This is a genomic window from Clostridium sp. TJA038 (genome assembly GCF_058310255.1).
Window position 1 is genome coordinate 692056 of record NZ_JBZEFA010000001.1, and the last position, 57671, is coordinate 749726.

Annotated in this window: 58 protein-coding genes and 1 pseudogene (2 of these 59 only partly in view); 50 read left to right on the top strand and 9 right to left on the bottom strand. The window is 25.7% G+C overall.

Annotation, left to right across the window (positions count from 1 at the left end; genetic code table 11):
• Positions 1 to 548, bottom strand: the 5' portion of a protein-coding gene (locus AC4FQV_RS03300) for a polysaccharide deacetylase family protein (RefSeq protein WP_491138878.1). It extends 784 nt beyond the left edge of the window; the window shows 548 of its 1332 coding nt (coding positions 1-548); its start codon is at positions 546 to 548; its stop codon lies beyond the left edge, outside the window.
• 206 nt (positions 549 to 754) lie between these two features.
• Here AC4FQV_RS03300 and AC4FQV_RS03305 point away from each other — a divergent pair, with 206 nt between their 5' ends.
• The 3 genes from AC4FQV_RS03305 to AC4FQV_RS03315 all read left to right on the top strand — a co-directional run bounded on the left by AC4FQV_RS03305 (position 755) and on the right by AC4FQV_RS03315 (position 2383).
• On the top strand, positions 755 to 1096 hold the full coding sequence (locus AC4FQV_RS03305; protein WP_491164413.1) for a hypothetical protein: 342 nt from the start codon (positions 755 to 757) through the stop codon (positions 1094 to 1096).
• A gap of 97 nt (positions 1097 to 1193) precedes the next feature.
• Positions 1194 to 1754: a hypothetical protein gene (locus AC4FQV_RS03310; protein ID WP_491164415.1), complete on the top strand. Its 561-nt coding sequence runs from the start codon at positions 1194 to 1196 to the stop codon at positions 1752 to 1754.
• A 101-nt stretch (positions 1755 to 1855) separates the two neighbouring features.
• Positions 1856 to 2383, top strand: a complete 528-nt coding sequence (locus AC4FQV_RS03315) for a hypothetical protein (protein ID WP_491164417.1) — start codon at positions 1856 to 1858, stop codon at positions 2381 to 2383.
• A 48-nt stretch (positions 2384 to 2431) separates the two neighbouring features.
• Here AC4FQV_RS03315 and AC4FQV_RS03320 read toward each other — a convergent pair whose 3' ends face one another.
• Complete coding sequence (locus AC4FQV_RS03320) at positions 2432 to 3457, bottom strand: branched-chain amino acid aminotransferase (RefSeq protein WP_491164419.1); 1026 nt, start codon at positions 3455 to 3457, stop codon at positions 2432 to 2434.
• Positions 3458 to 3679: 222 nt separating this feature from the next.
• On the opposite strand from AC4FQV_RS03320, the gene AC4FQV_RS03325 reads away from it, so the two are divergent.
• The 14 genes from AC4FQV_RS03325 (at position 3680) to AC4FQV_RS03390 (ending at position 22107) form a co-directional block, all read left to right on the top strand.
• Entirely contained in the window at positions 3680 to 4174 is a 495-nt protein-coding gene (locus AC4FQV_RS03325; RefSeq protein ID WP_491138869.1) for a DUF6106 family protein, read from the top strand.
• Between the two features lie 261 nt (positions 4175 to 4435).
• Positions 4436 to 5782, top strand: a complete 1347-nt coding sequence (gdhA, locus tag AC4FQV_RS03330) for an NADP-specific glutamate dehydrogenase (RefSeq protein WP_491164421.1) — start codon at positions 4436 to 4438, stop codon at positions 5780 to 5782.
• 247 nt (positions 5783 to 6029) lie between these two features.
• Positions 6030 to 6341 (top strand): hypothetical protein, encoded by a 312-nt coding sequence (locus AC4FQV_RS03335; RefSeq protein ID WP_491164426.1) that lies wholly within the window; start codon positions 6030 to 6032, stop codon positions 6339 to 6341.
• A gap of 20 nt (positions 6342 to 6361) precedes the next feature.
• The gene (locus AC4FQV_RS03340) at positions 6362 to 7570 is read left to right on the top strand and encodes a DEAD/DEAH box helicase (protein WP_491164428.1); all 1209 of its coding nucleotides are present in this window, start codon (positions 6362 to 6364) and stop codon (positions 7568 to 7570) included.
• Positions 7571 to 7743: 173 nt separating this feature from the next.
• Positions 7744 to 8247, top strand: a complete 504-nt coding sequence (locus AC4FQV_RS03345) for a DUF4358 domain-containing protein (protein ID WP_491164432.1) — start codon at positions 7744 to 7746, stop codon at positions 8245 to 8247.
• Between the two features lie 106 nt (positions 8248 to 8353).
• Positions 8354 to 9721, top strand: a complete 1368-nt coding sequence (locus AC4FQV_RS03350; protein ID WP_491164434.1) for an MBOAT family O-acyltransferase — start codon at positions 8354 to 8356, stop codon at positions 9719 to 9721.
• A 15-nt stretch (positions 9722 to 9736) separates the two neighbouring features.
• The gene (locus AC4FQV_RS03355) at positions 9737 to 10837 is read left to right on the top strand and encodes a DHHW family protein (protein WP_491138860.1); all 1101 of its coding nucleotides are present in this window, start codon (positions 9737 to 9739) and stop codon (positions 10835 to 10837) included.
• Positions 10838 to 10919: 82 nt separating this feature from the next.
• Positions 10920 to 14201, top strand: coding sequence for a ligand-binding sensor domain-containing protein (locus tag AC4FQV_RS03360; RefSeq protein WP_491138858.1), 3282 nt, complete (start codon positions 10920 to 10922; stop codon positions 14199 to 14201).
• A 116-nt stretch (positions 14202 to 14317) separates the two neighbouring features.
• Entirely contained in the window at positions 14318 to 14719 is a 402-nt protein-coding gene (locus AC4FQV_RS03365) for a hypothetical protein (RefSeq protein WP_491164436.1), read from the top strand.
• A 121-nt stretch (positions 14720 to 14840) separates the two neighbouring features.
• Entirely contained in the window at positions 14841 to 15308 is a 468-nt protein-coding gene (locus AC4FQV_RS03370; protein ID WP_491164438.1) for a PH domain-containing protein, read from the top strand.
• Between the two features lie 9 nt (positions 15309 to 15317).
• On the top strand, positions 15318 to 16748 hold the full coding sequence (locus AC4FQV_RS03375) for a PH domain-containing protein (RefSeq protein ID WP_491164440.1): 1431 nt from the start codon (positions 15318 to 15320) through the stop codon (positions 16746 to 16748).
• Positions 16749 to 16884: 136 nt separating this feature from the next.
• On the top strand, positions 16885 to 19071 hold the full coding sequence (locus AC4FQV_RS03380) for a DNA topoisomerase III (RefSeq protein ID WP_491164442.1): 2187 nt from the start codon (positions 16885 to 16887) through the stop codon (positions 19069 to 19071).
• A gap of 190 nt (positions 19072 to 19261) precedes the next feature.
• On the top strand, positions 19262 to 20959 hold the full coding sequence (locus AC4FQV_RS03385; protein WP_491164444.1) for an exo-alpha-sialidase: 1698 nt from the start codon (positions 19262 to 19264) through the stop codon (positions 20957 to 20959).
• A gap of 185 nt (positions 20960 to 21144) precedes the next feature.
• Complete coding sequence (locus tag AC4FQV_RS03390; protein WP_491164447.1) at positions 21145 to 22107, top strand: polysaccharide deacetylase family protein; 963 nt, start codon at positions 21145 to 21147, stop codon at positions 22105 to 22107.
• Between the two features lie 26 nt (positions 22108 to 22133).
• On the opposite strand, the gene AC4FQV_RS03395 is transcribed toward AC4FQV_RS03390, so the two are convergent.
• Entirely contained in the window at positions 22134 to 23717 is a 1584-nt protein-coding gene (locus AC4FQV_RS03395; RefSeq protein ID WP_491138847.1) for an ABC-F family ATP-binding cassette domain-containing protein, read from the bottom strand.
• 187 nt (positions 23718 to 23904) lie between these two features.
• Between AC4FQV_RS03395 and uraA the strand changes: the two genes are divergently transcribed.
• From uraA to AC4FQV_RS03450, 11 genes and pseudogenes are all read left to right on the top strand, one after another.
• Positions 23905 to 25194 carry a uracil permease gene (gene uraA, locus AC4FQV_RS03400; RefSeq protein WP_491164450.1) on the top strand — a complete coding sequence of 430 codons (1290 nt, stop codon included), beginning with the start codon at positions 23905 to 23907 and terminating at the stop codon, positions 25192 to 25194.
• A gap of 670 nt (positions 25195 to 25864) precedes the next feature.
• Positions 25865 to 26878: a resuscitation-promoting factor gene (locus AC4FQV_RS03405; RefSeq protein WP_491138844.1), complete on the top strand. Its 1014-nt coding sequence runs from the start codon at positions 25865 to 25867 to the stop codon at positions 26876 to 26878.
• Between the two features lie 155 nt (positions 26879 to 27033).
• Entirely contained in the window at positions 27034 to 27321 is a 288-nt protein-coding gene (locus tag AC4FQV_RS03410; RefSeq protein ID WP_491164452.1) for a thiamine-binding protein, read from the top strand.
• A gap of 68 nt (positions 27322 to 27389) precedes the next feature.
• Positions 27390 to 28388 carry an N-acetylmuramoyl-L-alanine amidase gene (locus tag AC4FQV_RS03415; protein ID WP_491164454.1) on the top strand — a complete coding sequence of 333 codons (999 nt, stop codon included), beginning with the start codon at positions 27390 to 27392 and terminating at the stop codon, positions 28386 to 28388.
• A 150-nt stretch (positions 28389 to 28538) separates the two neighbouring features.
• On the top strand, positions 28539 to 29249 hold the full coding sequence (locus AC4FQV_RS03420) for a LytR/AlgR family response regulator transcription factor (RefSeq protein WP_491138838.1): 711 nt from the start codon (positions 28539 to 28541) through the stop codon (positions 29247 to 29249).
• The gene (locus tag AC4FQV_RS03425) at positions 29243 to 30556 is read left to right on the top strand and encodes a GHKL domain-containing protein (RefSeq protein ID WP_491164456.1); all 1314 of its coding nucleotides are present in this window, start codon (positions 29243 to 29245) and stop codon (positions 30554 to 30556) included. The genes AC4FQV_RS03420 and AC4FQV_RS03425 overlap by 7 nt, the downstream gene beginning before the upstream one ends.
• 178 nt (positions 30557 to 30734) lie before the next feature.
• Positions 30735 to 31607, top strand: a complete 873-nt coding sequence (locus AC4FQV_RS03430; protein WP_491164459.1) for a ComEC/Rec2 family competence protein — start codon at positions 30735 to 30737, stop codon at positions 31605 to 31607.
• Between the two features lie 236 nt (positions 31608 to 31843).
• Positions 31844 to 32344: a QueT transporter family protein gene (locus AC4FQV_RS03435; protein ID WP_491138832.1), complete on the top strand. Its 501-nt coding sequence runs from the start codon at positions 31844 to 31846 to the stop codon at positions 32342 to 32344.
• A gap of 155 nt (positions 32345 to 32499) precedes the next feature.
• Positions 32500 to 33363: pseudogene (locus AC4FQV_RS03440) on the top strand (tRNA 2-thiocytidine biosynthesis TtcA family protein); the annotation flags it as partial.
• A 324-nt stretch (positions 33364 to 33687) separates the two neighbouring features.
• The gene (locus tag AC4FQV_RS03445) at positions 33688 to 34185 is read left to right on the top strand and encodes a DedA family protein (protein ID WP_491138831.1); all 498 of its coding nucleotides are present in this window, start codon (positions 33688 to 33690) and stop codon (positions 34183 to 34185) included.
• A gap of 30 nt (positions 34186 to 34215) precedes the next feature.
• Positions 34216 to 34740, top strand: a complete 525-nt coding sequence (locus AC4FQV_RS03450) for a DedA family protein (RefSeq protein WP_491164461.1) — start codon at positions 34216 to 34218, stop codon at positions 34738 to 34740.
• Positions 34741 to 34811: 71 nt separating this feature from the next.
• Here the strand turns inward: AC4FQV_RS03450 and AC4FQV_RS03455 are convergent, their stop codons facing one another.
• Complete coding sequence (locus AC4FQV_RS03455) at positions 34812 to 35234, bottom strand: hypothetical protein (protein ID WP_491138828.1); 423 nt, start codon at positions 35232 to 35234, stop codon at positions 34812 to 34814.
• Between the two features lie 144 nt (positions 35235 to 35378).
• Here AC4FQV_RS03455 and AC4FQV_RS03460 point away from each other — a divergent pair, with 144 nt between their 5' ends.
• The 10 genes from AC4FQV_RS03460 (at position 35379) to AC4FQV_RS03505 (ending at position 42943) form a co-directional block, all read left to right on the top strand.
• Positions 35379 to 36164, top strand: a complete 786-nt coding sequence (locus tag AC4FQV_RS03460) for a sulfite exporter TauE/SafE family protein (RefSeq protein WP_491138826.1) — start codon at positions 35379 to 35381, stop codon at positions 36162 to 36164.
• Between the two features lie 97 nt (positions 36165 to 36261).
• A complete protein-coding gene (locus AC4FQV_RS03465; RefSeq protein ID WP_491164463.1) occupies positions 36262 to 37119 on the top strand; it encodes a hypothetical protein in 858 nt (285 codons plus the stop codon).
• A gap of 122 nt (positions 37120 to 37241) precedes the next feature.
• Positions 37242 to 37427, top strand: coding sequence for a hypothetical protein (locus AC4FQV_RS03470; protein ID WP_491138823.1), 186 nt, complete (start codon positions 37242 to 37244; stop codon positions 37425 to 37427).
• A gap of 77 nt (positions 37428 to 37504) precedes the next feature.
• Complete coding sequence (locus AC4FQV_RS03475) at positions 37505 to 38509, top strand: ABC transporter substrate-binding protein (protein ID WP_491164466.1); 1005 nt, start codon at positions 37505 to 37507, stop codon at positions 38507 to 38509.
• Positions 38484 to 39245, top strand: coding sequence for an ABC transporter permease (locus tag AC4FQV_RS03480; RefSeq protein ID WP_491138819.1), 762 nt, complete (start codon positions 38484 to 38486; stop codon positions 39243 to 39245). Before AC4FQV_RS03475 ends, AC4FQV_RS03480 begins: the two co-directional genes overlap by 26 nt.
• A complete protein-coding gene (locus AC4FQV_RS03485) occupies positions 39238 to 39924 on the top strand; it encodes an ABC transporter ATP-binding protein (RefSeq protein WP_491138817.1) in 687 nt (228 codons plus the stop codon). Before AC4FQV_RS03480 ends, AC4FQV_RS03485 begins: the two co-directional genes overlap by 8 nt.
• 15 nt (positions 39925 to 39939) lie before the next feature.
• Positions 39940 to 41280, top strand: a complete 1341-nt coding sequence (locus AC4FQV_RS03490; protein WP_491138815.1) for an MATE family efflux transporter — start codon at positions 39940 to 39942, stop codon at positions 41278 to 41280.
• Positions 41281 to 41527: 247 nt separating this feature from the next.
• Positions 41528 to 41722, top strand: a complete 195-nt coding sequence (locus AC4FQV_RS03495; protein ID WP_491138814.1) for a DUF4250 domain-containing protein — start codon at positions 41528 to 41530, stop codon at positions 41720 to 41722.
• Positions 41723 to 41761: 39 nt separating this feature from the next.
• Positions 41762 to 42727, top strand: coding sequence for a carbohydrate kinase family protein (locus tag AC4FQV_RS03500; RefSeq protein WP_491138812.1), 966 nt, complete (start codon positions 41762 to 41764; stop codon positions 42725 to 42727).
• Between the two features lie 69 nt (positions 42728 to 42796).
• Positions 42797 to 42943: a hypothetical protein gene (locus tag AC4FQV_RS03505; protein ID WP_491138811.1), complete on the top strand. Its 147-nt coding sequence runs from the start codon at positions 42797 to 42799 to the stop codon at positions 42941 to 42943.
• Positions 42944 to 42979: 36 nt separating this feature from the next.
• On the opposite strand, the gene AC4FQV_RS03510 is transcribed toward AC4FQV_RS03505, so the two are convergent.
• Positions 42980 to 44635, bottom strand: a complete 1656-nt coding sequence (locus tag AC4FQV_RS03510; protein WP_491138810.1) for a SulP family inorganic anion transporter — start codon at positions 44633 to 44635, stop codon at positions 42980 to 42982.
• 219 nt (positions 44636 to 44854) lie between these two features.
• Here AC4FQV_RS03510 and AC4FQV_RS03515 point away from each other — a divergent pair, with 219 nt between their 5' ends.
• The gene (locus tag AC4FQV_RS03515) at positions 44855 to 45490 is read left to right on the top strand and encodes a hypothetical protein (RefSeq protein ID WP_491138809.1); all 636 of its coding nucleotides are present in this window, start codon (positions 44855 to 44857) and stop codon (positions 45488 to 45490) included.
• An 82-nt stretch (positions 45491 to 45572) separates the two neighbouring features.
• Positions 45573 to 46103 (top strand): hypothetical protein, encoded by a 531-nt coding sequence (locus tag AC4FQV_RS03520; RefSeq protein ID WP_491164470.1) that lies wholly within the window; start codon positions 45573 to 45575, stop codon positions 46101 to 46103.
• Positions 46104 to 46123: 20 nt separating this feature from the next.
• Here AC4FQV_RS03520 and AC4FQV_RS03525 read toward each other — a convergent pair whose 3' ends face one another.
• A complete protein-coding gene (locus AC4FQV_RS03525; protein WP_491138806.1) occupies positions 46124 to 46828 on the bottom strand; it encodes a polysaccharide deacetylase family protein in 705 nt (234 codons plus the stop codon).
• 191 nt (positions 46829 to 47019) lie between these two features.
• On the opposite strand from AC4FQV_RS03525, the gene AC4FQV_RS03530 reads away from it, so the two are divergent.
• Positions 47020 to 47304, top strand: a complete 285-nt coding sequence (locus AC4FQV_RS03530; RefSeq protein WP_491138804.1) for a hypothetical protein — start codon at positions 47020 to 47022, stop codon at positions 47302 to 47304.
• 11 nt (positions 47305 to 47315) lie between these two features.
• Positions 47316 to 48200 carry a LysR family transcriptional regulator gene (locus AC4FQV_RS03535; protein WP_491138803.1) on the top strand — a complete coding sequence of 295 codons (885 nt, stop codon included), beginning with the start codon at positions 47316 to 47318 and terminating at the stop codon, positions 48198 to 48200.
• Between the two features lie 39 nt (positions 48201 to 48239).
• On the opposite strand, the gene trhA is transcribed toward AC4FQV_RS03535, so the two are convergent.
• A complete protein-coding gene (trhA, locus tag AC4FQV_RS03540; protein WP_491138801.1) occupies positions 48240 to 48887 on the bottom strand; it encodes a PAQR family membrane homeostasis protein TrhA in 648 nt (215 codons plus the stop codon).
• A 233-nt stretch (positions 48888 to 49120) separates the two neighbouring features.
• Here trhA and AC4FQV_RS03545 point away from each other — a divergent pair, with 233 nt between their 5' ends.
• The 3 genes from AC4FQV_RS03545 to AC4FQV_RS03555 all read left to right on the top strand — a co-directional run bounded on the left by AC4FQV_RS03545 (position 49121) and on the right by AC4FQV_RS03555 (position 50900).
• Positions 49121 to 49675 (top strand): DUF1836 domain-containing protein, encoded by a 555-nt coding sequence (locus AC4FQV_RS03545; protein WP_491138800.1) that lies wholly within the window; start codon positions 49121 to 49123, stop codon positions 49673 to 49675.
• Positions 49676 to 49754: 79 nt separating this feature from the next.
• Positions 49755 to 50315: a hypothetical protein gene (locus tag AC4FQV_RS03550; protein WP_491138798.1), complete on the top strand. Its 561-nt coding sequence runs from the start codon at positions 49755 to 49757 to the stop codon at positions 50313 to 50315.
• 120 nt (positions 50316 to 50435) lie between these two features.
• Positions 50436 to 50900 (top strand): dUTP diphosphatase, encoded by a 465-nt coding sequence (locus tag AC4FQV_RS03555; protein ID WP_491138796.1) that lies wholly within the window; start codon positions 50436 to 50438, stop codon positions 50898 to 50900.
• Between the two features lie 53 nt (positions 50901 to 50953).
• Here AC4FQV_RS03555 and AC4FQV_RS03560 read toward each other — a convergent pair whose 3' ends face one another.
• A complete protein-coding gene (locus AC4FQV_RS03560) occupies positions 50954 to 52885 on the bottom strand; it encodes an ABC-F family ATP-binding cassette domain-containing protein (protein WP_491164472.1) in 1932 nt (643 codons plus the stop codon).
• 162 nt (positions 52886 to 53047) lie between these two features.
• Between AC4FQV_RS03560 and AC4FQV_RS03565 the strand changes: the two genes are divergently transcribed.
• Together AC4FQV_RS03565 and AC4FQV_RS03570 are read left to right on the top strand one after the other, a co-directional pair.
• Entirely contained in the window at positions 53048 to 54334 is a 1287-nt protein-coding gene (locus tag AC4FQV_RS03565) for an aminotransferase class V-fold PLP-dependent enzyme (protein WP_491164474.1), read from the top strand.
• A gap of 133 nt (positions 54335 to 54467) precedes the next feature.
• Complete coding sequence (locus tag AC4FQV_RS03570) at positions 54468 to 54833, top strand: C-GCAxxG-C-C family (seleno)protein (RefSeq protein WP_491138791.1); 366 nt, start codon at positions 54468 to 54470, stop codon at positions 54831 to 54833.
• Positions 54834 to 54895: 62 nt separating this feature from the next.
• On the opposite strand, the gene AC4FQV_RS03575 is transcribed toward AC4FQV_RS03570, so the two are convergent.
• Positions 54896 to 56098 (bottom strand): 6-phosphofructokinase, encoded by a 1203-nt coding sequence (locus tag AC4FQV_RS03575; protein WP_491138790.1) that lies wholly within the window; start codon positions 56096 to 56098, stop codon positions 54896 to 54898.
• 400 nt (positions 56099 to 56498) lie between these two features.
• On the opposite strand from AC4FQV_RS03575, the gene AC4FQV_RS03580 reads away from it, so the two are divergent.
• The 3 genes from AC4FQV_RS03580 to AC4FQV_RS03590 form a co-directional block, all read left to right on the top strand.
• Positions 56499 to 56918: a PTS sugar transporter subunit IIA gene (locus tag AC4FQV_RS03580; RefSeq protein ID WP_491164477.1), complete on the top strand. Its 420-nt coding sequence runs from the start codon at positions 56499 to 56501 to the stop codon at positions 56916 to 56918.
• A 109-nt stretch (positions 56919 to 57027) separates the two neighbouring features.
• Positions 57028 to 57525, top strand: coding sequence for a PTS sugar transporter subunit IIB (locus AC4FQV_RS03585; RefSeq protein ID WP_491138788.1), 498 nt, complete (start codon positions 57028 to 57030; stop codon positions 57523 to 57525).
• A 44-nt stretch (positions 57526 to 57569) separates the two neighbouring features.
• A protein-coding gene (locus AC4FQV_RS03590) for a PTS mannose/fructose/sorbose/N-acetylgalactosamine transporter subunit IIC (protein WP_491164480.1) crosses the window boundary here: on the top strand, positions 57570 to 57671 show its 5' end (the start). It continues 705 nt past the right edge of the window; the window shows 102 of its 807 coding nt (coding positions 1-102); it begins with the start codon at positions 57570 to 57572; the stop codon falls past the right edge of the window.

Sequence of the window (57671 nt, forward strand, 5' to 3'; positions counted from 1 at the left end):
TCAAATCTTATAATACCTTTTTGTGGACCTTTTCCTTTATAAGGTTTAACATCTAACATATCCTTATTTGTATATAATTTTATTGTTTTTTCATCACAATTCCATCTGCTTTTTAAATCAAACATATTAGCAAAATCAATTAATGAAATATATGTAGCACCTCCTTGTATTATAGGGGTAATTTTAAGTTTTTGATTTTCTTTTTCTGAGTCTGACCAAACATTATCCTTTAAATTAACCTTTATATTCTTATTTAAAAGGTTAACTGTTAAATTATCCTCTTCTATATTTAATTCTCCATTATTAAGATTAACAATTTCATTTAAAGGAATTAAATATCTATTTTTGTCTAAGTATATTGGAAATTTAAGATTTTGAACTTTACCATTTAAGTTTATTTTTATGTTATCTTCAGTTTTATCTAAGGCATAGAAATTTTTGAATTTAAAAGCGGAAAAAGAAAAGTTATTTAAGTTTTCTTTGTTGCTACACCCTATTAAAAAGGTTAAGGGTAAAATTAAACATAAGTATTTAAAAAATTTTTTCATATAGTGCCTCCTCTTATAAATTATTAAAAAATAATTTATAACAATAAAATATAAAAATCGTACAATTATAATAGTATTTTACATTTAAAGGCTTAAATTTACAAAAAGGTTAAAATTTTAATTTTGAAGAAATTAATTATTTTATTTAAAAAAAATTAATAAAATGTTATAATTAATTTAAAACGATTACAATGGAGGGGGAGCGCATGGTATTTGGTTTTTTTATTGTATTAATATTTTTAGCTATAGAAATATTAATAGGATTATATCTTATTTATGATTTGCTTTATAAAAAAGAAAAACTTATTAAGGATTTAAAAAAGGAAGAGATTAAATCTTTAGTAAATTTAAAAAGAATACTTATACTAGAGAATTCTTTATCTCTTTTATTGTATGTTATCTTAATAAGCAATAAAGAAATATTAAAATTAGGAGGAGGAATATTAACTATAGAGGTCTTAATCTCTATGGCTGTTCTGATTTTTTATCTTTATATATTTCAAAGATTTATATTTAAATTTAAGAGTTTTAAAGCTTTAAAAAATTAAAATAACTTCTCTTAAAATTTTAAATTTAAATATATAGAATTATTTTATATCAAAAATTTTTTATAAGAATATTTATATATTATAGTAATAAAAAAGGGTGAAAATTTTAAGATTTAATATCTTAAAAAATATGATTTATCAAAGAATTTTTTTAAATATTTTAGAAGAAGATGAAAGTCCTATTAAGGGAGTAAATATTGTTATTAAAAATTATAATTATAAATATGAAGAGAAGACTAATGATTCTGGATTAGTTGAATTTTTAATAACAAAAGGAGTTTACTTATTAGAGGTTAAAAAAGAAGGTTTTATTAAAAGAGTTTATAAAATTAATGCTAGAGAGGATTTTAGTTTTAATAAAATAATATTAAAAAGAGAAGATTATACTTTTTATGATGGAAATAAAGAAGATGATTTAATAAATTTTAATTTAAAAGAAGAGCTTAAAGATTGGGAAAGTAATCTTACCTTTCCTAGCATAATAAAAAATATTGAAAAAACTATAAGGGAAGTACTAGTTTTTATTAATTTAATTAATTCTTTAGATGAAAATAATTATAAATTCCCATTAAGTTTAGAAGAATGTGAAAAGCAAAATATTACTAAAGAAAAAGATAATAATACTTATGATGTTATAGGTTTTAAGGAAATAGAATGATTATATGAGAAAACTTATAAATTTTTATAATTTATAAGTTTTTTTATATAAAAATACTTTAGTATATAATATAATTTAAAGTAAAAAAAGGGAGTGATACCTTGTTTTTAGAAGCTATAAAAAAGGAAGATTTTCAAAGAGAAGTTAAAATAAGATTTAATAATATATTGGAAGGATTAGATAAATATCCTAATAAAATATTAGCATCTTCTATAGAGAAGGATGAATTATTTAAGGAAAAAGAAAAAAGTTTTTTAGACTTTTTTAAAGAAGCATTAAAAATTAATAATAATAATTTAATTATAGATTTTTACATTGAAAAATTAGATGATGAAAGTTTAAAAAAGCTTTTAGAGAAATTAAACAAAGAGGATACAGAAATATTAAAGGGAATAATTAGTGAAAATAATAGAAAAGATATTTATTTTAAAATAGAAGATATTAGAGTGATTGATTTTATAATTAGATTAAATACAAGAGAATTATTTTTTTCAACATTTTATTTTATTGAAAAACCTTTTACTATTTGGGGAAACTATAATTTGAAATTTCCAGTTTTTTATGAAGATAAAGATACTTTTAAAGAGTATGAAGTTTTAGCAAAAAAATTCAATTTATTTATGGAATAAATTTATAAAAAATAAAGGAAGAGAAAATTCTCCTCCTTTATTTTTATATCATTTAACTTCAAATATCCATTCTTTAGGTGCTTTAATATCTCCAAATTGCATTTTACATAAAATATCATAAAGTTTTTTCGTTACTGGTCCAACTTCAGTTTCGCTATAGAAAATATGAAGTTTATTTTTATATTCTATGCCACCTATAGGAGTTATTACAGCAGCTGTGCCACAGGCACCAGCTTCAGAAAATTCATCTAAATTATCTATTAAAACATCTCTTTCATAAACTGGCATTTTTAGATTGTTTTTAGCTATTTCCATTAAAGAGTATTTCGTTATACTTGGCAAAATTGAATCTGAATATGGAGTTACAAACTCTCCTTTTTTAGTTATACCAAAAAAGTTTGCAGCACCAACTTCTTCAATTTTTGTATGAGTTGCAGGGTCTAAGTATATGCAATCTGCAAAGCCTTTTTTTACAGCTATTTCATGAGCTTTTAAGCTTGCAGCATAATTTCCACCAACCTTTATAGAACCAGTTCCTTTAGGGGCTGCTCTATCATAATCTGTAACCATAAAGTTTACAGGTTTTAATCCTCCTTTAAAATATGCTCCAACAGGAATGCAAAATACTGAGAATATAAATTCAGGAGCTGACTTAACACCTATATTATCGCCAACACCTATCATAAAAGGTCTTAAATATAAAGTTGCAAAGGTTCCATAGGGTGGAACAAATCTTTCATTAGCTTTAACAACTTTCATACAAGCATCTATAAACTTTTCAACAGGTATTTCAGGCATTAAAAGTTTTTCGCATGATTTATTCATTCTTTTAGCATTTTCATCCACTCTAAATAATTGAATTTTTCCATCTTTTGTTCTGTAAGCTTTTAACCCTTCAAAGCACTGTTGTCCATAGTGAAGTGCTGTTGAAGCTTCACTTATAGTTAATTTGTTGTCTTTAACTAATTTTCCTTCATCCCATGCACCGTTTTTATAATGAGATATATAACGATAATCAGTTTTTATATAAGAAAAACCTAGATTATTCCAATCAATATCTGTATTTTTATCCATAGTTTAACACTCCAATCAAAAGTTTAATACTTTTTTATTTTATCATTATAATTTTTAAAATGAAATATTAAAAATTAAAAGTTGCAAAAATATTTATTTAGTAAAAATTAAGAAATATTAAAATAATACAAAAAATTAATATTTATTACCCTATTTATTATATAAAATTGAAAAGAAAATTATGTTATAATTAATTAAAAGTAATTAAAAAGGGAGATAGGTATGGAGAAATTTTATGAATTGAGTATAAGTGGCAAAGAATCAGGATTACATAAGATTATTGTTCCAGCTATGGTTATTTCTTTATTTTTAGCAGCAGGAATATTTATCTTTATGGGGCTTATACCTGCATTAATATTTTTATTAATAATATGTTTACCACTTTTTATAGCTAAAAGATTGTCAATGGTTGAATATGATTATGAGTTTACAGATGGTGAACTTGAGATTAGTGCTATTTATGAAAGAGTTAGAAGAAAAATAAAGGGTAACATAGATTTAAGAGATATTGAAATTGCTGCACCCTTAGGAGATAGTTCCTTAGATAGATATTCTAGTGCAAAGGTAAATAAGTGTTATACTAATGTTCAAGATGGAAAAAAGGTTTATGTAATTGTAGTAAGATGGGAAACTAAGTTTGTGGCTTATGAAGTTTTATTAGATCAAAAAATGTTAGATTTAATATTTTTTTCAAACCCACAAAAGGTTATTAGATAAAAGACGATTTAAATCGTCTTTTTTTATTATAAAATATTAAAAAAATAAATTTTAAAAAAAGAGATTTTATATTAAATTAACATATAAAACTTTTAAAAAATGATAATTTATTAAATATTAAACTTTATTATTTAATAAATGGTATTTTGTGCTATAATATTAAATAAGATTTAATTAAGTTATTTTTTTTATATTTAAAACTTAATTTAAGCTTATTTTATACTAAATAATTAACTATGCTTAAAAGAGGGGGCATTAATAATGGATGTAAAAAAATATGTAGATAATTTAATGGAAGATTTAAAGAAAAACAACCCTGGTGAAAGCGAATTTTTAGCAGCTTCAGAGGAAGTATTATATTCTTTAATACCAGTTTTAGAGAAAAATCCTAAATACATAGAAGAAGGAATACTAGAGAGAATAGTAGAACCTGAAAGAGTTATAATGTTTAGAGTTCCTTGGGTTGACGACTTAGGTAATGTAAGAGTTAATAGAGGATATAGAGTACAATTTAATAGTGCTATAGGACCATATAAGGGAGGGTTAAGATTCCATCCTTCTGTAAATTTAAGCATAATAAAGTTTTTAGGATTTGAGCAAATATTTAAAAACTCTTTAACAACTCTTCCTATTGGAGGAGGAAAAGGTGGGTCTAACTTTGACCCTAAGGGAAAATCAGATAGAGAAATAATGAGATTTTGCCAAAGTTTTATGAGTGAATTATATAGACATATAGGACCTAATGTAGATGTACCAGCTGGAGATATTGGAGTTGGAGGAAGAGAAATAGGATATATGTTTGGTCAGTATAAAAAGCTTAAAAATTCTGTAGATTCAGGTGTTTTAACTGGTAAGGGCTTAACATATGGTGGTAGCTTAGCTAGAAAAGAAGCAACTGGATATGGCTTAGTATATCTTGTAGATGAAATGTTAAGAGATAATGGAAAAAGCATAGAAGGTAAAACAGTTGTAATTTCAGGTTCAGGAAATGTGGCAATATATGCTACTGAAAAGATTACTGAACTTGGTGGTAAGGTTGTTGCACTTTCAGATTCATCAGGATATGTATATGATGAAAAGGGAATAAATTTAGAAGTTGTAAAGGAAATTAAGGAAGTAAAGAGAGGAAGAATTTCAGAGTATGTAAATTATGTTAAAACAGCTAAGTTTACAGAAGGATGTAGAGGAATTTGGAATATAAAATGTGATATAGCTCTTCCTTGTGCAACACAAAATGAAATAGATAAAGAAAGTGCTAAAATATTAATTGAAAATGGAGTAATTGCTATTGGAGAAGGAGCAAATATGCCTTCAACTTTAGAAGCTCAAAAACTATTTATAGATAATAAAATATTATTTGCTCCTGCAAAAGCAGCTAATGCTGGTGGAGTTGCAACTTCAGCTTTAGAAATGAGCCAAAATAGTTTAAGAATGTCTTGGACTTTTGAAGAAGTTGATAAGAAGCTTAAAGATATAATGAAAGATATATACTATAATTCTAGAAATGCAGCTTCTGAATATGGCTATGATGGAAATTTAATAATTGGAGCTAATATAGCTGGATTTAAAAAGGTTGCAGATGCTATGTTAGAACAAGGAGTTATATAAAATTAAAATATTAAATTTTAAAATATAAATAGAAAATCTTATCTTTAAAGAAGAAACTATACTTAATTTTTAAAATAGAGCTTTATGGATTTATTTATTAGATTAGTAAAACATATTAATAAGTTTTATTTTAAGTTTATTTTAGGATGGTTTCTTCTGTTTTTTTCTTTTTACTTATGATATATTAGAAAATGTTATTATTAATAACTTATGTTAAATCATAATTTATTTAGAAAGGAAAATAGATATGTCAAAGATAACTAGCAGAAACAATGATTTTTTAAAATTACATAGAGATTCAACTTCTCCTAAGGTTTATTCTTTGCTTATAGAACTTATAAATGAAGATAGAGAAGACTTAGCTAATGAAGTTATAAAAATAGATTATTTAGTGGATTATTTTAATAATTGTATTAAAAAAAGAGATAAGAGAGAAGGCAAAGAAACTTTAGAGAGAATAAATTTAAGACTTTCTAAGTTGAAAAAAGAGGGAGTAGACACCTCTCATTTTGAAACTCTTTGTGAAAATATATTAAAAAATAATAAGGTTAAACTTTAAGTAAAAAGGATGGGATGCTAATGGATAAATTTTTAAAGTTAGGATTAAGTAAAGAGGTTTCAAAATCTTTAATAGGCTTAGGAATAGAGGAACCAACAGATATTCAAGAAAAAGCTATACCTGAAGTATTAAAGGGGAATAATGTAATTGGTAAAGCAGAAACAGGAACAGGAAAGACTTTAGCTTATTTACTTCCTATAATAGAAAATATTGATGATTCAAAAAATGAAATGCAGGCAATTATTCTTTCGCCTACACATGAGTTAGGGGTTCAAATAAATAATGTTTTAAATGACCTTAAGAGAGGACTTGAAAAGAAAATAACCTCTACTACTTTAGTTGGAAGTGGAAATATAAAAAGGCAGATAGAGAAACTTAAAAATAAACCTCATATACTTGTTGGAACTACAGGAAGAATATTAGAGCTTATAAACAAGAAAAAAATAACTTGTAATACAATAAAAACAATTGTAATTGATGAAGGAGATAAGTTATTAGATTTTATAAATATAAAGGATGTAAGAAGTGTTGTTAAGTCTTGTAAAGGAGATACTCAAAAACTTATATTTTCAGCTACTATGAATGAAAAAGCTTTACAAAATGCAGAGGAATTAATAGGAGAAAGTGTTCTTATTCAAGCTAAAAGTGAAAATAAGGTTAATGAAAATATAAAGCATGGATATTTTCAAGTGGAATTAAGAGATAAGATAGACTTTTTGAGAAAAATTATACATGCCATAGGTAATGATAAAAAAATAATAGTTTTTATAAATAATAGTTATAATGTAAATAATGTAATACAAAAACTTAGATATAATAAAATAGAAGCAGTTTCTCTTCATGGTAGTGATAACAAAATGGAGAGAAAGAAATCACTTCAAGATTTTAGAAGTGGTAAAGCTAAGGTTTTAATAACTTCTGATGTATCAGCTAGAGGTTTAGACATTAAAGGAGCTACTCATATAATAAATTTAGATATTCCTATGAACTCTCAAAATTATTTACATAGAGTAGGGCGTGTAGGAAGAGCTGGTGAAAAAGGTTTTGCTTATTCCTTAGCAGATTATAAAGAAGAGAAAATTATTTTAAAATGCGAGAGACAATTAAAAATAAAAATTCCTAGACTTTATTTATACGAGGGAAAAATACATAAGGAAGATGTTAAAAAAAATTCTTCAAAGAAAAATGTAGTAAGAAAAAAGAAAAATATAAGTAAGATAAAAAAATAATATTATAAAAATAAAAAAACACTAAGGTTTTAAAACTTTAGTGTTTTTTATTTTATGTAAAGACTAAAAGTTACTAATTGATTAACAATATTATTACAATATTGGAAGTAATTATCAAGTATTATATAATAGCTTTAATATAAGAAATATCTTTTAGGGAGTGAGAGATTGGGATGAAGAAAATTTTAATTAGTGTTTTAGCAGCTATAATGATAGGAGCTACCTTTAGTGGGTGTATATCTAACAATAAAGGTGATACAGTTAATAGCGAAGAAAGTGGGAGTATTAAATTATCTTTAAGTGCTGAAGATATGATTAATAAATTAGTAGATGAGGGATTAGTTGTTATGCCTATGCCTGTAGATGATGAAATGGCTAAGGAAATATATCATTTAAATTTAGAGGATGTTTATGAATATGGAATAGCAGAAACAGGAAGGTCCCCTGGAAATGCTTTAATTATTATTGTTAAAGCTAAGGAGGGAAAGGTTAAAAATGTTGAAGAATCATTAAATAAAGTTTTAGAGGATAAAATAGGAAAGGCCTTTTATCCAGAGGAAAAAGAAATAGCAGAATCATCAAAGGTTTTTATAAAGGGTGATTATGTTTCATTATTTGTTTTGCCAGAGGAACAGTTAAAAGAAGCAAAAACTTTATATGAGGAGCAATTTGAGTAAGCTTTTAAATTTAATAAGGATTAAACTTTACTATAAATTTAAAAATATTATAAAGTTTAATCCTAGTTATAGATTATAAGTTTAATAGATTTTAAGGGTGTTTAAAATGGTATTTAGCAGTATTTTGTTTATATTTAGATTCTTGCCTTTAATATTTATAATATACTATCTAACTCCAAATAAATTTAAAAATTTATCTTTACTTATATTAAGTTTAATATTTTATTCCTTTGGAGAAGTAAAATATTTTTTTCTTATGATACTTTCTATAATAGTAGATTATTCTATAAGTTTATTAATAGATAAGCATAGAGAAAAAAGAGAAGTTTCATTATTTTTAGTTATCCTTTCAATTACCTTTAACTTAGGACTACTTATATTATTTAAATATCTTAATTTTTTTATTTACAATATAAATTTAGCCCTTGACACTTCTTTTTCTTTTATAAGTTTAACTCTTCCCTTAGGAATAAGTTTTTACACATTTCAAACCATGTCTTATACAATAGATGTTTATAGAGGAGAAGTGGAAGCTGAGAGGAATATATTAAATTTTGGAGCCTATGTATCACTTTTTCCACAACTTATAGCAGGGCCTATAGTAAAATATAGAGAAGTAAAAGAAGAACTTAAAAATAGGAATATTAAGATAAAAGAAGTAGAAGAGGGAATTATTGAATTTATAATAGGTCTTAGTAAAAAGGTGCTTCTTGCTAATAATATTGGTCTTTTATTTGAAGAAGTTAAAAATATTGGTTTTAGTAATGTTTCTACGCCTTTATTATGGCTATCTATTATTGCTTTTTCTTTTCAAATTTATTTTGATTTTAGTGGCTACTCTTCTATGGCTATAGGTCTTGGAAAAATTTTAGGATTTAAATTTCCTAAAAATTTTAATTTCCCGTATATATCAAGAAGCATAACAGAGTTTTGGAGAAGATGGCATATAACTTTAGGTTCATTTTTTAAGGAATATGTATATATTCCTTTAGGAGGCAATAGATTAGGAAAAATAAAAACTATTCGAAATCTTTTTATAGTTTGGTTTTTAACAGGATTTTGGCATGGAGCAAATTATAATTTTATAATATGGGGACTTTATTTTTTTATTGTTATTTGTATAGAAAAATTTTTAATAGGAGATTACTTAAAAAAACATAAGATTATATCTCATGTTTATACAATAATATTATTGTTTTTCGGATGGGCTATTTTTTCTTTTGAAAATTTAAGTGATTTGAAATATTTATTTTATGGTAATTTTTCCTTTGATTTTCTTTATTATCTTATGAATTATCTTTTTATCTTTGTAATATGTATATTATCTTCTACAAAGGTTATAAAAATTTTTTATGATAAGTATATAGAAAAAAATAATTTTTTGAAATCCATAATAATCTTTAGTTTATTTTTTATTTCAATTTCCTACTTAGTAGATTCTACTTATAATCCTTTTTTATATTTTAGATTTTAAAAGGAGTTTGCAAATATGAAAAAACATCCAATATTTTATATGTTTTTTATATTTTTATTTTGTATTACTTTTTTAGATATTTTTGAAAAGGAAAAAAGTTTTTCAGAAATAGAAAATAGAAAGTTGCAAAAAAGACCAGAATTTTCTCTAGAATCTTTTAAAGAGGGTTACTATGTTAAGGATTATGAAAATTATATAAATGATAACTTTTTCTTAAGAGATAAATGGATAAGTTTAAAATCTATAAGTGAATATTTTTTAGGAAAAAGAGAAAATAATAATATAATTTATGGAGAAAAGGGATATATGTTTGAAAAAACTTTATATTATGATGAAGAAAGATTTAAAAATAATAAAAAGGCATTAAATACTTTTATAAATAATTTTAATGGAAGGGTTACAACTCTTATAGCCCCTAATTCCTATACAATATATAAAGAGTATTTACCCTTTAATATAGAGCTTTTGAATCAAGAAAAACTTATAGAGGAAATTTATAAGGGAAGTAATAAAGATATAAATATAGATTTAATAAATATTTTGAAAAATAGTAAGAAGGATTATATATATTATAAGACAGACCATCATTGGACCACCTATGGTGCTTATTTAGCTTATACTGCTTATATGAAATCCTTAGGAATGAAAGAAATAAATTTAAAGGAATTAAAGGAAAATAAGGTTGAAAATTTTTATGGAACATATTTTTCAAAATCAAAGAGTTTTTATTCAGAGGGAGATACTTTAATTTATTATGATATAGACAATATAAAGATGAGTATAGAAGATAAAATCTTTAATACACTATATGATTTTGAAAAATTAAAGACAAGAGATAAGTATTCAGTTTTCCTTAGAGGAAATAATGGACTTACCATTATAAAAAATAAGAAAATAAAGGAAGATAAAAAATTAGTTGTATTTAAAGATTCCTTTGCTAATTCTATGATTCCCTTTTTATCTATGAATTTTAGTGAGATTCATGTAATAGACCTTAGAAGTTTTCCATATAAGGTAAGCGATTATATAAAAAAAAATAATTTTAAAGAAGCACTAGTGCTTTATAATATTGAGAATTTTTTTAATGATATAAATGTTATAAAGATAAAATATTGAAATTAATATGACATTGTTTGACAATATTCTTCTTTTTTGAGAAAATTAAATTGTCATTTTAGTTTTAGAGAGGTAAATAAAATTGAATATTAGAAAAATGCTTATAAGATATGCTTTTATTTCTTTTATAATGTTATTTATACCATTTAAAAGCGTATTTGCCTTAGGAGAGTCAGAGTTACGGTTTAATAACCTGACTTTAAAAGACGGTTTATCTCAATCTACAGTAAGTAAAATAATTCAAGATAATAAGGGATACATGTGGTTTGGGACATCAGATGGATTAAACAAATATAATGGGCATGAAGTTGTTGTTTTTAGAGAACTTGTAAATGATAAAAATAGTATAAACTCAAGCTTTATATCGGCTTTAATGGAATATGATAAAGATAATATTTTAGTTGGTACTAGTAAAGGGGTAAGCAAAATAAATGTAGTAACTAATGAAGTAAGTAGAATGTTTGAAGATGAAGAGGGGAAAAGCAAATTATCAAATAATAATATATGGGATATATTAAAACATAAAGATGGTACTATTTGGATAGCTACAAGAAAAGGACTAAATATTTATAATCCAAAGGATGGAGAAATAAAGCAGTTATTTAAAGATAGTAATCCTAAAGGGCTAAAAAGTAATGTTATAAACTCCTTATGTGAGGATAAATACGGGAATATTTGGATTGGAACTAGTGAAGGATTAAGTGTAATAAATACAAATACAAAGGAGTTTCAATCTATAAATGAAACCTTAGATAAGGATAATGCTTCTGTAACAAATATTTATAAAGATAGAGAAGATAATATGTGGGTAGTTACTAACAAAAATGTTATGTTAATATCTAGCAATTATAAGGATATTACTTATTTAGATAAGGATTTAGAAAAGTTTAATATAGCCCCAGAAAGTGTAAATACTATATATGAGGATACTTACGACAATTTATGGATATCTACTCAAAAAGGACTTTTAGAATATAGTAAAGAAGATAAAAAAATGCATCTTTTTGAAAGTAGATATTATGATGATACAAGTTTAGTTAACGATAATGTTTTAGTGGCTTATGAAGATAGAAGTGGACTAATTTGGTTTGGAACTTATAATGGGATAAGCTTATTAAACCCAAATCAACCTTTTAAGCACTATAGAAGAGAACCTGATAAGGAAAATACTTTAAGTGATAATAGTATGAGTGGAATATATAAAGATTCTAATGGAATGCTTTGGCTTGGTACAAATTCTGCAGGATTAAATAGACTAAATACTAAAACTGGAGAAGTTACAAACTTTTATAGTGATAGCAATGATGAAAATACCTTAAGTAGTAATGTTGTTTGGCAGATATGTGAAGCTGATAAAGATAATTTATGGGTTGCTACTCAAGGAGGAGTTAACAAGATAAATAAGGAAAGTGGTTTAGTACAAAGAATACCTTATCCTGAAGATATGCAAGAGAGAAATAAGATGGATGCTAGAAATGTCTTTGTTGATAAAGATGGCTTGCTTTGGATAGGAGCAAGAGGAGGCTTGCAGTCTTATGATGATAAAACAGGAACCTTTACTGATTACTCAAACATATTTAAGGCCGTAGGAATAGTTGAAAATGCTGTAACTAGTATATCACAAGATGAAGAAGGATTTTTGTGGATTACTATAGGAATTGATGGAGGAGTAGTAAAGTTTGATAAAGATAAGGGAATATTGAAAAGTTATGTAAATAATAACTTTGATAATAACAGTCTTATAAATAATGGGGTTCGTTGTTTAGCAAAGGATTCAAAGGGAAATCTTTGGATAGGAACTGAAGCTGGACTAAGCAAATTAGACCCTAAGACAGAAACATTTACAAATTATACTGTTATAAATGGATTATCAAATAACTTTATATATGGAATACTTATAGATGAAAATGATAATGTTTGGATAAGTACGAATGATGGAATATCTAGGTTTGACCAAAATGAAAATAAATTTATAAATTATACAGCTATGGATGGACTTCAAAGTAATGAATTTAATGGAAGGTCTTATTTTAAAAGTAGTGATGGAGAAATGTTTTTTGGAGGAATAAATGGTGTAACTGCCTTTTATCCTAAAGATGTTTTGAAATTTTCTGATGATAAAGATAAAAATAAGGTTGTTATAGATAAAATAATGGTAAATAATAAAATTTATCCATATTATGGAGGAAACCTTAGCTTAAAGTATAATGAAAATAATATATCTATTGATTTCTTCTTACCAGATTATTTAAACACAAATAAAATTACCTATGAATATAAATTAGAAGGTATTGACGAGGATTGGGTTTTTGCAAATAAGAGAAATAATGCAAATTATGCAACCTTAGATTCTGGAAGTTATAAAATATTAATTAGAGCTCGTGATAATCATGGAGACTTAACTCCAGTTACAACCTTAGATTTAAAAATAGATCCTCCTCCTTGGCGAACTCCAACTGCTTATTTAATATATTTTTCAAGTGCTGTAATAGTTATTTTTCTAATGTGGAGCTATGTAACTGCCTTAGAGAAAACCGTTAAAAAGAGAGCTGAACAATTAAAGAAAGAAGCTAAAGAGAAAGAAAAGCTATATGAAGAGAAAGAAAAGCTTTATAAAGAAGCCGCAGAGCTTAAAGATGAAATGATAAAAAGACAAAAGTTTAAAAATGATTATTTTGTAAATCTTTCTCATGAACTTAGAACACCTTTAAATGTTATATTAGCTACAATTCAATTGATAAAATTAAAAAATAAAGAGGATATTTTAGGTAAATATCAAGTGGAAGATTATACAAATACTCTTAAAAATAATGCTAATAATCTTTTAAAAATAATAAATGATATAATAGATTCTTCAAAAATAGAAGCTGGGGCTTATAGGCTAAATATAGAGAAGAATGATATTGTTTCTTTAGTTGAGGATACTGCTTTAAGCTTAAAATCATATATTGAAGAGAACAACTTAGAAATTATAATAGACCCTGAAATAGAGGAACTTGAAGTTGAATGCGATAAAAGTGAAATAGAAAGATGTGTTATAAATCTTTTATCTAATGCTATAAAATATACTGAGGGGCCTGGAAAAATTGAGGTCTTTATAAAAGAAGTTGGAGAGGATAAAGTAGAGATTTCAATAAAAGATACTGGAGTTGGAATACCTAAAGAACAACAAAAGGCTATTTTTGATAGATTTGTTCAAGCTGATTCTAAAGCTAAAAAGCCTTATAGAAGTAGTGGAATAGGATTAACTTTAGTTAAAAGTATTATAGAGTTACATCATGGAGATATAAGAGTTGAAAGTGAAGTAAATAAAGGAAGTACCTTTATAATTACATTACCTATAAAACAAAATAAAGATAACTAATTAGAAGATAAAACTTGCAAGATTAAATTTATAAATTCTTGTAAGTTTTATTTTTTAGGAATTTTAAAAGGAACAAACTCATAAAATTTTAGGAAAAAGCTTTTTTAGGAGAATTTATGATAGATTTAAAAAGATGTGCTATAAGGTTAGCTTGTAATATAAAGGTTGTATATAGTGAAAAAGGAAGAGTAACTTTAAAAAATGATATTATTTTAAAAACTTTAAGAGAAAAGAAAGAATATGAAGAAAGCTTTAAAAGGGTTCTTTCTTTTATGAAAGAAATTAAAGGTGTTTTTATAGATTATGAAAATTTAATTTTAACAATTTTTTATGATTATAAAAAGGTAAAAGAGAGAGAGATTTTAAAATGGATAAAATTTATTATAGAATTTTTGTTAGATAATTATGAAGAAATAAAAAAATTTGCAGATGAAAATAAAAATGAAGAACTTTTAGAATTTATTTTATTTAATATTAAGAGAGATTTAATGTTTAAAAAGTGTAAATTCAATGTGTAAAGATATATAAGGATTTAAATAAGTACAAGCATGTGGTAAAATATTTATTACTAGATAAAGGTTAAAATATGTGACCTATAAGAGATATTTCTTATAGGTTTTTTTATTAAAGGAGGAGTGGATGAATTATAAATTAAGCAAATTATTTATTATTAAGCAAATTATAATTAGATTTTTAGCTTTATATTTTTTATATTTCTTTTTAAAGGTTATATTTTTAAGGGTTCAAGGTATTAATAGTTTAAACTTTTTAAGTACATTTTTATATAGAAACATAAATTTTTTTAAAGGAATAGGTTTGATTATAGCTTTTTTTATAGTTTTAGTATTTCCCGTAATAAATTATTTTACATGGTCTTATTTTATATTTAATAATTTTCTAGAAATTAGATATGGCATATTTTTTAAAAGATATATATTTATAAAAAGGGAAAACATAAAATACATAAATTTATACGAGGATCCTATTGATATGATTTTAAAAATAAAAAATATAAAAATATATACAGCAGGGGGAAAGGTTACTATACCAGCTCTTAATAGTGAAAAACTTGAAGCTTTTAATTATATTTTTAAAGATAGAATTTAGGAGTTAAAAATGAATTTTTATAAAAAAAATCATTGGTGTAAAATTTTAATAATATTTTTTAAATTAATAAAAGTTACATGGCCTATAATAATCTTTTTAGCTTTAAAATTTAATGAGCATGTTTTTATAATAACTTTAATTTGTATTTTAAGCATTTTAACCTTTTCCATAATTAAATGGTTTAACACAAGTATAGTCTTAGAAGAAAACTTTTTAATTTATAGAGAAGGGGCTTTAATTAGAGAAGAAATGGTAGTTCCTCTAAAGAGTATATCCTTAATAGAACTTGAAAGAAGTGTGCTTCATAGAATATTTAATTTAAGAAAAATAAAAATAGAAAGTGTATATCCTTCTTATAAAAGAAATGCTGAAATTGTAATGATATTTAAAAAGAAGGATTTAGATTTATTATATGGAAATTTAAGTTACAGAATGAAACACTTAATTCATGAAAAAAAATCTATAAATGAAGTTTTAGGATATAATATATCAGCACTTCATTTAATATTACTATCTATGCTTAGAAATAATATATTACTAGGCATTGGGGTTTTATATTCAACTATACATTTCATGAGTAAAATATATAAGGGGTTAGATGATGAATTAGTAAGCTTTTTAAAAGATATGGTTATAGAGAGGCTTATATCTAGAAATACAATATTAGCCTTATTTTTATCAATGCTTTTATTATTTAGTATATTCTTAATAATAATAATGACTTTTTCTGTTTTAGCTATTTTATGTAAGTATTATAAGTTTACAATATACAGAAATAATGATTATTTAAAGGTTGAGTATGGATTAATTACAAGAAGAAGTTATTCAATCCCTATGAAAAGTGTACATGCTGTGCAGATAGAGCAGAATATTATAAATCAAATATTTAAGTTTTATACAATAAAATGTTCTGTAGTAGGATATGGAAATAACATAAAGGAAGAGGAACTTATTTTCCCTTTATGTAATGAAAAGGGATATAGAGAAATCTTAAAGCATTTAATTCCTGAGTTTAATTTTCAAGGAATAATATACTCTCCAAGAAAGGAAGAAAGAAGAAGATTTTTTATAGTTCCAATGCAGATAGCTTTATATTTAAGTTTAATTATTTTTCTTATAAATAAGGAATTTTGGCCATTTTTTATAAGTTTACCTATAGTATTTGTTGAGAGAAGTCTTTTATATAAAAATACAAAGTTAGGTATAGGAAAAAATCTTTATTATGTAAGTTACAAGTCCTTAAATAGAAGGCAAATATTTATAAAAAAATCTAGTATGGAAGGGATAAAAGTAGTTTCAAACCCTTTTCAGATACGAAAAAAAATTGGAAACTTTAAACTTAGATTTTATTCTCAGAAAAGATTTGAATTTATTAAATTAAAAAATTTAAAACTAGATATTTATGAAAAAATAAAAAATGAGTTTAAAAAAACTTTTTAAATTTATTTGTTAAGTAAATATATTTAAGGTAGTATAGAATATGGAAAGTCTTAAAGGGTAATTATAATTTTCTTTTATAATTCCCTTTTTTTAAAGATACTTCCTTTAATAGAAGTGTCATGAAAGGATGATATTATTGAAAAAATTGGTTTTAGCAGAGAAACCTAGTGTTGGAAGAGAAATAGCTAAGGTTTTAAAATGTAATAATAATAAGGGTAGTTATATTGAGGGAAAGGAATATATAATAACTTGGGCTTTAGGGCATTTAGTTGAACTTCAATCTCCTGAGGATTATGATAATAAATTTAAAGCGTGGTCTATGGAAACACTTCCAATGTTACCTAAGCATATGAAACTTAAAGTTATTAAAAAATCTTCTAAGCAATTTTATGAAGTTAAAAAGCAAATGGAGAGAAAAGATGTAGATGAAATTATAATAGCTACAGATGCAGGAAGAGAAGGAGAACTTGTTGCTCGTTGGATAATAGAAAAAGCACATATTAAAAAATCTATAAAAAGACTTTGGATTTCCTCTCAAACAGATAAAGCAATTTTAGAGGGATTTAAAAATCTTAAGCCTGGAGAAAATTATAATAATTTATATAAAGCAGCTCAATGTAGAGCAGAGGCTGATTGGTTAGTTGGGTTAAATGTAACTAGAGCTTTAACATGTAAATATAATGCTCAATTATCAGCTGGAAGGGTTCAATCACCTACTTTAGCTATGATAGTTCAAAGAGAAGAGGAAATTAAAAATTTCAAAGGGAAAGAGTATAATACAATATTGGTAGAAACGGATAAATGCAATTTTACTTGGATAAATAAAGATAATAATTCAAGAATTTTTAATAAAGATTTTAAAGAGAAGGTTGTTTTAAACTTAAATAAAGAGAAAATAGGAAAAATAATTAATATAAACGAAAGTAATAAGAAGAAATTTTCTCCACAATTATATGATTTAACAGAACTTCAAAGAGATTGTAATAAGATTTTTGGTTATTCAGCAAAACAAACTCTTAATATAATGCAGAGATTATATGAAAATCATAAGCTTCTTACCTATCCAAGAACAGATTCTAGATATATATCAAAGGACATAGTATCTACTATTAAAGATAGATTAAAGGCTGTAGCTATAGGAGAGTTTAGAACTATAGCAAATGAGTTATTAAAATCTCCTATAAAAACAAATAAGAATTTTGTAGATGATAATAAGGTTTCAGACCATCATGCTATAATTCCAACAGAGGAAAAGGGAATATTATCTAACTTAAGCTCTGATGAAAGAAGAGTTTATGAGCTTGTAGTTAAAAGATTTTTAAGTGTTTTAATGCCACCTTTTGAATATATACAAACAACTTTAACTGGAGAAGTTAAGGGAGAAAAATTAATTGCAAAGGGAAAGGTTGTTAAATCTAAGGGGTGGAAAAAGCTTTATGATAAAGAAGTATATGATGAAGGAGAAGAGGATATAAAAGAGCAAGAGCTTCCTAAGTTAAAGGAAGGAGACTTTTTTAAGGTTCTTAAGATTAATATTATAACTAAAGAAACAAAAGCACCTTCAAGATTTAATGAGGGAAGTTTATTATCTGCTATGGAAAATCCCCAAAAATTTATTTCAGTAGATAAATCTTCTGCAAAAACTTTAGGTGAAACAGGAGGCCTTGGAACTGTAGCAACTAGAGCGGATATTATAGAAAAATTATTTAATTCCTTTGTAATAGAAAAAAGAGGTAAGGAAATAATTCCAACATCTAAGGGGAAGCAGCTTATAGATTTAGTTCCAAGAGATTTAAAATCTCCTTTATTAACAGCTAATTGGGAAGAAATGCTAGAAAAAATAAGCAAAGGAAAAGGTGATTCTAAAAAATTTATAAAAGATATAAGGAATTATACTGTTGCTTTAGTTGAAGATGTTAAGCTTGGAGAAAATAAATTTCATCATGATAACTTAACTGGTAAAAAATGTCCTCAATGCGGTAAGTATATGCTTGAGGTAAAGGGTAAAAATGGAACTATGAATGTATGTCAAGATAGAGAATGTGGTTATAGAGAAAATGTATCTAAAACAACTAATGTTAGATGTCCAGAATGTAAAAGAAAATTAGAACTTAGAGGACATGGTGAGGGAAAGATATATGTTTGTGTAGGAGCAAATTGTAATTTTAGAGAGAAAGAATCACAGTTTAAAAAGAGATTTGAAAATAACAATAAAACAAATAAAAGAGAAGTAAATAAAATAATGCAAAAGATGAAAAAGGAAGCTAATGAAGATATTAATAATCCTTTTTCAGAACTTTTAAGTGGATTTAAATTTGATTAGTTAAATTTAAAAACCATATTAAACTAAATTGATAAAATTTATAAGTTTTATATAAATATATATTTATTAAAAAGTATAGGTTTTATTTAAGGTTTAATATGGTTTTTTATTATATAAAGATATTTAAAGTTAATAATGTAATTAAATTTTTATTTTTATAAAGTAAAAAAATTAATTTTAGGAGGAAAATATGATTGAGAAAAAAGTGTGCAAATCCTTAGATACAAAAGAAATTTTAAGTTACTCTATAAAAGAAAAATTTACACCAATTAGAAAAAAGATATTAGATATAAGTTGTGATACTTATAAACTTAAAAATAAAAAATATTTAAATATTATAATAAAGTTTAAAAGTTATGAAAATAATTATAATGGCATACTTTTTAGCATATTAGAGAATAAATATTTTTTTGATGAATTAACCTTAGGATTAAATAAAGGGAAAATTGAATTTTATATGAAAAAAAATAAAAAGTTAATTTTTAATATGAAATCAGAAAAAAAATATGATGATAATTCTTGGCACATATTAATTTTATCTTTAAGTAACCATATAAATCTATATATTGATGGGGAAAATATTAAAACTTTAGATAATAGTATAAATCTTAACTTTCTTAATAATTTAAATTCTATATTTATAGGTGGGAGCTTAAATAATAAAAAAGAAATTATAAAGACTTTTGAAGGAGAAATAGATTATTTAGATTTTTATTTTAAATTTTTGGATTTAAATGAAATAAAAACATTAAGTAGTCAGAATGTTAAAATAGGCTATGATATTCCTTTCATAGATTTATCAAAGGATGAGGAAAGACAAATATTAGTTGATAAAGAAGAGGGAGTTTATTTAGGGCATCCTTCAACTGTTTTAATGGATGATAATAAAACTATTTATGTTGTTTATCCAAAGGGACATGGAAAAGGTTCTATAGTTCTTAAGAAAAGTGAAAATTCAGGGATAACTTGGAGTGAAAGATTAAAAACACCCTCTTCTTGGGAAGAAAGTGAGGAAACACCTATTATATATAAAATAAAGAAGCCTAATGGAAAAATTAGAATACAAATGATTTCAGGTGTTCCTAGAGGACAGGAAAAGGGGTTTAAAACATCTTATTCAGAGGACTATGGAAAAACATGGAGTGAATTTAAGCATTATTTTCCTACAGGTAAATATGAGGCAGTAGTTGCACATGCAAGTTTAACTAGAGTTAAAAATAATAAGGGAATTATGGATAATAGGTGGATGGGGATTTTTCATGATCTTAGTTATAATAATTGGAAGACATATTTAAGCTTTGATGAGGAAGGAAATGAGATATGGAGTGAACCTTCTAGGCTTTTAAAGGAACATGATAAAATAGAAAAAGAAGCACAATTATGTGAAATTGAAGTATTACGTTCTCCTTGTGAAAATCAATTGGCTTTAATAGCTAGAGCACAAAGCAAAAGAAAAAATTCTATGATTTCATTTTCTAATGATGAAGGAGAAACTTGGACAGAACCTATAGAATTGCAAGGAGCTTTAATGGGAGAGAGACATAAAGCAACTTATGATTCATTAGGAAGAATATTAATAACTTTCAGAGAGATAATAAGAGACCCTAAAAAGGTAGGAGATTATAAGGAGTGGATAGCTGGAGATTTTGTAGCTTGGGTAGGAACTTATGATGATTTAGTTCATAACAGAGAAGGGCAGTATAGAATAAGGCTTATGAAAGACTTTACAAATAGCGAAAAAGGTGGAGACTGTGGTTATGCTGGAAATGAAATTTTACCTGATGGAACCTATATATTAACCTCTTATGGCTATTGGGAGAAAAATTATAATATGCCCTTTATAAAATCATTAAGATTAAATTTAAAAGAAATTGATAAGATGTTATAAATAATATGTTTTTACTAACTCTATAATTTTTATTTATTTACATTAAATGAGTAAAAAGGATAGAGTTACTTTTTTATAAAATAATATAAATCTTTCTTTTGAGTAATACTATTTATAAAGAGTAAAGATGATTTTTTATTAAGGTATTTTTAATAAAAAAATAATAATTAGGTTTTGGAGGTAGTATGAAGAGGAAGACTTTTAGCAAAGAGAAAAAAGAAAGATTAAAAAAAACATATAGCAGAAAAAGTTTGTTTTTTACTTTTATCTTTATTATTGCTTTAGTCTTTTTAGGCTCTTATTTAGCTTTAAACTATGGCAATTTAGAAATTGTTAAAGGACATACATATAATAAGGTTGAAAGTAAAAAGGTTATTATGGAAGAAGCTACAGTAAAGTTACCAAATTATAATTTAACTGATATAATACCAGGATGTAATTTAACTTTTGAAGGAAGGAATTATGCAGTAAATGTAAGAGATGTTAGTAAAATGATAGATGGTTCTTATTTAGGAGAAGAAAAGTATGTGTTTTTAACTTTTGATGATGGACCTAGTCCCCTTACAGAGGAGATTTTAGATATATTAAAAAAAGAAGAGGTTAAAGGAACTTTTTTTATTTTAGGTTCTAGACTAGATTCTGGTAAAAAAGAAGAAGAAATATTAAAAAGAGCTATAAAAGAAGGAAATGCCTTAGCTAATCACTGTTATACCCATAATTTTAAAAGATTATATCCAAAGAATAAAACTGATGTTAATTATTTTATGGAAGAATTTAAAAAAACTAATGATAAAATGAAAAATGTATTAGGAGTAGAATTTGATACAAAGGTTTTAAGAATGCCAGGAGGGTATAATAGTAGAGTCTATTATAAGGATGAAAATTTAAAGGAATTAGATGTTATTTTAAAAAATAACGATATAGTAAGTATAGATTGGAATGCCTTAAATGGAGATGCAGAAGGAAAACCTTACACTTTAAAAGAAATGATAGATTATGTAAAAGGAACTTCTAAAGGGAAAAATCAAGTTATTTTACTTATGCATGATACTTTTGGAAAGGAAAAAACAGTAAAAATATTGCCTGAAATAATAAAATTTTACAAAGAGAATGGGTATGAGTTTAAAACCATAGGAGATAATATATAAAAAAGCGTGTATTAAACACGCTTTTTTTATTTAGTTTCTAAGTATTCATCATATGTACAAGATTTATCAAATTTAATTCCTTCAGGAGTTAATTCAATTATTCTGTTTGCTATAGTTTGAACGAATTGGTGGTCATGACATGAAAATAATAATACGCTTTTATAATCTGCTAGACCATTATTTACAGCTGTTATTGATTCTAAGTCTAAATGGTTAGTTGGTTGGTCTAAAGTTAAAACATTAGCAGAGCTTAGCATTAACTTAGAAAGCATACATCTAACCTTTTCTCCTCCTGATAATACAGAAGCTTCCTTAAGAGCTTCTTCACCTGAGAATAACATTCTTCCTAAGAAGCCTCTAAGATAAGATTCAGATTTTTCATCTGAGAATTGTCTAAGCCAATCAACTAAATTTAACTGACAGTTTTCAAAGAACTCAGTATTATCCTTAGGGAAGTAAGCTTTAGTTATTGTTACACCCCATTTATAATCTCCTGAATCTGGTTCCATTTCTCCGTTTATTATTTTAAATAAAGTTGTTATAGAACGTTCATTTCCAACAAAAGCAATTTTGTCATCTTTGTTAACTCTAAAACTTACATTATCTAAAAGTTTAACTCCATCAATAGTTTTAGATATTCCATTAACCTCTAAAATATCATTTCCAACTTCTCTTTCAGGTTTAAATCCAACGAAAGGATATTTTCTGCTTGAGGGTTGAATATCATCTAGAGTAATTTTATCTAATAATTTTTTACGAGAAGTAGCTTGCTTAGATTTAGAGGCATTAGCGCTAAATCTAGCAATAAAGTTTTGAAGTTCTTTAATTTTTTCTTCTTTTTTCTTGTTTTGGTCCTTAGCCATTTGAAGGGCAAGTTGACTTGATTCATACCAGAAGTCATAGTTACCAACATATAACTTAATCTTTCCAAAGTCAACATCACATATTTGTGTACAAACCATGTTTAAGAAGTGTCTATCATGAGATACAACTATAACTGTTCCTTCAAAGTTTGCTAAGAAATTTTCAAGCCAAGTAATAGCCTTTATATCTAAGTGGTTTGTAGGCTCATCAAGGATAAGCACATCAGGTTTACCAAATAAAGCTTGAGCTAAAAGAACTTTAACTTTTTCATCACCCTTAAGGTCTCTAACTAATTTGTAATGAAGGTCAGTTCCTATTCCTAAACCTTGAAGAAGTGAAGAAGCTTCAGACTCTGCTTCCCATCCATCTAAATCTGCAAATTCTGCTTCAAGTTCAGCAGCTTTTATTCCATCTTCATCAGAAAAATCAGGCTTTGCATATAAAGCATCTTTTTCTTCCATTATTTCAAATAATCTTGGATTTCCCATTATTACTGTTTTTAAAACTTCACAGTCATCATATTTATAGTGGTCTTGTTTTAAAACAGAAACCCTAGTTTTAGCAGGGATTGAAACTTCTCCTGTATTAGGTTCTATTTCACCAGCTAATATTTTTAAAAATGTAGATTTACCAGCACCATTTGCACCAATAACCCCATAGCAATTTCCAGGAGTAAACTTTAAGTTAACATCTTCAAAAAGTTTTCTTCCGCCAAATCTTAAGCTTACATTATTTACTGTAATCATTAAGTTCTGTCCTTTCTTCTTTAAATTTTAATAAATTGTTAATGCGCAAAAAGTATTTTTATGCACATGAATACTTATTATAACATAAAATGAGATAAAAAAATATTGAATTATTATGAACGGTGTGCTATATTTTATATAAACTTTTAATCTAGTCCAGAGAGTCTAGAAAAGGGAGGATAAAAAAATGATAGAATCTAAAGATGTAGAACTTATAGAAGTCGTAGGAGTAGAGGACAAGTTACCTTTAAAAAAATCAGTTCCATTAAGTATCCAACATTTATTTGCAATGTTTGGTTCATCAGTCTTAGTACCAATTCTTTTAAATATTGACCCAGCAACAGTTTTATTTTTTAACGGAGTAGGAACATTACTATATGCTTTTATAACAAAAAGAAAAATTCCTGCTTATTTAGGGTCAAGTTTTGCCTTTATATCACCAGTATTACTTTTAATTGGAGAAGGTTATTCCTTTATGGAAGTTCAAAGTGGTTTTGTAGTTTCAGGATTAGTTTTTATACTTATAGCCTTAATAGTTGGATTTGTAGGAACTAATTGGATTAGAAATTTATTTCCACCAGCTGCAATGGGAGCTATAGTAACAATAATAGGTTTAGAATTAGCCCCAACAGCTGCAGATATGGCAGGATTTCCAGTAGGCTTATCAAATTCTAAGGTTTTAAATCCAACTTGGGTATTAGTTTCAATGGTTACAATAATAACTGTAATTTTAGCTTCTGTATTATTAAAAGGTTTTTTAAAGGTAATACCTATATTAATAGGAATAGTTACAGGTTATCTACTTAGTTGTTTCTTAGGTCTAGTAGATTTTACTCCTGTAAAAGAAGCTAGTATATTTGTTTTACCGCAAATACATATAGCAAAGCCAAATTTAACTGCAATTTTAACAGTTTTACCTGCAACCTTTGTAGTGGTGGCAGAACATATAGGTCATTTAGTAGTAACAAGTAGTATAGTTGGAAAGGATTTATCTAAAGACCCAGGTCTTAATAAATCTCTTTTAGGAGATGGATTATCAACTATTATATCTGGATTTTTTGGTTCAGTTCCAACAACAACTTATGGTGAAAATATTGGAGTAATGGCCTTAACAAAGGTTTATAGTTCTTATGTAATCTGTGGTGCAGGACTTTTATCAATAATACTAGGTTTTTCAGGAAGCTTGTCAGCTATTATAAGAAGCATACCAACACCTGTAATAGGGGGAGTAAGTTTGCTTTTATTCGGTACAATAGCAACTTCTGGTTTAAGAACATTTATAGAAGAAAAGGTTGATTATTCAAAATCAAGAAATTTAATATTGACATCAGTTACAATGATAGTTGGTTTAAGTAATATTGCAATAAAATTAGGCTCTATAGAGATTAAAGGAATGGGACTTGCAACTATAGTAGCTATGATTTTAAGTATATCCTTTATGCTTTTTGATAAATTGGATTTAATGAATGAAAAATAAAATATTGTTTTTTATAAAAAATAACTTGCTTTAAATTTAAAGCAAGTTATTTTAGTCTTTAATAAAGTTATATATGTAGTTAAGCAATATTTTTTAAGTTTATGTAGAAAGTAAGTTCTAACTTTATTAAAAGACTTTTTAAATTTAACTTATAAAGAATTAAAAGAAGCTTTTACTTTCAATTCAAAAAATAAGCGTAAATACAGTATAATATTAATTTATTAAAAAGATATATATAATGTAAAAAGTTTTTTTTAATAAATTAATATTGGATAGGAAAAATATATAAAGATTTTAATGGAAATTAATTCATTAAAAAGATATAAATGTATTTAAATTATATATTTTTTTCTAAAATATCCTTTAAAATCATAGCTTGGAATTATCAGAATTTTTAATTAATAGAATAAAAGGATGCATTATTTAAAGGTATAAGAAGTATACTAAAGCATTTATAGAAATAAACTGTGTTTTTGCACATTATATCTAAGAATTTATAGAAATAGTAAGAATATGAGTAAAATAGGCTATTTGATTAATAATTACAAATGGGTTACAATAGGTAATGTATTTTACTTAGGAAAGTGTAAAATCCCTTCTGACATAAAAAAAAGCGTATAACTTTCGCAGGGAAGATTAAAACTTTTACTTGCCAGAAGGAGGAGATAATATGGTGAATATTAAAAAGTTGTTTTCAAAGGAAAATAGAAATAAGACCTTAGCTTTAGGACTAACAGGATTAGTTATAGTTGGAGGAATAGTAGTATTTTCAATGAGAAAAACTCTTAACGTAGTAGTTAATGGAGAGAGAACGGAGATTGTTACCTACAAGGGAACAGTACAAGGGGCTTTACACGATAATGGAATAACATTAGCACCTAAAGACAAAGTAATACCTTCATTAGAAAGTAAAATATCAAAAAATGAAACAATCACTGTAAATAAGGCTGTCAATGTAAAAGTAAAAACAAAGGATGGCGAAAAAGAGATTGTAAGTGCTGAAAATAATGTAGAGAATATGTTAAAGTCAGAAGGAATAACTTTTGATGAAAATGATAAGATACTACCAAGCAAAAATGAAAATTTAAAAGATGGAATGAACGTTGAGGTGGTAAAGGTAGAGGTTAAGAAGGTTAAAGAGATGCAACCTATAGACTTTACAACTGAAGTTAAAAATGATGAGAATAAACCACAAACGTATACAGAAGTTTTAACAGATGGACAAGATGGGGAGAAGGAAGTTACCCGTGAACTTGTTTATGAAAATGGAAAAGAAGTGAGTAATAACGTTATACAGGAATTAGTTGTTAAGGAGCCTGTTAATAAAGAAGTTGTTAAAGGGACACAAAAAGCTCAAACTTTAAATAGAGGTGGAGAAAGCATAAATTTTAAAAAGAAAATAAATGTTACATCTACTGCCTATAATCATTCTTTAAATTCAAAAGAAGCATATACTGCATCAGGAATGCAAGTATTAAGAGATCCAAATGGGTATAGTACAATAGCAGTTGATCCAAATGTAATTCCTTTAGGAACAAAGTTATACGTTGAAGGATATGGATATGCTATTGCTGCTGATACTGGTGGTGCTATAAAAGGAAATAAGGTGGATCTATTCTTTAATACAGAGGCAGAAGCATCTAGCTGGGGCGTTAGAAACTTAGACGTTTATATATTAAATTAACTACGATAAAAAACAGGTTTTATACCTGTTTTTTTATTATAAAGATATAAAAATTTAATAATAAAATAATATATATAAGCTTCTATATAATTTGTATTTTATTTTGTGTGATAAAATAAATTTATAAATTTTAAAATATATGGGAGTTGAGTACTATGGAAAATTGCAATGTTAGTTTACAAATTCTACCTTCAGTAGAAGATTCAAGACTTTATGAAGTTGTGGATAAGGTTATTTCTTATATTGAATCACAAGGAGTTAAATTTGAGGTAGGTCCTATGGAAACTACAATGGAAGGCGATTTAGATACATTATTAGATATTGTAAAAAAATCTCAAGAAATATGTCTTAAAGAAGGTGCTGGTAGAGTTATATCAATTGTTAAAATTGATTATAAAAAAGGTGGAGTAACAATGGATGAAAAAATCTTAAAATACAGATAAAGAAATTCACTTAATCTATCTTTTAAAAGTATTTTTTTATTGTTAATTTATTTTTAGGAGGTATATTAATGAAAATAGCAGTAAGAGCAGGACATAACTTAAAAGCTAGAGGAGCTTTAGGAATAATTGATGAAACTTTAGAAAATAGAGAGGTTTCTAAGTATTTAATAAATTATTTAAAGAAAAACCATGAAGTTATAGATGTAACACCAGAGGAGTGTAATGTTAATGATGATCTTTATTTAGGGGTTAAAAAAGCAGAAGAAAATAAGGTTGATTTATTTATATCAATACATTTTGACAAGGCTTATGAAAGTTATAAGGGTGCCTTAGGTACAGGCACTTGGATTTATAAAAAAGGTGGAGAGGCATATACTTATGCTGAAAATATAGTTTCTAATTTAGCTAAAGGAGCTGGTTTTAAAAATAGGGGAGTTAAGGAAAATCCTAAGTTATATGAACTTAGAAAAACTTCAATGCCAGCTGTTTTAGTTGAGGTTTGCTTTTGTGAAGCTACTGAGGATGTTAAAATTTATAAAGAAAAAGGTCCTAAGTTAATTGGAGAATTAATTGGAAAAGCAATAGATAATGTAGCATTAAGTAGCAATAATAAACATAATTCTTTAAAGGAAAGCTTTTTAAAAGAAACTAATGCAAAAGCTATGGTTAATTTAGACCCAAGGAATAATCCAAGTAATAATTATAATGATTTAGGCGAGATATATAAAGGAGAAAGAATAAAAATTCTTCCTGAAGTTTGTGATAAAAGAAATTATCTACCTGTCGTATATTGGAAAGATTTTAATAATGTAGAATCAAAAAAAGTTTGGGTAAATTCAAATCAAAATTATCTTAAAATAGATACTAATGGGAGAGTTTTTAATGTATCAACTAAGTTATATGCTAGATACTTAAATAAGGAAGAAAGCTTAAATATGGGGTATGTAGAAAATGGTGAAAGACTTTTAGTTCATAAAAAGGATAAAGATTATTTTTTATGTACTTATTTTTCTAATAATGGTTATAAAACAGCCTGGTTTACATCTAAATATATAAAATTAGATTAAAAGAAAAGACCTTAAGAAAATATAAAAATTTTTCTTAAGGTTTTTTAATATTTAAGAAGTTTATTCTTATTATTTAAATTTTAAGCAATATAAAAAAAAGTATGATAAAATTACATAGGAAAATATAAGTTAAAAAGGAGATTATTATACATGTTTAAAATTGCATTATGTGAAGATAATTCCTTGCAAAGAGAAGAACTTAGGAAGAATTTAGAAAAAATTTTAAAGGAAGTAAATGTAGAATATGAAATTTTATCTTTTGAAAAGGGAGAAGATTTGCTAGATTGCTATCCTGAAAAGCTAGATATACTTTTTTTAGATATACAAATGGGAAGCTTAACAGGAATGGAAACAGCAAGAGAAATTAGAAAGTATGATAATAAGGTTGAGATTATTTTTATAACTGCTTTATGGGAGTACATTCAAAAAGGATATGAAGTTAGAGCCTTTAGATATTTATTAAAGCCTTTAAAATATAATGAATTAAAAATTCAAGTTAAGGCTTGTGTTGAAAACATTTTAGAAAATAGACATAATTTTATAAGAGTTAAAGAAAAAAATGATGTTTTAAACATTAAGATAGAAGATATACTTTTTCTTGAGACCTTTGAGAGAAAAATTATAATACACACTACTTTTCAAGATTTTAAAGTAAAGCTTAGTATGAATAAGCTAGAAAAAGAATTAAGTATAAAGGGATTTTTCAGGTGTCATACAAGTTATATAGTTAATTTAATGAGAGTAGAGGAGATAAAAAAAGATTGTGTTATAATTGATAGCTTTACAATACCTGTAAGTAAGCATAGGATGAAAAATTTAAAGCTTAAATTAACTAGTCTTTTAGGAGATTTGATATGTTAACAAATGAATTTTTTTGGGATACTATTGAAGTTCTTTCTCTAGTTATAGAGTGGATAAGTTTTTATTTAATAATAAGTCAGTTTAGTTTAAAAAAAAGTAGTGGAAGAGTAAGAGGTTTTTCTCTTTTATTAGTTATATTATTTTCTATGCTTTTAAAGATTTTAGATATAGAACCTAATGAAAGAATAATAATATGTTTTTTTATAGGACTACTTTATTATAAATTAAATTTTAAAGTTACCTTTTTAAAGTCTCTTATGGTTTCTTTAATATTTTGGTTATTTATGCTAACTATAGAGGCAATATCTATGTCATTTATAGTTAAGATAAATGATTTAAGTAGTATATCTAAGCTTTTAGATAAAAATATATACAGATTAGAAACTATGATTTTATCAAAGAGTATATTAATATCATTAATAGTTATAGTAAGATGTTTAAAGTTTCCTTTTGATATAGCAAAGGGAGATCTTTTATATATTCTTACTCCTATTTTTACAAATATAATTATCATATTAGTTATATTTGGTTATGCCTTTAAGGGTGGAGGAAATAATTATATAGAAAATGCAACTATATTTTTTATATCTATTTTAATGCTTTTATCTAATATGTCATTAATGTTTATTGTAAGTAAAATAATAAAAAATAATAAATTAAAATTAGAAAATGAATTTATAAAAGATAAATTAGAAATGGAGTATAAATATTATTCAAACTTAAAGGAAAATCAAGAAAAAGTTAGAAGGCTTTATCATGATATGAAAAATCATATAGCTTGTATAGATAGTAATGTTAAGGATTTTTCCAAAAAGAAATATATTGAAAGCCTTAATTTAGAAATAGACAAGTTAAATTTAAGCTTTAATACAGGAAATGAAGTTTTAGATGTAATACTAAATAATAAAAGAGAAAATTGTATAAAAAATAATATTTCTTTAGAAGTTTTTATGGATTTTTCAAGAATGAATTTTATTGAATACTTTGATATATGTACTATATTTTCAAATTGTATTGATAATTCTATAGAAGCTTGTAAAAAGTTAGAGGATTATAAAGAAAGATATATAACTATAAAAGGCAACTATGTAAATAAGTTTTATATAATTAAAATAGAAAATTCTAAAATAAATAAAATGAATAAAGAACTTGTAACAGATAAAAAAGATAAGTTTTTACATGGAATTGGTCTTAAAAATATAAAATACGCCTTAGAAAAATATGATGGAGAAATGATTATAGAATCTTTAGAGAATAAATTTATATTAAAAATATTATTGCCTATAAAAGAAGAAAAAGAAGCCTAGATAAAAAAATCTATGCTTCTTTAGTTTTTATATATTTGTTGGCTATAATTATAATTATATTATATTTATCCTAAATTTAGAAGGGGTATATTTATTTATAGAAAAAATATTTAAATTGAAAAAAGTAAAAAATATGATAAGATTATTAAAAAGAATAAAAAGAATAATTGGAGGCAAAATGTTTAAAAAATTTTTAGCTATAATAAGTACAGTTACATTTTTAAGCTTTGTGGGATGTGGAACACAAAGTAGTGAAGAAAGTCAAAAGGTTAGCAATAATTCTGATGAGATTAAAGTAACTTATTTAAATGTAGGGCAAGGAGATAGTGAATTAGTTCAAGTAAATGGAATTAATATGTTAATTGATGCAGGAACAAATAAGGGAGCTAATGATTTAGTTAATGATTTAAAAAATAGAGGAATAAAAACTATTGATATAGCAATAGCAACTCACCCTCATGAAGACCATATAGGGGGAATGGATGAAGTTTTAGAAAATTTTGATGTTAAAGCTTTTTATGCACCTAAAGTTGCACATACAACAAAGACTTATGAAAATATGTTAAAAGCAGTAAAAAATGAAGGGTTAAAAATAAAGCAAATAAAAGAAGGAACAAATATTGATTTAGGAAAAAATACAAAGGTAGAAGTATATTCTCCTATTAGTGATAATTATGATGAGTTAAATGATTATTCTCCTATAATGAAGGTTTCTTATGGTAAAAACTCCTTTATGTTTACAGGAGATGCAGAGGCTTTAGTGGAAAAACAGGTTTTAGGAGAAAAGAAAAATCTAAAGGCAGATGTTCTTAAGTTAGGGCATCATGGTTCTTACTCTTCAACTAGTGATGAATTTTTAAAGGCTGTAGACCCAAGTATTGCTATAGTTTCTTGTGAAAAGGATAATAAATATGGTCATCCACATAAGGAAACTATGAGTAAGTTAAAAAAGGCAAATATTAAGGTTTATGAAACCTTTAGAGATGGAGATATAACAATAAGTTCTAATGGAGAAAATTTAGATGTAAAACTTCATAGTGAAAATAAGTAATTTTTAAAAATAATTTGTTAAATTGATTTTTAAAATAATATATTATATAATTACATGGAAAAATATAAGGATAGACAGTTCGAAAACCTCCTGTCTTAAAATAAAACTACGGTATTTTTTTAGTATTATATAATTTTGTTATTTAGCCGTAGATATTTTTTATCTACGGTTTTATTTATTAATATAGCAATTTATATTTAAGATATTTTAGGAGGTTTAAACTTTAAGGAGGATGTATGACAGATAAAAATATAAAAAGAATAGTTATTTCTGCACTTATTGCAGCTTTATATGCAACTTTAACCATAGTTTTAGCTCCTATAAGTTATTCAGGAGTGCAATTTAGAATAGCAGAAATTATGGTGCTTTTAGCTTTTTATAAAAAGGATTATATAGTAGGATTAACTTTAGGCTGTTTTATAGCAAATATTTTAGGTCCTAACGGTCCTATTGATATTATTTTAGGTACCTTTGCAACGTTTATAAGTCTTTGGGCTATTTATTTAACAGGAAAATATATAAAGGGGAAAAAATCTATATGGATTGCATCTCTTTGGCCAACTATATTTAATGGATTAATAATAGGATGGATGCTTCATTATGTTTATGGTTTACCACTTATTTTATCTACTTTACAAGTAGCCTTAGGAGAATTTGTTGTGATAACTATAATAGGAGTTCCTCTTTTTAATTTTATAACTAAGAAATATTTTGGAAAAGTTAACTTTAATAGATAAGATTATTAGAAAGCTTATTAAGACTTGTATTAAAAATACAAGTCTTTAAATTTAAAATAAAAAGTTTTCTATAAAATTAACTTGTATTTTATAAAGACAAAAGAAGATAAACTTGTTATAATAACAAAAGAGTTTTATATAGTGAGGTGATTAAAATGAGTGGTGTTGCAGGAGAGGGATGCGAGATTTTAGTGCCATTTAATGAGAGAAGACCTTTAGATGAAATAGAGAGAAGTTTAGTTAAGACATATAGAAAGAAAGTATGGTCAAAGTTCATAAAAGCTATAAAGGATTACAATTTAATAGAAGAGGGCGATAAAATAGCTATAGCTATTTCAGGAGGAAAAGATTCATTAATAATGGCAAAGCTTTTTCAAGAACTAAAAAAACATGGACAAATAAATTTTGAACTTGTATTTTTAGCAATGGACCCAGGATATCATCCTCAAATTAGGGAACTTCTTGAGGAGAACTGCAAATATTTAAATATACCAGTATATATTTATGATTCTGGAATATTTAATGTTGTAGATAAAATAGCTAAGGATTATCCATGCTATATGTGTGCAAGAATGAGAAGAGGTTCTTTATATGGAAAGGCTAAAGAACTTGGATGTAATAAATTAGCCTTAGGACATCATTTTAATGATGTAATAGAAACTACAATGCTTAATGTTTTATATGCAGGTAATTTTAAAACAATGTTACCAAAATTAAAGGCAGCTAATTTTGATGGAATAGAGCTTATAAGACCTTTATATTATGTAGAGGAAAAGTACATAAAAAGATGGATTCAAAGAGCTGGTATCTGGCCTTTAAATTGTGCTTGTATGGTAGCTGCTAAGAAAATAGGAAATAAACGTTTTGAAATTAAAGATATGATTGAAGAGTTTAAGAAAAAATTTGATGGAGTAGATAAGTCAATATTTAGAGCAGCTCAAAATGTAAGTGTTGATTCAATTTTAGGTTGGGATATTGACGGGGAGCATTATTCTTACTTAGATTTTTACGATGAGGAATCTTTATTAAATTCAACAGCTAAGTTAAAGCAAAAAGCTTTAGTAAATGAAGCGGTTTTATATGAAAGACAAAATATAGCGAGAAGTCTTATTGGTTTATTAGATGATGAAGTAATAGCAAAGAAGACTGGACTATCTTTAAAAGAGATAAAAAGTATGCAAATTGAAAATTAAAAATAAGCTTTAGGGTGTGTAAATTTTTTACACACCCTTTTAATTTTGAATTTAAATTTACAAGTAATAATAAGGTTTAAAAGATACTATATGTTATAATAGTCTTATATAATCCTAGTATATTAGACAAAAGAAAGAAGGATGATATCTATGACTATGCAGGATATTTTATATTATGTACATACTTATGGATTAATTGTTTTATTTTTAATTGTGGTGGGAGAATATTGTATTCCAGCAATGCCTACAGGTATAGTTATGCCAGCTGCTGGAATAATAGCAGGACAGGCTCATAAAGGTATAATAGAAGTAATGTTTATTTCTTTAATAGCTGGTCTTGTAGGAAGTATAATATTATATTTGGTGGGTTATTTTGTAGGTGCTTCTTTTTTAGAAAAAATTAAAAAAAAGCATCCTAAGGCTGAAGAAAAAATATCAAAAGCGGAAAGTATAATAAAAGACCATAGTATTTTTGGTATTTTTGTTTGTAGATTAATACCTATAGTAAGAACTTATGTTTCATTAATTTGTGGAACAGTTAGGATAAATTTTTGGAAATTTATTTTAATTTCAATACCAGGAATATTCTGTTGGAATTTCACGGGTATTGTAGTGGGATATTTTTTCGGAGGAAAAATACAGCTTTAAATTTATTAGGGAATTTTAAAAATTATATATATGAAAGGGGATAGAGAATTTTTTATGAGCATAGACTCATTATTAAACTATTTTGAAAGTTATGGTTTGATTTTATTATTTTTAATAGTTTTTTTAGAGTATTTAAATTTACCAGGGCTTCCAGCTGGTATTATAATGCCTGCTGCTGGTTTACTAGCTTCTAAAAATAATGAGAGTTTATATAGTGTTGTATTTATATCTGTTTTAGCAGGGGTTTTAGGAAGTATAGTTCTTTATTTAATAGGATATTATGGAGGAGCATTATTTTTAGATAAAATGGGAAAGAGATTTCCGAAGCTTTATCCTACTATTAAAAAGAGTAGTTTTATATTAAGAGAAAAAGGGGTTTTAGGAGTATTTATTTGTAGGCTTTTACCAGTTTTAAGAACTATAGTTTCAATTATAGCTGGTTCTGTTAGAATGAATTTTCTTAAGTTTTTAATTTTTTCAATTCCAGGAATATTTTTATGGAATTTATTTTTTATTTTTATTGGTTACTTTTTTGGAGATGTAATTTTTAGATAAAATTAAAAGACTATATAAAAATAACCTAAATTTGCTTTAAAAATTTATATTATTTTTATATTGTCTTTTTATTAAAGAAGAAATAAATTAGCTAGTTTAGAGTTTGGGTTTTTCTTTAATATTTTATTTGCAAGGTCAGAACAAAGCTCATAAGTTAAAAGAGGATTTTCTAAAGTTCCAAATAGTAAAAGCCATTCCATATATTTAATGGAGTTTTCTATTTGAAAAGCTTTTTTTCCATGATAAAAAGCTAGTTCCTCATAGTATAAAGGAGTCATTACTATAAATAGATAGTAAGATAAAAGGTAATTGCAATAAGCTAAGGCTTTTGTATCCTTTTTATCTATAGAAGTAAGTTTATTATATAAGTAAAAATAAAATTTACTTTGAGTTTGAAAATCCTCATTTTTAAATAAGATTAAATGGTCTTCCTTAATACTTAAAATACTACAATTATTTAAATCTAAATTTAATAAATCATTTAACGTTTCCAAAATTTTAATCTCCTTATATTTTTAATATAGCTAAGTATAACATACTATATAAGATTTATTATGTAAACTTAAAAGCAAAAAAGTTCATCTTATAATAAATAATATTTAAAAAATAATAAATAAAAAACTAAGGGAGTTGAAAATATGATTTTAATATATTTTTTAGTAGCCTTAATATCAACTATATGCGGTTCTATGGCCGGGCTTGGTGGTGGAGTTATAATAAAGCCAGTTTTAGATTTTTTAGGTAATTATAACTTAGCAACTATTGGGGTCTTATCAGCTTTTACTATTTTTTCTATGGCTGTTGTATCTACAATTAAACAGTTATCATATAAAAGTAAAAGTAAGATAGATATAAAAAATACTGGGATATTAGCAATAGGTTCTGTTATTGGAGGACTTTTAGGACAAAAATTATTAAGTTTTACTTTAAAGGCTATGGAGGCTAATAAAGTTTCACTAATACAAAGTGGGATATTAGCTTTATTATTAATATTTGTATATATATATATGAATAATAAAGAAAAGTTTAAAAGTTATAAGGTGGATAATATTTTTTTTAGTGCTATAATTGGAATTTTTTTAGGGGTTATAGCTTCCTTCTTAGGAATTGGTGGAGGACCTATAAATGTAGCCTTTTTAACAATTTTCTTTTCTATGGAGGCTAAAGATGCAGCTAGAGATTCTGTTCTTATAATATTATTTTCACAAGCTTCTAAGCTTTTAACGATAGCTTTTGGAACAGGTTTTGCTTCTTATGATTTAACTATGCTTCCATGTATGATATTAGGAGGAATATTAGGAGGATTTATAGGAGCTAAATTTAATAGAATATTTAGTAATAAAGTAATAATGAAGGTTTTTAATACCATAACAATTTTAATAATTTTACTAAATGTATACAATTTTGTTAAGGCTCTTTTGTAAAAACTTTTTTATTTAAGTTTATATGAAATATATATAAATAAAATATGATATAATAGTGAAAAGAATATGTTCTCAACAAAGTGAGGGTGATAAAAACATGACAAAAAATGGCATAAGTTATGGAGCTAAAGAAATATTATATAAACTTATGGGACCTCTTTATAAAGGCAAACCTTTTGGGGTTTTAGGAGTTAATGATATCCCTAAAATAATGGACAGACTACCAAGAAATTTCTTTGAAAATGAAGTTTCTGATGGAGGACCTAATGAAATATTTATTTTAGAAGATGGTTCTATTTTGCTTTTTGGATATGAAGATGAAAGAAACATAGAAGAAAACATGTTTATATATCTAGAGGTAGCTGTTAAGGTTATAAAAAGATATTATAAGCACAGAGGGTCTTTCCCTAAGGTTAGAATGGCTATAGTTTATAATTCTAGTGTAAAGGAAGCTAGAAATACTTTAAGTTTTGGAGATATATTAATTTGTTCAGAAAGCATATTTATGAATAGATTTACAGCTGAAAAAGCTTTGAAGGAATTAAAAGAGAAAATTATAGAAGATAATTTAACTCAAGGAGATAAAATAAAATTTATTATGCTTCCTCTTATGAGAAGTGAATATGAAGATAGTAATATTTTAAGAGATTGTGTTCAATTAGCAAAATCTATAAAATCTGAAAGAGATGAAGCTATTATTTTAAATGGTTTAATAGAATCTACAGATAAATTTATTGATGAAAAAGAGGCATTAGAGCTTAAGGAGTTGTTAGCAATGACAAAAATTGAGAAATTATACAATGAAGAAAGAGATTTAGCTGTTAAAAATGCAGTAAAAGAAGAACAACTAAGAATAGCTAAAAGTCTTTTAGGTATATTATCACAAGAATTAATAGCAGAAAAGTTAGGTATATCCTTAGAAGAAGTTTATTCTTTACAAAATGCAGAGGGATAAAATAACAGTCCTTAGAAAAGAAATAGTATTCTTTTCTAAGGCTTTTTTTATGCTATATAGGTTTAGATTTTAAAATATGATATAATTAGAAGAATTATAATTAATTAAAAAGGAGAGAAAAAATGGAACTTTTAGTTTATCTTAAAGGAAAAAGAGACCCTATTTCTTATAAAGGAGATAGAATAGATGTTTTAGATTTTTTAATGGATGGCATAGAGTATAAGCAAATAAGATATTTTAGAAAGGGATTTTCAAAGTCTGAACTTATAGAGAAAAATCTTATAAATAGAATAAGGGAAATAAAATAATATTTTTTGAATAAAATTATTTTTAATTTGCAAAATAAAAGAAGATGATAAATATAATTTAAAAAGGAGGTGAGACTTTGAAAAAAATAGGCAAGGTATTCTCTTTACTGTTAATTTTTATGCTTTTATTAAGTTCTTTTATTGGATGTTTTAATTTTAATAATAAGGAAAAAGAAAATAAGGAAGAAAAGAAAAAAGTAGAAGTTGTGGTTCCAGATGGATTACCTGCAATTAGTATAGTTAAGCTTATAAAGGAAAAACCAGAAATAGTAAAGGGTGTAGATGTAAATTACACAATAGTAAAGGGAGCAGATGCTTTAGTTTCTAAAGTGTTAAAAGGAGAGGGAGATATTTTTATAGTTCCTTCAAATGTTGCAGCTACTGCTTATAATAAAGAAGGAAAGTATAAGCTTTCAGCTACTGTAGGCTTTGGTTCTTTATATTTAATAAGTAGTGATAGTTCTGTTAATAGCTTAGAGGATATTAAAGGAAAAGATGTCTATAATGTTGGGCAAGGATTAACACCAGATTTAATATTTAAAATATTGCTTGAAAATGATAAAATAAATCCAGAGAAGGATTTAAAATTAAGTTATGTAAATTCTGCTTCTGAGTTAGCACCTTTATTTATAGAAGGAAAAGCTAAATATGCAGTTGTTCTAGAACCTATGTTAACTCAAATAATGGAAAAGAAAAAAGATACTAAAATAGTAGCATCATTAAACGAAATGTGGAAAGATATGAGTAAACTTGAAAGGGGATATCCTCAGTCAAGCGTTATAATAAACTCTGATTTTGCAAATAATAATAAAGAAACAGTAGAAAAAATTCTAAAGGAATTTAAAGAAAGTGTTAAATGGACAAATGACCATAAAAAAGAAGCTGGTGAATTTGCAGAGGAGGTTGGAATTACAGGAAAAAAAGAAGTAATTTCTAAAGCCTTAGAAAGAGCAAATTTAAATTATGTTTCTGCTTTAGATAGTGAAAAAGAATATATTTATTTTTATGACAAGATTTACAGCTTAGAGCCTAAAGCAATAGGAGGAAAGAAGGTAAATGAAGAAATTTTCTTGCAAGAATAAGAAATTAATACTTTTATCTTCAATTATACTTCTTATTTTTTGGCAAATAGCTAGTATGATTATAGGGAGCGAGGTAATATTACCTTCTCCCTATTTAACGTTTAAGGGGTTAATTGAAGTTTTAAAGGGAGATGAATTTTTAAAAATAATATTTAGTACATTAATTAGGACCAGTTTTAGCTTTTTATTAGCTTTGTTATTAGCGATATTTTTAGGAGTTTTTAGTATTTTAAATAAATATATATATAATTTTATGATTCCTATATTAAATATAATAAGGTCATTACCAACAATAGGGTTTATAATTATTGCTTTAATTTGGTTAAAGCAAGGAAGTGCTCCTATATTGGTTGGTTTTATTGTTAGTTTTCCGATTTTTTATGATGCTATAATAGGAGCTATTTTAAATATAGATAAAAGTTTATTAGAAATGGTTAAAGTTTATAAAATAGATACTATGGTTTTAATAAAAAGAATTTATTTTCCATCAATAGCTATTTCTTTGTTTAGAATATTAGTTTCTACATTTTCTTTGACTATGAAACTTGTAATAGGAGGAGAAGTTATAGGACAACCTAAATATGGAATAGGAACAGCTTTGTTTTTAGAAAAAAATTATTTAAATACCTATATGGTTTTTGCATGGATAATAATTGTCATTATTATAGGAATAATTTTTTCTTTAATACAAAAAACTATTGGTGGGAGAGTTTTTAGGTGGAGAAATAATGATTAAGTTAATTAATATAGAAAAAAGTTTTAACAAAGATAAAATTTATAAGGATTTTTCTTTAAATTTTGAGGAAAATAAAGTAAATTGTATTTTGGGAAAGTCAGGTTGTGGAAAAAGTACTTTATTAAATATAATAGCAAATCTTGAGGAAATAGATAAAGGGGAGCTTTTAGGGGTGCCTGAAAAGTTTTCCTATGTCTTTCAAGAAGATAGATTGATTCAATGGGAAAATATCTATAATAACTTAGAAATTCCAATTATAAAGTTTTATAAAAAGAAAGATAGAAAGAAAATAATAGAAAGTTTTTTAGAGGATTTTTCATTAAAGGATTATATTTATTCTTATCCTAAAGAGTTAAGTGGGGGAATGAGACAGAGAATAAATATTTTAAGGGCTTTAATTTATAATGGAAGTCTTTTATTAATGGATGAACCCTTTAAATCTTTAGATAAGGGAATTAAGGAAAATATGCTTATATACCTTAAGGATTATATAGAAAAAAATAAAAATACCGTTATAATGGTTACTCATAATGTAGAGGAAGCTTTATTTTTAGGAGATAAAATTTTTATCTTAGGAGATAGACCAGTTAAGGTATTAGGAGAATTTGATTTAAATAAGGGGGAGGATATTTTAAATATAGAAGAAAAGATTACAAAAATTTTATATGGGGAAAATTAAATAAGGAGGGATAAGATGAGTAAAAAGTTAGATTTATTACAAGATAAGGAGGGTATGCTTCTTAGAAAGTATATGATGCCTTCTGTTTTAGGTATGTTAGGACTGTCAGTTTGTATTTTATTTGATACTATGTTTATAGGACATAAAATAGGTGAATTAGGTTTAGCAGCTTTAAATATTTCACTACCTATATATAATTTTTATAGTGCTATAGGGCTTACTGTAGGAATTGGGGGAGCTACAGCTTTATCTGTAGCCTTAGGACAAAAAAAGTTTCATAGGGTAAATAGAATATTTACCTCTGCAGTTTTTATAGCTATTATATTTTGTTTAATTATAAGTTTACTAGAATTTTTCTTCTTAGATAAAATAGTTTACATGCTTGGAGCTTCAGAATCAACCTTTCCTTTAGCTAGGGACTATTTAAAAATTATATTAACCTTTAATCCACTTTTTATCTTTGCTTCAGCTTTTATAGTTTTTGTAAGGAATGATAAAGAGCCTAAGTTAGCTATGTATGCTGTTATAGGTTCAAATGCAACTAATATAATTTTAGATTATATATTTATATATATATTTGATTTGGGAATGTTTGGAGCAGCCTTAGCTACTTCTATAGGCCAATTAGTTGCTTTAGGAGTTTTATCAATACATTTTATAAGAAAAAATAATACTATGCATATAGAATTATCAGGTATAACAATAAATAATATATTAAGAATATTAAAAAATGGTACACCTAGTTTTTTAAATGAAATATCCGCAGGCTTTGTTATATTTATTTTTAACATTGTAATTTTTAATTTTCAAGGGGATTTAGGTGTTTCTGCCTATGGAATAATTACAAATATAGTTTTAATATTTATGGCAGTTTTCAATGGTGTTTCTCAAGGAGTACAACCTTTGATAAGTGTAAATTTTGGTGCTAAAAAAGAAGAAAGAGTAAAAGAGTTTTTAAAACTTACAAGAAGAATAGTAATAATTTTAGGAATATTATTTTTAAGTTTAGGCTTTTTAATTCCAAATCAAATGATAAGTTTATTTACAAGTGATAGAGGAGCCTTATTAGATATAACTAGACAAGGCATTTATTTATACTTTATAGCCTTTTTATTTAATGGAAGCAATATACTTAATATAGCTTATTTTCAAGCAGTTGAAAAGTCAAAGGAATCTTCCATATTGTCAACCTTTAGAGGATTAATATTTGTTATTATATTTATAATAATACTTCCAAAAGTTTTAGGTGTTTATGGAGTTTGGCTAACAATACCTATGACTGAGTTTAGTACTCTTTTATTATTTCTTTTCCTTGAATATAGAAATAATAAAGTAAATAAAAATAAAAACCGTTGATTATTCAACGGTTTTTATTGTAATGCAAGGGAGAATATGATAATAATTAAATAATTAAAACAGGAGGTTTATTTAATAGCTTAATATAAGTTAATAATTATAACCTAATAATATAATATGCAAATTAATCAAAATGTGATAAAAAATTAAAGAAAAATATAATAATAAATTAAATAAAAAATTGTAGAAGTTAAATAAGTTGTATATAATATTATTAAAGCACTTTTTTAAAGGAGAGATTTTTATAATGGATATTAGCAACTATAAAGAGATGGATCCATATATGTTACTTAGTATTATAAATTTAAAATTAAGAGATTATTATGGTAATATAGATAGTATGTGTGATGATTTAGGTTTTGAAAAAGATATAATTGGACAAAGACTTAAAGAGTGTGGATACATATATAATAAAGATACTAATCAGTTTGTTGCTGAATAATTATAATTTATTGTTTTTAAAATAGGGAGGATTAAATAAATGAACTTAAGAAAAGAACCATATTTATTGGTATTTGGAGCTTCTGTAGTGGATGTCTTTGGCTTTAGTAAGGCAAGTTATAGACCATATAATTCAACACCAGGGCATGTTAAAATATCTTTTGGAGGAGTTTGTAGAAATATTGCTGAAAATATGGCAAGAGTAGGAGTAAATACTAATTTTATGTCTATATTAGGCAATGACGAACATGGAAAAAGCATAGTTGAGCATTCAAAAAAAATAGGTTATCACATGGATGATTCTATGCTTATAGAAGGTGGGACTACTCCAACTTATTTAGCTATTTTAGATGAAAATGGTGAGATGGTTTCTGCAATTGCAGATATGAAAAGTATAGGAGCTATGAATACTGATTTTATAGATTCTAAAAAAGAAATCTTTGAAAATGCTGAATATACAGTTTTAGATTCTGATAATCCAGAGATAATGGAGTATTTATTAAAGAACTTTAAAGATAAAACTAATTTTATTTTAGACCCTGTATCTGCTGAAAAAGCAAGTTGGGTAAAGCATCTTATAAAAGATTTCCATACAATAAAGCCAAATAGACATGAGGCTGAAATATTAGCTGGATTCCCTATAACAGATACAGAGGATTTAATAAAGGCAAGTAATTATTTCTTAGGTTTAGGAATTAAAAAAGTATTTATAAGTTTAGATGCTGATGGAATTTTCTACAATGATGGTGTATCTTGTGGTAAAATAAAAGCAACAGAAGTAGATGTTAAAAATGTTACAGGTGCAGGAGATTCTTTTGTAGCTGGTTTAGGATATGGATATATGAATGGAATGGATATTGAAGATATTGTTAAATTTGCAATTACTATGTCTAACATAACAATATCTCATGAAGAAACAATTCATCCTGATATGTCTTTAGAAACTGTTTTGAAGAAATTAGAAAAAACTATTTGGGAAGAGAAAAAATATGATTTAAATAAATAAAATTATATTTTCTGTGTAGTATTAATTTTTTAAGACTACATAAATATAAATGTGGTGAGGTGAGGTTTTATGAATAAAAAAATTAAAAAAGGCAAACTTGCGTTATTAGCTTTAGCAGGAAGTGCTTTTGTTGCATCGCTATTATATGATAAAAGTCAAAAAAATAAAAAAGACACGGAAGTAATAGAACTTGATAGCATAGAGCTAGATAAATAGAAAAAGACACTAGTAAAAATTTACTAGTGTCTTTTTTTATACTAAAGAATTAGCTTTTTCTAAGGCTTCATTAAAGGTTTTTGGGAATTTATCTTCTCCTAGTTTATCAATAAATCCCATAAGTCTCATAACTTTCTTAGGTTGTTCTTGTAATTCAGATATTATTAAGGTAATATTACGAGATTTACAACTTAAAGCTATATTTTTAATTTGCTTATATCCTGTAACATCTAAAGTTTTAGTATGTCTCATTCTTAAAACAAGAACCTTTGCATCATCATTTATTTCCTTCATTGTATTTATAAAAGTATCTACAGCACCGAAAAATAAATGCCCTCTTATATCATAAACTAAAACATTTTCTCCAACTTTTAAATTTTCCATGTCAGTATCTATAGTAGATTTATAAGAACAGTCTTCTTCATTTAATTCATTAACTTCTATAGAAGTTGCAACTCTTCTCATAAATAGACACATAGAAACTACCATGCCTATACCTATAGCAATTACTAAGTCAAATAAAACTGTTAAGAAAAATGTAGTTAATAATATAGCTATATCACTTTTAGGAGCCTTTAGCATAGCTTTAAAGGTTCTCCATTCACTCATATTATAAGAAACTATTATTAGTATTGCAGATAAGGTTGTTAAGGGAATAAATTTAGCAAGAGGCATAAATAAAAGCATTATAAGCAGTAAAGTTATTGCATGAACCATTCCAGCTACAGGGGTTCTTCCACCATTTTTTACATTAGCTGCAGTTCTAGCAATAGCTCCAGTTGCAGGTATTCCTCCAAATAATGAGGAGGACATATTAGCTATTCCTTGAGCTATTAGTTCTGCATTTGAGTTATGTTTATCTCCAATCATACCATCTGAAACAACAGCAGATAATAAAGATTCAATTCCTCCTAAAAGAGCTATGGTAAAGGCTGGGCCTATTAAATTAATTAAGGTATTAATATTTAAATTAGGTATGGTTGGAATAGGAATATTTGAACTTATAGAGCCAAATTGACTTCCTATAGTAGCAACAGGCAACTTAAATATAAATACTACTAAGGTTGTAATAATTAGTGCAACTAAAGAACCAGGAATTTTTTTGTTTATCTTAGGCCACAGTATTAAGATAATAAGAGCTAATACTCCTATGCCTAAGGTATAAAGATTAGTTGTACCTATATTAGATATGTAAGTTTCCCACTTAGGTATAAATTCAGAGGGGGTTTTACTAATTGATAAGCCTAAAAAATCTTTAATCTGTGTTGAGAATAAAGTTATAGCTATTCCTGAAGTAAAACCTACAGTTATTGGGTAAGGAATGTACTTTATTAGGCTACCAAATCTTAATAAGCCAAATAAGACAAGAATAATACCAGCCATAAAAGTAGCGATTATTAATCCATTAATTCCATGTTTTTGAATAATTCCAAATACTATAACAACAAAAGCACCAGTTGGGCCACCAATTTGAACTCTACTTCCACCTAAAAGTGAAATTATAAATCCAGCAATAATTGCAGTTATTAGTCCTTTTTCAGGAGAAACACCTGAAGAAATACCTAAGGCAATAGATAAGGGTAAGGCAATGATTGCAACTATTATCCCTGCTATTACATCTTTTAAAATTTGTTCTTTTGTAAATCCGTTCTCTTTATCTTCTAAAAGAGAAATTAACTTTGGTTTGTACATTTAAATATATCAACTCCTTATAAAACAGTCGATTTCTATTATATTACTTAAAAGATATATTTACAATTTCGTATAACGATTTGAAACGTTATTACTTTATAAAAACTCATTATTTACAAAAAGTTAACAAAAAATTTCTTGAAGGTAACATATGTTACAGAATTTAAAGAAGATAAATTATATAATTTATTTATAATTTATACAAAGAGGTGAAAAATTATGAGTTTATTTTTAGGAAAGATTCATTTTTTATTATTTAATAAAATAAAGCATTTTGAAAGCATGGAGGAAAGAATTTTAGATTTAGCAGAAAAAAGTAATATGCCTATAAAAGAATGGATATATTATTGTAATTTAAATTTTGGAGAAAAAACTTCAAATAAGCCCTTAGAAGAAATAATAGATAAAGATAATATTCATGGGTGGTTAGAAGATAAAATAAAGTCTGCTGAAAAGAGAAGTGCTTATTATATAACTAGAATATTAGAGAAAGATAAAAATTTAAAGAAGAATATTTTATCTCTTTATGAGAAAGAAGGAAAAAAGGATGCTAAAGAAGTATTTGAAAAAGTAGATAAAGATAATATTTTAGACCTTTATAAGACATTAAATAACTATTTATTAGAAGGAATGCCTTGTGATAGACTTAATGAAATAATAGCATCTTCCTCTGAAAAATTATCCTGGAAGCTAAGAAAGGATGTGCATGAAGCAATTTGGAATTCTATAGGGGGAGATGTTAGTAACTTTCATGACTTTAGAAATGAATATATAAAGAATTTCATTTATGAAATAAACCCTGATTTATATTTTGTTTTAGGAGAAAGGGGAGAAAAAATTATATTAAAAAGATAGAAAATTACCTTTTCTTATAGTAATGGCATTTTAGCTTTAAAGAACATATTATAAAGTATAGTTTTTAACATAGGAGGATAATATGTATTTAGCTAATGAAGCCATTATAACTTTGGATTTAGGAAAGCTTAATATTTTACAGCTAGGAACAAAAGATTATTTAAGAGATGAATTAGGGAAGGAAATTATTTTTTATTTTAAAAAAGAAGCTGAAAAAAATAATATAAACCTTATAGATTTAACGCCTTATAATGAAGTTTTTTATTTTAGAGGAGAAGGGTTAAAAAAAATTAAAGACGAGGCAAAAAAATTAAATTCTTCTTTGCATATAAATTTAAATTTAAACTTTTCAAATAATAATGAAGTTACCTCTTTTGTTAAGGAAGGTGATGGAAGAGGACTTAAGTTTGCAGAAAATATAGGATATTTTTTTGAAAAGATTGATTATAAAAATAAAGGAGTTAAAAAGGGAGAGGTTTATAACTTGATTTATTTTGAAAATACTTCAATTTTAATAAATTTAAACATAAAAAGGGATTTAGAAATTTCTTCAGTTGCAAAAGATATAGGAAGTTCTTTAGCTAAGGGAGTTTTGAATTTAGGAACAAAATAGGAAAGAGAGAAATCTCCTTCCTATTTTTTTAATTTGTAAATTTCTTTAGTGTTTTCATTTATAACTTCAAAGGAATACCCTTTTTCCTTATAATATTTTATTATATAAGGAAGTGCTTTTGGAGTATTTTTATTTGAATAACCACAATGCATCAATAAAACTATATTGTTAGAGTTATTAATAGAGTTTTTAATTATATTATGTTCACTTATATTAGGGTCTATAGAATCTTTGCTATCTAAAGTCCAATCATATATTTTAAAGCCTTTTAAATGGAGTTTAGAAACTAAGCTTTCTTTTAAATTATAAGTACTATTATTAGAGCCAAAGGGAAATCTAAGGATATATACCTTATCTTTTGTTATACTTTTTATTATTTCTTGAGTTTTTAAATTTTCATTTAAGAAAGATTCATCATCTTTATATATTTTTTCTCTTATATGAGTAAAAGTGTGAAGCCCTATAGAATGACCTTCATTTTTCATTCTTAAAACTAAATCTTTATTATTATCTATTAAATTTCCAACTAAAAAGAAGGTAGCTTTTACATTATTTTCTTTTAAAATATTTAAAATTTCCTCTGTAACTTTACCAGCTGGTCCATCATCAAAGGTTAAAAAAATCTTTTTTTCTTCTATAGGAGCTGATTTTACATAATTAAAGTTGAAAAATAGATTTGAAAAAATACATATAATTGAAATTAATAGTATAGAAAATTTTTTCATTTTATAACCTCCATAAGGATTAATTTATATTTCTAGTGTATTAGTTAGTATTTTCAAAAAAAAATTAAATATAATCAAAAAAAATTTTAAATATAACTATTACCTAATAAAATTTAAGCTTTAATTGGTTCTTATTTTCTTAAGTTTATGTTATAATTAATAGAATAAAAAAATAAAGAGAGTGATAATATATGGAAAAGTATTTGAGAATTTTAATAGGAATAATTGTTACAATACTTATATTCGCTTTTGCAATTTGGATATTACCATATGTTTTATTAGTTGTTTTAGTACTTGGCTTCGTAGGATGGATATACTTTAAGTTTATAAGAAAACATCTTAGAAAAAATAAGCAAGTAAAAAGAGATGCTTATACTTACACTTTCACAAAGGAAGAAAAAAAATCTGAGTCTAGCATGCAAGATGATGGACCAGTTATTGATGTTGATTTTGAAGAAGTAAAAGATGATAAGTAAGGATTGATTAAATGAATTTTAGAAAGTTAAAAATATTTTTTGAAACAGCTAAATGCTTAAATATGACTAAGGTTGCAAAATCTATGTATATAAGTCAACCTTCAATAAGTCAAGCTATAGCAGAATTAGAGAGTGACTTAGATGTTAAGCTTTTTGATAGAATAGGAAAAAGGCTTTATCTTACCCATGAGGGAGAAGTTTATTTTGAATACAGCAGAAGAATTTTAAATCTTTATGAAGAAGCTAACAATACAATTAGAAGTAATAAAGAAGGACAAAAGGGTAAAATAGTAATAGGTGCTAGTACAACATTAGGTATATATATACTTCCAAAGTTAATAAAGGAATTTAATGAATTACATAAAAATATAGAAATCTCTTTAATAATAGAAAATACTCAACTAATAGAAGAACTCATTATGGAAAATAAGGTTGACATTGCTCTAGTAGAAGGGCATGTAAAATCTGATGAACTAGAAATATTAAATATAGGCACAGATGAGTTAGCCTTTATAGCAAATCCTAGTAACCCTATATTTTTAAAGGAAAAAATAAGCTTAACAGACTTAGAAGATGAAAAGTTTATTATGAGAGAGTCAGGAAGTGGCACAAGAGAAATTATAGAAAACTACCTTGTGAATAAGGGGTGTAATTATAATGTTTACATGGAACTTGGTAATACAGAGGCAATTGTTAGAATTGTTGAAACAGGTCTTGGTATAGCTTGTGTTTCTTATAAGGCTATTTCAGAGAGGGTTAATAAAGGCTTAGTAAAAGAAATAAAAATAGATGGGGTAAGTATAAGTAGAGAACTTCACTTAATATATCATAAAGATAAATTTATTTCTAAAAACTTAGAAACTTTTATAGAAAAAATAAAAAGTTCAAATATATGAAAAACAGGGTAATACTAATTAATTAGTATTACCCTGTTTTTATAGAAGATAAAAGAATATTGAAATAAAATGACAAAGACTTCCTAATAAAATAAATACATGAAAGATTTCATGGAAACCAAAGTTTTTAAATTCAAGAAACTTTGGTTTAAGTGCATATATAATTCCACCAAGGGTGTAAATAACTCCTCCTATTGCTAACCAAACTAAGGCTAAGGTTGGTATGTTATCAAAAAAGGGAATAGCACCTAGGGAAATCCAACCCATACCTATATACATAAGAGTTGAAATTATTCTAGGACAGTTAAACCATATCATTTTAAAAAGAACACCTAAAATTGTAAGTACTATTATTAAAGTAGTTATAATAATCTTTGCTTTACCATAAAGACCAATAAGACAATAAGGCATATAGCTTCCACAAATAAGTATAAAAATCATAGAATGGTCTAAACGTCTTAAAAAAGCTATAGTTGAATCCTTAGCTTTAACTAAGTGATATATTGCAGATGTACTATATAAAAGAACTAAGGAAAAACCAAATAATATGACAGATAAAAGTGGAAGACCAATACCATATACATAAGTGGCCTTAATAGTTAATAAAATTAAAGCAAATATAGATAGTATAGCTCCAAATAAGTGAGTAAAACCGTTTATAGGTTCTCTAAAAAATGTATTTTTCATAACATACCTCCGACAAGTTTCAAGTAGTTTTGAAAACTACTTACTATGATGTTATTATTATGATTTAAATATAGGAATATTTCAACCTTCAAATTATGGAGAATTTTTAAAATATATATATATTATTACCAAATATCTTGAATTTATTTTGATTTCCTTATAATATAGTATATATAGAACAAAATGTAGTTTTGAAAACTACATGATAAAATAAATGAAAGTGAAGTGAGTTTATGGATTTAAATAATTTATTAGAAAGTTTAAACTTAGATAACAAAATTAGCTTAGATGATATACCAGAGATAGATTTATATATGGATCAAGTTATTCAACTTTTTGAAAGTAAATTAGGAAATAATAAAAGATTTGAGGATGATAAAATATTAACTAAAACAATGATAAATAATTATGCTAAGGGTAAATTATTAATGGATATAAAAAATAAAAAATATAGTAAAGAGCATATTATACTTATGTGTTTTATATACAATATGAAAGGGGTGTTAGCCCTTAGTGATATAAAATTAGCCTTAGGAGAAATTGTTGATGAATATAATAAGGGCGAGATAACTTCTGAAGAAATTAGAAACTTATATAATATATATTTGAAATCGCAAGAAAAGAACTTAGATGAAGTTAAAAAAGAAGTAGATTTAGAGTTTAGTAATTTAGAAAAAGAATTTGAAGATTTAAAAGATAATGAGAAAAAATTATTATTTTCCTCAATACTTATAGATAAGGCTAATATATACAAAAAGTTAGCAGAAAAAATATTAGACAATAAATAAAATAAGTAATCTTGTAACAATTCATATTTAGTAGTCATAATATATATTAATCATATGATAAAACCTAGGAGGGTAATTTATGAATTGTAGAGAATGTAATTTTGAAAATAAAGGTATAGATACAAGGGAATTAGAAGAATTATTTGAAGATGTAAGATATAATGATTATCATAATTGTGATTATCATAATAAAGGTCATCATCATGTAAATAATGATTTTAATTGCAATTTAGATAGAGAATGTTGTAAAAGACCAGTACAAAAGCCAATACCTAAAAAAGGTTCTATTGAAGTACAATCTTTATTAGGATGTTCTGATGGAGAGCCAATAAGTGGAATGCCAATTGAATTATACAAAATAGATTGTAATACTGGCTTTGAACTTGTAGATTGTAAATATACAGATTCTTGTGGAAAGGTTTCTTTTAAATGTTTAGATGATGGATTATATGCTATAAAACAACCAGTAGACCCTTGTTATTTTGAAAAGCCTGAGTACTATCCATGCTATGAAGTTTGTATTTCCAAAAATAATAAGCATGCTAAGGTAGTAATTATAAATAGTTTAAGAAAAAGAGAAGAAGATTGCAATAGACCACCTATCTATTGTCATTGTCATAAAGGAGTAAGCTGTAGATAACTAAATAATAAATTGTTTATAAGCTCACAGTATTTTCTGTGGGCTTTAATTTTAATAGATAAAATTATATAATAGTCTATATTTAATTTTGTTTTTAAAGACAAAAGAAAGGAATTTAATATGATAATTAGAATTAAATATTTTAATGGAGCAACTAAATTAGAAAAAATAAGAAAAGGGAACTGGATAGATGTTTATGCAAATAAAGAGGTATTTGTAAGAGTTGGAGAGAGAGCTATGATACCTTTAGGTTTTGCTTTAGAATTACCAAAAGGATGGGAAGGACATTTAGCCCCTAGAAGTTCAACTTTTAAAACTTGGGGAATTATACAAACTAATGGAGTTGGAGTTGTAGATGATACTTACATAGGAGATAATGACCAATGGCACATGCCTGTTTATTGTCTTCAAGGAAAAGATGTTAAGGTTGAAGAAGGAAAAAATATAGAAGGGACTCTTATAAAGAAAGGTGATAAAATAGGACAATTTAGAATTATGGAGGTTATGCCAAGTATAGAGTTTGAAGAAGTTGAATCCTTTGGAAATGAAGACCGTGGTGGTTTTGGAAGTACAGGGAAAAAATAAATTATTATAAAAGTAAAAAGTTAGTAAGAGAAAAGTTCTTACTAACTTTTTATTTATTCTTCAAGAGCTTCTGAAAGTTCTTCCCAAGTAGCATAAAGTGTATCTATTTCCTCTTGAAGTGAGTTTATTTCCTTGTTAACCCGTACACTTTCAGAAGGATTAGAATAAACTTCTTCAGTACAAAGCATACCTTGAAGTTTTTCAAGTTCTTCTTCTTTTTTAGGAATTAGTTTTTCAACATCCCTAAGTTTAGCTCTTAAAGCTCTTGCGGATTTTTCAGCAGTTTTTCTTTTCTTTCTTTCTTCCTTTATTTGAGTTTTTGTTTTTCCACTATTTATTTCCTCATCAATATCTTCAAATCTATTAGGATTAGCTTTTTTATGCATGTAATAATTATAATTTCCTAAGTAAGTTTTAATTCCTTCTTCTTTTAATTCAAGTATTTTATTAATTACTTTATTTAAAAAATATCTATCATGAGAAATTACAATTAATGTACCGTCATAGCTTAAAATAGCATCTTCTAAGGCCTCTCTAGACATAATATCTAAATGGTTTGTAGGTTCGTCTAAAAGAAGAAGATTAGCTTTAGAAAGCATAAGTTTTAAAAGATTTATTTTACACTTTTCACCACCACTTAATAGAGAGATTTTTTTAAAAACATCATCTCCAGTAAACAAAAAGGAAGCAAGATAGTTTCTAATTTCAGTAGTAGTTAAATTAGGAAAATCATCCCAAACTTCATCTATTATGGTTTTGTCAGGGTCTAAATTAGATTGTTCTTGATCATAGTATCCTGTAAATACATTTTTTCCAAGAGTTACTGAACCAGAATCAGGTTTTATAATTCCCATTATTATTTTAAATAAAGTTGTTTTTCCTCTGCCATTTTCTCCAATTAAAGCAACTTTTTCTCCACGCTTTAAATCTAAGTTTACATGTTCAAATAAAAGACTATCATAACTTTTTTTTAGGTTTTCAATATGTAAAACATCATTTCCACTTTTAACTAAGGTTTCAAAGCTTATTTTAGAAGCTTCTTTTATAACTTCTGGTGCTTCTAGTCTTTCTATTTTATCTAAAGCTTTTTGTCTACTTTCAGCAGCACGAACACTTTTTTCTCTATTAAATGAACGGAATTTTTCTATAATTTCCTCTTGTCTTTTTATTTCAGCTTGTTGAAGATTATAAGCTTTTAATCTAGCTTCAATATCCTTTTTTCTAAGTTCTAAAAATTTTGTATAACTTGCATTATAGCAATGAACCTTTCCACCTATAAGTTCAAAGGTTACATTTGTTACAGAATCTAAGAAAAATCTATCATGGGAAATAACAAAAACAGTTCCTTTATAAGAATTTAAATATTCTTCAAGCCACTCTATAGCTTCTAAGTCTAAATGGTTTGTAGGTTCGTCTAAAAGTAGTAAATCAGGTTTTCTTAAAAGAAGTTTACAAAGGGCTAATCTAGTTTTTTGTCCACCACTAAGGGTTATAATTTTATTATTAAAATCTTCTTCTAAAAATCCTAAGCCCTTAAGAACTTTTGAAATTTCTCCTCTAAAGGTATAACCACCTCTGTTTTCATAAAGTTCTTGAGATAAAGTATAGTCTTTTATAAGTTTATTATGATATTCTTCATTTGAAGAGTCATAAGGCTCATTAAGTTTTTCTTCTAAGATTTTTATTTTATCTTCAAGTTCTATTAAAGAGGAAAATACAGATAGCATTTCATCATATATAGTATTTTCGCTATCTAAAGATAAGTTTTGAGAAAGATATCCTAAGGTTTTATTTTTATCTAAAAATAATTCACCACTATCATAATCTAATTGTTTGGTAAGAATTTTAAATAAGGTTGACTTTCCCTCTCCATTTGGTCCTATTAAGCCAACCTTGTCACCTTCATTTATATTAAATGTTACATCTTTTAAAATCTCATCAATACCAAAACTTTTACTTAAGTGTCTACAGCTTAAAATAATCATTTTAAAACTCCTATCATCAAATTTATAGTATTAATCACATACAATTATACTAATAATGAGCCTTTTCATCAAATCAAATATTAAATAAACCCTTATAAATAATAATATTTAATCACTTAAAGTATATTAAAAGAATAAAATATATCATTGGAGTGATGTTTTATGAAAAATGAATTTAGAGATTTATTTATAGGTATAGATAAAGAAATAGAACTTTTTAATGGAAATAAGGTTATTCCTATTAATTTTGATAATGCAGCTACAACACCTTCTTTTAAAGAAAATTTAAGTTCTATAGGGCATATGTTAAATTTATATAGTTCTGTTGGAAGAGGAATTGGCTATAAAGAGAATTTTTGTAATGATTTTTATGAAAGGTCTAGAGGAAAAATATTAGACTTTTTTAATATTAAAAATAAAGAGAAGTATACTGTGTTATATGTTAAAAATGCAACTGAAGGATTAAATCTTTTAGGAAAGGCCTTAGGATGTAAAGAAAATTATGTAATAACAACAAGAATGGAGCATCATGCAAATGATTTGCCTTGGAGAGAGTATAGCAATACCTTATATGTAGAGGTAGATGAGTATGGAAGATTAAAAAAGGAAAAAATAGAAGAATTAATAGAACTTTATGGAGAAAAAATAAAATACTTAACAATAACAGGTGCCTCTAATGTAACAGGATATTTAAATCCAATAAATGAAATAGCAAAATTAGCTCATAAAAATGGTATTAAAATAATTGTAGATGCTGCTCAGTTAGTAGCACATAGAGAAATAAATATTGAAGGCAATGAAGAAGAGGATTATATAGACTTTTTAGTTTTTTCATCTCATAAAATATATGCACCCTTTGGAATTGGAGTTGTTATTGCTTTAAAAGAATTAATAGAGGATAAGAGTCCTTTATTAAGAGGGGGAGGATCTGTTGATTTAGTATCAGATAATAAAGTTTTTTTAGATACTATTCCTGAAAGATTTGAAGCTGGAACACCAAATATAATAGGACTTTGTGCTCTTTTATCTTCTCTTAAAATTATAAAGAGAATAAGTTTTGAAAAAATAGTTAAAGGGGAAGAAGAACTTAAATATTTATTAATAAAAGGACTTAAGGACATTAATAAAATAACAATTTATGGTGATTCTAATTTAAAGGATAGAATAGGATTAGTTGTATTTAATGTAGAGGGAGTACATCATGAAGAAATGGCAAAAAGATTAGCTAAATTTAGAGGAATATCAATTAGAAATGGAAGTTTTTGTGCTCATCCTTATGTTAGAAGATTGTTGAAAATTAAAGAAAATGACTTTTTAAAGTATGCATATACAAATAAAGAAAGACCAGGAATGTTAAGAGTAAGCTTTGGCATATATAATACTCAGGAAGAAGTTTATGATTTTTTAAATTATGTAGACTTATTAAAGGGAAAAAAATTAACTTTATAAAATTTTATATAAATAAGCTTCTAAAAGTTAATTTTTTAGAAGCTTATTATTTTTATTAAAAAAATAATAATAAAATTTTTTTAATATTTATTATATAATAAATATAAAAGATTTTAAAGAGAGGAGATTTATTATGAGAAATCCATCAGAATATCATAAAGAAGGATATAATTGTACTGAGGCTATTTTAAAAACATATAATGAAGAGTTTGGAGATAACATTCCAATTTCTTTAGGAAGTGGAATGGGGACAGGACTTGCAGTTGGAAGTTTATGTGGTGCTGTAAATGGAGCAGTTATGGCTATTGGCCTTATAAAGGGAAGAGAAAGCAATGAAGAAAAAAATGAAGCTAGACTTTATGCTAAAAAGCTTTTAAATAAAGTTAGAGATGAGTTTGGCTCAGAAATTTGTTTAGATTTAAAGAAAAACAAGGTTAGTTGTAGTGAAATAATAGATTTTTCTTATAATGCTTTAAAAGAAGTTCTTAGAGAGGAATAAAAAAAGATGCATAAATTTTATGCATCTTTTTTATGTGGGTAAAATTTTAGGGTAATTAATATTTATAAAACGAAGCTATGATAAATTGGAAGTGAATCTTTATCTTCAAAGTCGCTAATTAAAGGTTTAAGATAAGATAAAGCTTCTTCTTTTATGTGATTACCTTCTTCATTTATCCATTCTTCTGGGAAGTATTTTATGTTATTAGCTATTTTATCTGCTTCAATTAAAAAGGTAGAACTTTTATAAGGAGAGGAAGATTCTCTTTTTATAGCAACCATATATCCACCCTCTGAATTTATAGAGGCCTCTAAAGCAGCTTGTCCAACCATTACTGCCTCATTTACATCAATTTTAGAAGAGGAGTGCATTGAACATCTTTGTAGAGTATTAAGTTCTAAAGATTTAACTCTATTAGTTATACTAGCTTGTATTATTAAATTTTTTAGATAGGAGCCAACTCCACCTAATTGAGCATGTCCAAAGGAATCATTCTTTGGCGCAGTTTCAGTAAGAAACTTTCCATTTTCATCTTTTAATCCTTCTGAAGCTACTATATAAACATGTTTTTTCTCTTTATATATTCTAGAAACATCTGTTAAAAAGCTTTGTACTGAAAATGCTCTCTCTGGTAGGTAAACTAAGTCTGCACATTTTTCTCCATTTATAGAGGCTAAAGCACCAGAGGCAGCTAACCATCCTGTGTCTCTTCCCATAGTTTCAATTATGAATATTCCATTGTTAGTATAAACCTTAGAGTCTAAGTATGTTTCTAAAACAGCAGTAGATATGAATTTTGCAGCACTTCCAAAGCCAGGGGTATGGTCTGTATGCATTAAATCATTATCTATAGTTTTAGGAATTCCAAAGAATTTTATATCTATGTTTTTAGCCTTTGCAAAAGCGTTTAACTTAGCTGTTGTATCCATAGAATCATTTCCACCTACATAAAAGAAAGCTTTTATATTAAGAGAATTTAAAATTTCTAAAAGATTTAAATATTCTTCTTCGCTTTCATATAGAGGTTTTAATTTATATCGACAAGAGCCTAAGCCAGAGGCCGGTGAATTTTTAAATCTTTCTAACTGAACATCATCAAGATCTGAAAGATTTATTATTTTTCTATTTAATATTCCTTCAATTCCATTTAAGCCTCCATAAACATTATCATATAATTTAAGGTTTTTGTTTGCTTTAACTAGACCATAAACACTAGCATTTATTACTGAGGTTGGTCCGCCAGATTGAGCTATAATACAATTCATTTGAAAAATCTCTCCTTTATATTACGCACATTTCTTAATAAACAAGTAAATGTGCTATACTATTTAGCTTAATAAGATACTCTATTTCATAATATACACCAATTTATTATTTATTGTCAAATTAGAATTTAGGAAAAATTAAATGGTAAATTTTATTTTAGTATTCGTATTTACTATAAAATAGAGGAGAAAAAGTTATTTTTTAGAGATTTTAAAGGGAAGTAATTTGAGTATATTATTGAGAAATTTTAATAAAAATATGAGTAACTTTTGATAAAAATAATAAAATATATGCTAAATAAAAATAAAATGTATTCAAAAATTCTTTGAAAAATATTCAAAAATTGGTTGATTTATATTTACATAATGTTTATAATTGTAAGCGAGAGGTGAAGTTTTTATGAACAAAAAAATCTTAATAGCAAGTCATGGAAAAATGGCAGAGGGAATTCAAAGTTCCTTAAATATACTTGCAGATAAGGGTGATGATGTAGAAATAATAAATGCATATATCACAAAGGAAGATTACACTCCGAAAATAGTAAATTTTATAAATGACATTGGGGAAAATGAACAAGGTATAATTTTTACTGACTTATTTGGAGGAAGTGTTAATCAAAAAGCAGTAACTGAAGTTTTATCTTCAAAAAAAGAAAATATTTTTATAATTTCTAATGCTAATTTAGCAATAATTTTATCAATTTTATTTTCAATGGAAGAGGAGCTTACAGAAGAATCTATAAAAAATGCTATAGATGAAGCTAAAGTAACTCTTGTTTCTACAAAGTTATCTAAATATGATGAGGATGACTTCTTTTAAAAGTAAAAAATAAAAAACAATATTTTAATGCAATTTAAGAAAACGATTAAATTATTTTTTTAGAAAAAAGTAATCGTTTAAAAAGGATGATTTTAGGAGGACAAAAGATATGATAACACAAGTACGCGTAGACGACCGTTTAATACATGGACAAGTAGCAGTAGTATGGACAAAGGAATTAAATGCACCACTTTTAGTAGTTGCAAATGATGAAGCAGCAAAAAATGAGGTTATGCAAATGACTTTAAAAATGGCAGTTCCAAATGGAATGAAACTTTTAATACGTTCTGTTGAAGATGCAATAAAAGTTTTTAACGACCCACGTGGAAAAGATAAAAGAATGTTTGTAATAGTAAATAGTGTTTCAGATGCTACAAAAATTGCTAAAGAAGTTAGTGATATAGAAAGTGTAAACGTTGCTAATGCAGGACGTTTTGATAAATCAAATCCAAAGGATAAGGTAATGGTGTTTTCAAGTGTTCAGTTAAATCCTGAGGAATTAAAAGCCGCTAAGGAGTTAGCAGAAATAGATAGTGTTAAATCTTATAATCAAGTATTACCTTCAAATCCGCAACTTGATTTAAAGAAGGCTTTATCTCAATTTTAATTTAAGGAAAATTTAAAAGGAAATAATTTTAGGGGGTAAAAAATATGTTGATGCATGCTTTAATGGCGGCACTAAGTGTATTTATCTGTTTTGCGGGAAACTATTTAACAGGACAGAGTATGATGGAACGTCCTTTAGTTGTAGGA

Excerpts from the sequence above, each read along its gene's own strand:
- AC4FQV_RS03415 (WP_491164454.1), top strand. The coding sequence starts at position 27,390 with ATGAAAATAGCAGTAAGAGCAGGACATAACTTAAAAGCTAGAGGAGCT.
- AC4FQV_RS03525 (WP_491138806.1), bottom strand. The coding sequence starts at position 46,828 with ATGAAAAAATTTTCTATACTATTAATTTCAATTATATGTATTTTTTCA.
- AC4FQV_RS03485 (WP_491138817.1), top strand. The coding sequence starts at position 39,238 with ATGATTAAGTTAATTAATATAGAAAAAAGTTTTAACAAAGATAAAATT.
- AC4FQV_RS03575 (WP_491138790.1), bottom strand. The coding sequence starts at position 56,098 with ATGAATTGTATTATAGCTCAATCTGGCGGACCAACCTCAGTAATAAAT.
- AC4FQV_RS03390 (WP_491164447.1), top strand. The coding sequence starts at position 21,145 with ATGAAGAGGAAGACTTTTAGCAAAGAGAAAAAAGAAAGATTAAAAAAA.
- AC4FQV_RS03345 (WP_491164432.1), top strand. The coding sequence starts at position 7,744 with ATGAAGAAAATTTTAATTAGTGTTTTAGCAGCTATAATGATAGGAGCT.
- trhA (WP_491138801.1), bottom strand. The coding sequence starts at position 48,887 with ATGAAAAATACATTTTTTAGAGAACCTATAAACGGTTTTACTCACTTA.
- AC4FQV_RS03505 (WP_491138811.1), top strand. The coding sequence starts at position 42,797 with ATGAATAAAAAAATTAAAAAAGGCAAACTTGCGTTATTAGCTTTAGCA.
- AC4FQV_RS03560 (WP_491164472.1), bottom strand. The coding sequence starts at position 52,885 with ATGATTATTTTAAGCTGTAGACACTTAAGTAAAAGTTTTGGTATTGAT.
- AC4FQV_RS03565 (WP_491164474.1), top strand. The coding sequence starts at position 53,048 with ATGAAAAATGAATTTAGAGATTTATTTATAGGTATAGATAAAGAAATA.
- AC4FQV_RS03460 (WP_491138826.1), top strand. The coding sequence starts at position 35,379 with ATGATTTTAATATATTTTTTAGTAGCCTTAATATCAACTATATGCGGT.
- AC4FQV_RS03320 (WP_491164419.1), bottom strand. The coding sequence starts at position 3,457 with ATGGATAAAAATACAGATATTGATTGGAATAATCTAGGTTTTTCTTAT.
- AC4FQV_RS03435 (WP_491138832.1), top strand. The coding sequence starts at position 31,844 with ATGACAGATAAAAATATAAAAAGAATAGTTATTTCTGCACTTATTGCA.
- AC4FQV_RS03500 (WP_491138812.1), top strand. The coding sequence starts at position 41,762 with ATGAACTTAAGAAAAGAACCATATTTATTGGTATTTGGAGCTTCTGTA.
- AC4FQV_RS03470 (WP_491138823.1), top strand. The coding sequence starts at position 37,242 with ATGGAACTTTTAGTTTATCTTAAAGGAAAAAGAGACCCTATTTCTTAT.
- AC4FQV_RS03305 (WP_491164413.1), top strand. The coding sequence starts at position 755 with ATGGTATTTGGTTTTTTTATTGTATTAATATTTTTAGCTATAGAAATA.
- AC4FQV_RS03365 (WP_491164436.1), top strand. The coding sequence starts at position 14,318 with ATGATAGATTTAAAAAGATGTGCTATAAGGTTAGCTTGTAATATAAAG.
- AC4FQV_RS03445 (WP_491138831.1), top strand. The coding sequence starts at position 33,688 with ATGACTATGCAGGATATTTTATATTATGTACATACTTATGGATTAATT.
- AC4FQV_RS03425 (WP_491164456.1), top strand. The coding sequence starts at position 29,243 with ATGTTAACAAATGAATTTTTTTGGGATACTATTGAAGTTCTTTCTCTA.
- uraA (WP_491164450.1), top strand. The coding sequence starts at position 23,905 with ATGATAGAATCTAAAGATGTAGAACTTATAGAAGTCGTAGGAGTAGAG.
- AC4FQV_RS03515 (WP_491138809.1), top strand. The coding sequence starts at position 44,855 with ATGAGTTTATTTTTAGGAAAGATTCATTTTTTATTATTTAATAAAATA.
- AC4FQV_RS03545 (WP_491138800.1), top strand. The coding sequence starts at position 49,121 with ATGGATTTAAATAATTTATTAGAAAGTTTAAACTTAGATAACAAAATT.
- AC4FQV_RS03480 (WP_491138819.1), top strand. The coding sequence starts at position 38,484 with ATGAAGAAATTTTCTTGCAAGAATAAGAAATTAATACTTTTATCTTCA.
- AC4FQV_RS03395 (WP_491138847.1), bottom strand. The coding sequence starts at position 23,717 with ATGATTACAGTAAATAATGTAAGCTTAAGATTTGGCGGAAGAAAACTT.
- AC4FQV_RS03530 (WP_491138804.1), top strand. The coding sequence starts at position 47,020 with ATGGAAAAGTATTTGAGAATTTTAATAGGAATAATTGTTACAATACTT.
- AC4FQV_RS03450 (WP_491164461.1), top strand. The coding sequence starts at position 34,216 with ATGAAAGGGGATAGAGAATTTTTTATGAGCATAGACTCATTATTAAAC.
- AC4FQV_RS03580 (WP_491164477.1), top strand. The coding sequence starts at position 56,499 with ATGAACAAAAAAATCTTAATAGCAAGTCATGGAAAAATGGCAGAGGGA.
- AC4FQV_RS03385 (WP_491164444.1), top strand. The coding sequence starts at position 19,262 with ATGATTGAGAAAAAAGTGTGCAAATCCTTAGATACAAAAGAAATTTTA.
- AC4FQV_RS03520 (WP_491164470.1), top strand. The coding sequence starts at position 45,573 with ATGTATTTAGCTAATGAAGCCATTATAACTTTGGATTTAGGAAAGCTT.
- AC4FQV_RS03510 (WP_491138810.1), bottom strand. The coding sequence starts at position 44,635 with ATGTACAAACCAAAGTTAATTTCTCTTTTAGAAGATAAAGAGAACGGA.
- AC4FQV_RS03410 (WP_491164452.1), top strand. The coding sequence starts at position 27,034 with ATGGAAAATTGCAATGTTAGTTTACAAATTCTACCTTCAGTAGAAGAT.
- AC4FQV_RS03405 (WP_491138844.1), top strand. The coding sequence starts at position 25,865 with ATGGTGAATATTAAAAAGTTGTTTTCAAAGGAAAATAGAAATAAGACC.
- AC4FQV_RS03335 (WP_491164426.1), top strand. The coding sequence starts at position 6,030 with ATGTCAAAGATAACTAGCAGAAACAATGATTTTTTAAAATTACATAGA.
- AC4FQV_RS03495 (WP_491138814.1), top strand. The coding sequence starts at position 41,528 with ATGGATATTAGCAACTATAAAGAGATGGATCCATATATGTTACTTAGT.
- AC4FQV_RS03355 (WP_491138860.1), top strand. The coding sequence starts at position 9,737 with ATGAAAAAACATCCAATATTTTATATGTTTTTTATATTTTTATTTTGT.
- AC4FQV_RS03375 (WP_491164440.1), top strand. The coding sequence starts at position 15,318 with ATGAATTTTTATAAAAAAAATCATTGGTGTAAAATTTTAATAATATTT.
- AC4FQV_RS03555 (WP_491138796.1), top strand. The coding sequence starts at position 50,436 with ATGATAATTAGAATTAAATATTTTAATGGAGCAACTAAATTAGAAAAA.
- AC4FQV_RS03550 (WP_491138798.1), top strand. The coding sequence starts at position 49,755 with ATGAATTGTAGAGAATGTAATTTTGAAAATAAAGGTATAGATACAAGG.
- gdhA (WP_491164421.1), top strand. The coding sequence starts at position 4,436 with ATGGATGTAAAAAAATATGTAGATAATTTAATGGAAGATTTAAAGAAA.
- AC4FQV_RS03535 (WP_491138803.1), top strand. The coding sequence starts at position 47,316 with ATGAATTTTAGAAAGTTAAAAATATTTTTTGAAACAGCTAAATGCTTA.
- AC4FQV_RS03465 (WP_491164463.1), top strand. The coding sequence starts at position 36,262 with ATGACAAAAAATGGCATAAGTTATGGAGCTAAAGAAATATTATATAAA.
- AC4FQV_RS03420 (WP_491138838.1), top strand. The coding sequence starts at position 28,539 with ATGTTTAAAATTGCATTATGTGAAGATAATTCCTTGCAAAGAGAAGAA.
- AC4FQV_RS03370 (WP_491164438.1), top strand. The coding sequence starts at position 14,841 with ATGAATTATAAATTAAGCAAATTATTTATTATTAAGCAAATTATAATT.
- AC4FQV_RS03585 (WP_491138788.1), top strand. The coding sequence starts at position 57,028 with ATGATAACACAAGTACGCGTAGACGACCGTTTAATACATGGACAAGTA.
- AC4FQV_RS03490 (WP_491138815.1), top strand. The coding sequence starts at position 39,940 with ATGAGTAAAAAGTTAGATTTATTACAAGATAAGGAGGGTATGCTTCTT.
- AC4FQV_RS03430 (WP_491164459.1), top strand. The coding sequence starts at position 30,735 with ATGTTTAAAAAATTTTTAGCTATAATAAGTACAGTTACATTTTTAAGC.
- AC4FQV_RS03325 (WP_491138869.1), top strand. The coding sequence starts at position 3,680 with ATGGAGAAATTTTATGAATTGAGTATAAGTGGCAAAGAATCAGGATTA.
- AC4FQV_RS03340 (WP_491164428.1), top strand. The coding sequence starts at position 6,362 with ATGGATAAATTTTTAAAGTTAGGATTAAGTAAAGAGGTTTCAAAATCT.
- AC4FQV_RS03350 (WP_491164434.1), top strand. The coding sequence starts at position 8,354 with ATGGTATTTAGCAGTATTTTGTTTATATTTAGATTCTTGCCTTTAATA.
- AC4FQV_RS03570 (WP_491138791.1), top strand. The coding sequence starts at position 54,468 with ATGAGAAATCCATCAGAATATCATAAAGAAGGATATAATTGTACTGAG.